The 55,328-nt window shown below is 70.2% G+C and carries 52 protein-coding genes and 1 pseudogene (2 of these 53 only partly in view); 27 read left to right on the forward strand and 26 right to left on the reverse strand.

Features of this window, described 5'->3' with window-relative positions; all coding sequences use genetic code 11:
* The 3 genes from ACFY0F_RS31875 to ACFY0F_RS31885 form a co-directional block, all read right to left on the reverse strand.
* Positions 1-1,326, reverse strand: the 5' portion of a protein-coding gene (locus ACFY0F_RS31875; RefSeq protein ID WP_388802010.1) for a glycosyl hydrolase family 18 protein. It extends 498 nt beyond the left edge of the window; 1,326 of the gene's 1,824 nt are visible here — the first part of the coding sequence; the start codon lies at positions 1,324-1,326; its stop codon lies beyond the left edge, outside the window.
* A 130-nt stretch (positions 1,327-1,456) separates the two neighbouring features.
* Positions 1,457-2,098: a response regulator gene (locus ACFY0F_RS31880; protein ID WP_388802013.1), complete on the reverse strand. Its 642-nt coding sequence runs from the start codon at positions 2,096-2,098 to the stop codon at positions 1,457-1,459.
* The gene (locus tag ACFY0F_RS31885) at positions 2,095-3,261 is read right to left on the reverse strand and encodes a sensor histidine kinase (RefSeq protein ID WP_388802016.1); all 1,167 of its coding nucleotides are present in this window, start codon (positions 3,259-3,261) and stop codon (positions 2,095-2,097) included. Before ACFY0F_RS31885 ends, ACFY0F_RS31880 begins: the two co-directional genes overlap by 4 nt.
* A gap of 151 nt (positions 3,262-3,412) precedes the next feature.
* On the opposite strand from ACFY0F_RS31885, the gene ACFY0F_RS31890 reads away from it, so the two are divergent.
* Positions 3,413-3,958: a hypothetical protein gene (locus ACFY0F_RS31890; protein ID WP_388802018.1), complete on the forward strand. Its 546-nt coding sequence runs from the start codon at positions 3,413-3,415 to the stop codon at positions 3,956-3,958.
* A 35-nt stretch (positions 3,959-3,993) separates the two neighbouring features.
* On the forward strand, positions 3,994-4,167 hold the full coding sequence (locus ACFY0F_RS31895) for a hypothetical protein (protein WP_388802020.1): 174 nt from the start codon (positions 3,994-3,996) through the stop codon (positions 4,165-4,167).
* 22 nt (positions 4,168-4,189) lie between these two features.
* Here ACFY0F_RS31895 and ACFY0F_RS31900 read toward each other — a convergent pair whose 3' ends face one another.
* Genes ACFY0F_RS31900 through ACFY0F_RS31910 form a run of 3 tightly spaced genes read right to left on the reverse strand, consistent with a single transcriptional unit; the run spans position 4,190 to position 6,321 of the window.
* Positions 4,190-4,762, reverse strand: a complete 573-nt coding sequence (locus ACFY0F_RS31900; RefSeq protein WP_388802023.1) for a cob(I)yrinic acid a,c-diamide adenosyltransferase — start codon at positions 4,760-4,762, stop codon at positions 4,190-4,192.
* Between the two features lie 13 nt (positions 4,763-4,775).
* Positions 4,776-5,525: an ABC transporter permease gene (locus ACFY0F_RS31905; RefSeq protein ID WP_388802026.1), complete on the reverse strand. Its 750-nt coding sequence runs from the start codon at positions 5,523-5,525 to the stop codon at positions 4,776-4,778.
* Positions 5,526-5,535: 10 nt separating this feature from the next.
* Positions 5,536-6,321 carry an ABC transporter ATP-binding protein gene (locus ACFY0F_RS31910; protein WP_388802029.1) on the reverse strand — a complete coding sequence of 262 codons (786 nt, stop codon included), beginning with the start codon at positions 6,319-6,321 and terminating at the stop codon, positions 5,536-5,538.
* Between the two features lie 79 nt (positions 6,322-6,400).
* Between ACFY0F_RS31910 and ACFY0F_RS31915 the strand changes: the two genes are divergently transcribed.
* The 4 genes from ACFY0F_RS31915 (at position 6,401) to ACFY0F_RS31930 (ending at position 11,382) form a co-directional block, all read left to right on the forward strand.
* A complete protein-coding gene (locus tag ACFY0F_RS31915; RefSeq protein ID WP_388802032.1) occupies positions 6,401-7,042 on the forward strand; it encodes a TetR/AcrR family transcriptional regulator in 642 nt (213 codons plus the stop codon).
* Positions 7,043-7,166: 124 nt separating this feature from the next.
* On the forward strand, positions 7,167-8,015 hold the full coding sequence (locus tag ACFY0F_RS31920) for a 3-hydroxyacyl-CoA dehydrogenase family protein (protein WP_388802034.1): 849 nt from the start codon (positions 7,167-7,169) through the stop codon (positions 8,013-8,015).
* Between the two features lie 175 nt (positions 8,016-8,190).
* Positions 8,191-8,514: an STAS domain-containing protein gene (locus tag ACFY0F_RS31925; protein WP_388802037.1), complete on the forward strand. Its 324-nt coding sequence runs from the start codon at positions 8,191-8,193 to the stop codon at positions 8,512-8,514.
* 285 nt (positions 8,515-8,799) lie between these two features.
* Entirely contained in the window at positions 8,800-11,382 is a 2,583-nt protein-coding gene (locus ACFY0F_RS31930; protein ID WP_388802040.1) for an ATP-binding protein, read from the forward strand.
* Between the two features lie 97 nt (positions 11,383-11,479).
* On the opposite strand, the gene nucS is transcribed toward ACFY0F_RS31930, so the two are convergent.
* Entirely contained in the window at positions 11,480-12,151 is a 672-nt protein-coding gene (gene nucS, locus ACFY0F_RS31935) for an endonuclease NucS (RefSeq protein WP_388802042.1), read from the reverse strand.
* Between the two features lie 298 nt (positions 12,152-12,449).
* Here nucS and ACFY0F_RS31940 point away from each other — a divergent pair, with 298 nt between their 5' ends.
* The gene (locus ACFY0F_RS31940; RefSeq protein WP_388802045.1) at positions 12,450-12,842 is read left to right on the forward strand and encodes an SCO5389 family protein; all 393 of its coding nucleotides are present in this window, start codon (positions 12,450-12,452) and stop codon (positions 12,840-12,842) included.
* 118 nt (positions 12,843-12,960) lie between these two features.
* Here ACFY0F_RS31940 and ACFY0F_RS31945 read toward each other — a convergent pair whose 3' ends face one another.
* On the reverse strand, positions 12,961-13,989 hold the full coding sequence (locus ACFY0F_RS31945) for an LLM class flavin-dependent oxidoreductase (RefSeq protein WP_388802048.1): 1,029 nt from the start codon (positions 13,987-13,989) through the stop codon (positions 12,961-12,963).
* A gap of 222 nt (positions 13,990-14,211) precedes the next feature.
* Between ACFY0F_RS31945 and ACFY0F_RS31950 the strand changes: the two genes are divergently transcribed.
* Positions 14,212-14,553, forward strand: a complete 342-nt coding sequence (locus tag ACFY0F_RS31950) for an ATP/GTP-binding protein (protein WP_388802051.1) — start codon at positions 14,212-14,214, stop codon at positions 14,551-14,553.
* A gap of 254 nt (positions 14,554-14,807) precedes the next feature.
* Here ACFY0F_RS31950 and ACFY0F_RS31955 read toward each other — a convergent pair whose 3' ends face one another.
* The 5 genes from ACFY0F_RS31955 to mce all read right to left on the reverse strand — a co-directional run bounded on the left by ACFY0F_RS31955 (position 14,808) and on the right by mce (position 23,041).
* Positions 14,808-15,689 carry an ABC transporter permease gene (locus tag ACFY0F_RS31955; RefSeq protein WP_388802054.1) on the reverse strand — a complete coding sequence of 294 codons (882 nt, stop codon included), beginning with the start codon at positions 15,687-15,689 and terminating at the stop codon, positions 14,808-14,810.
* Entirely contained in the window at positions 15,686-16,957 is a 1,272-nt protein-coding gene (locus tag ACFY0F_RS31960) for an ABC transporter ATP-binding protein (protein WP_388802057.1), read from the reverse strand. Before ACFY0F_RS31960 ends, ACFY0F_RS31955 begins: the two co-directional genes overlap by 4 nt.
* Before the next feature lie 399 nt (positions 16,958-17,356).
* Entirely contained in the window at positions 17,357-18,292 is a 936-nt protein-coding gene (locus tag ACFY0F_RS31965) for a cellulose-binding protein (RefSeq protein WP_388802060.1), read from the reverse strand.
* Positions 18,293-18,487: 195 nt separating this feature from the next.
* Positions 18,488-22,369 carry a polarized growth protein Scy gene (scy, locus tag ACFY0F_RS31970; protein ID WP_388802062.1) on the reverse strand — a complete coding sequence of 1,294 codons (3,882 nt, stop codon included), beginning with the start codon at positions 22,367-22,369 and terminating at the stop codon, positions 18,488-18,490.
* Positions 22,370-22,600: 231 nt separating this feature from the next.
* Entirely contained in the window at positions 22,601-23,041 is a 441-nt protein-coding gene (gene mce, locus ACFY0F_RS31975) for a methylmalonyl-CoA epimerase (protein WP_388802065.1), read from the reverse strand.
* A 148-nt stretch (positions 23,042-23,189) separates the two neighbouring features.
* Between mce and ACFY0F_RS31980 the strand changes: the two genes are divergently transcribed.
* The 3 genes from ACFY0F_RS31980 to ACFY0F_RS31990 all read left to right on the forward strand — a co-directional run bounded on the left by ACFY0F_RS31980 (position 23,190) and on the right by ACFY0F_RS31990 (position 26,860).
* On the forward strand, positions 23,190-24,392 hold the full coding sequence (locus ACFY0F_RS31980) for an acetyl-CoA C-acetyltransferase (protein WP_388802067.1): 1,203 nt from the start codon (positions 23,190-23,192) through the stop codon (positions 24,390-24,392).
* A 28-nt stretch (positions 24,393-24,420) separates the two neighbouring features.
* Positions 24,421-25,377 carry a methylmalonyl Co-A mutase-associated GTPase MeaB gene (gene meaB, locus ACFY0F_RS31985; protein ID WP_388802070.1) on the forward strand — a complete coding sequence of 319 codons (957 nt, stop codon included), beginning with the start codon at positions 24,421-24,423 and terminating at the stop codon, positions 25,375-25,377.
* 229 nt (positions 25,378-25,606) lie between these two features.
* The gene (locus ACFY0F_RS31990; RefSeq protein ID WP_388802072.1) at positions 25,607-26,860 is read left to right on the forward strand and encodes an MFS transporter; all 1,254 of its coding nucleotides are present in this window, start codon (positions 25,607-25,609) and stop codon (positions 26,858-26,860) included.
* 34 nt (positions 26,861-26,894) lie between these two features.
* Here ACFY0F_RS31990 and ACFY0F_RS31995 read toward each other — a convergent pair whose 3' ends face one another.
* From ACFY0F_RS31995 to ACFY0F_RS32010, 4 genes are all read right to left on the reverse strand, one after another.
* Positions 26,895-27,371, reverse strand: a complete 477-nt coding sequence (locus tag ACFY0F_RS31995) for a MarR family winged helix-turn-helix transcriptional regulator (RefSeq protein WP_388802075.1) — start codon at positions 27,369-27,371, stop codon at positions 26,895-26,897.
* A 92-nt stretch (positions 27,372-27,463) separates the two neighbouring features.
* The gene (locus tag ACFY0F_RS32000) at positions 27,464-28,225 is read right to left on the reverse strand and encodes an AIM24 family protein (protein ID WP_388802213.1); all 762 of its coding nucleotides are present in this window, start codon (positions 28,223-28,225) and stop codon (positions 27,464-27,466) included.
* A gap of 65 nt (positions 28,226-28,290) precedes the next feature.
* The gene (locus tag ACFY0F_RS32005; RefSeq protein ID WP_388802078.1) at positions 28,291-28,941 is read right to left on the reverse strand and encodes an AIM24 family protein; all 651 of its coding nucleotides are present in this window, start codon (positions 28,939-28,941) and stop codon (positions 28,291-28,293) included.
* A 1-nt stretch (position 28,942) separates the two neighbouring features.
* Complete coding sequence (locus ACFY0F_RS32010; RefSeq protein WP_388802216.1) at positions 28,943-29,575, reverse strand: AIM24 family protein; 633 nt, start codon at positions 29,573-29,575, stop codon at positions 28,943-28,945.
* 165 nt (positions 29,576-29,740) lie between these two features.
* Here ACFY0F_RS32010 and ACFY0F_RS32015 point away from each other — a divergent pair, with 165 nt between their 5' ends.
* The 5 genes from ACFY0F_RS32015 to ACFY0F_RS32035 all read left to right on the forward strand — a co-directional run bounded on the left by ACFY0F_RS32015 (position 29,741) and on the right by ACFY0F_RS32035 (position 33,292).
* Complete coding sequence (locus ACFY0F_RS32015) at positions 29,741-30,091, forward strand: DUF3817 domain-containing protein (protein WP_388802081.1); 351 nt, start codon at positions 29,741-29,743, stop codon at positions 30,089-30,091.
* Positions 30,088-30,381, forward strand: a complete 294-nt coding sequence (locus tag ACFY0F_RS32020) for an MTH1187 family thiamine-binding protein (protein ID WP_388802084.1) — start codon at positions 30,088-30,090, stop codon at positions 30,379-30,381. The genes ACFY0F_RS32015 and ACFY0F_RS32020 overlap by 4 nt, the downstream gene beginning before the upstream one ends.
* A 151-nt stretch (positions 30,382-30,532) precedes the next feature.
* A complete protein-coding gene (locus tag ACFY0F_RS32025) occupies positions 30,533-31,042 on the forward strand; it encodes a MarR family winged helix-turn-helix transcriptional regulator (protein ID WP_388802087.1) in 510 nt (169 codons plus the stop codon).
* Positions 31,043-31,132: 90 nt separating this feature from the next.
* Positions 31,133-31,471 carry a DUF3817 domain-containing protein gene (locus ACFY0F_RS32030; protein WP_388802090.1) on the forward strand — a complete coding sequence of 113 codons (339 nt, stop codon included), beginning with the start codon at positions 31,133-31,135 and terminating at the stop codon, positions 31,469-31,471.
* Positions 31,472-31,591: 120 nt separating this feature from the next.
* Positions 31,592-33,292, forward strand: a complete 1,701-nt coding sequence (locus ACFY0F_RS32035) for a methylmalonyl-CoA mutase (protein WP_388802093.1) — start codon at positions 31,592-31,594, stop codon at positions 33,290-33,292.
* Positions 33,293-33,332: 40 nt separating this feature from the next.
* Here ACFY0F_RS32035 and ACFY0F_RS32040 read toward each other — a convergent pair whose 3' ends face one another.
* Positions 33,333-33,965 (reverse strand): TetR/AcrR family transcriptional regulator, encoded by a 633-nt coding sequence (locus ACFY0F_RS32040; RefSeq protein ID WP_388802097.1) that lies wholly within the window; start codon positions 33,963-33,965, stop codon positions 33,333-33,335.
* Positions 33,966-34,162: 197 nt separating this feature from the next.
* Here ACFY0F_RS32040 and ACFY0F_RS32045 point away from each other — a divergent pair, with 197 nt between their 5' ends.
* The 5 genes from ACFY0F_RS32045 to ACFY0F_RS32065 all read left to right on the forward strand — a co-directional run bounded on the left by ACFY0F_RS32045 (position 34,163) and on the right by ACFY0F_RS32065 (position 39,048).
* Positions 34,163-35,143: a tetratricopeptide repeat protein gene (locus ACFY0F_RS32045; RefSeq protein WP_388802100.1), complete on the forward strand. Its 981-nt coding sequence runs from the start codon at positions 34,163-34,165 to the stop codon at positions 35,141-35,143.
* Positions 35,144-35,778: 635 nt separating this feature from the next.
* Positions 35,779-36,432: a DUF6230 family protein gene (locus ACFY0F_RS32050; RefSeq protein ID WP_388802103.1), complete on the forward strand. Its 654-nt coding sequence runs from the start codon at positions 35,779-35,781 to the stop codon at positions 36,430-36,432.
* Positions 36,433-36,549: 117 nt separating this feature from the next.
* Positions 36,550-37,107, forward strand: coding sequence for a DUF6114 domain-containing protein (locus ACFY0F_RS32055; protein WP_388802105.1), 558 nt, complete (start codon positions 36,550-36,552; stop codon positions 37,105-37,107).
* Complete coding sequence (locus tag ACFY0F_RS32060) at positions 37,097-38,458, forward strand: hypothetical protein (protein ID WP_388802107.1); 1,362 nt, start codon at positions 37,097-37,099, stop codon at positions 38,456-38,458. The genes ACFY0F_RS32055 and ACFY0F_RS32060 overlap by 11 nt, the downstream gene beginning before the upstream one ends.
* A 110-nt stretch (positions 38,459-38,568) precedes the next feature.
* Entirely contained in the window at positions 38,569-39,048 is a 480-nt protein-coding gene (locus ACFY0F_RS32065) for a hypothetical protein (protein ID WP_388802110.1), read from the forward strand.
* A gap of 63 nt (positions 39,049-39,111) precedes the next feature.
* Here ACFY0F_RS32065 and ACFY0F_RS32070 read toward each other — a convergent pair whose 3' ends face one another.
* Positions 39,112-39,495 carry a MerR family transcriptional regulator gene (locus ACFY0F_RS32070; protein ID WP_388802113.1) on the reverse strand — a complete coding sequence of 128 codons (384 nt, stop codon included), beginning with the start codon at positions 39,493-39,495 and terminating at the stop codon, positions 39,112-39,114.
* A gap of 63 nt (positions 39,496-39,558) precedes the next feature.
* Between ACFY0F_RS32070 and ACFY0F_RS32075 the strand changes: the two genes are divergently transcribed.
* The gene (locus tag ACFY0F_RS32075; protein WP_388802116.1) at positions 39,559-40,353 is read left to right on the forward strand and encodes an SDR family NAD(P)-dependent oxidoreductase; all 795 of its coding nucleotides are present in this window, start codon (positions 39,559-39,561) and stop codon (positions 40,351-40,353) included.
* A 105-nt stretch (positions 40,354-40,458) separates the two neighbouring features.
* Here ACFY0F_RS32075 and ACFY0F_RS32080 read toward each other — a convergent pair whose 3' ends face one another.
* Positions 40,459-40,737 carry a DUF397 domain-containing protein gene (locus tag ACFY0F_RS32080; protein WP_388802118.1) on the reverse strand — a complete coding sequence of 93 codons (279 nt, stop codon included), beginning with the start codon at positions 40,735-40,737 and terminating at the stop codon, positions 40,459-40,461.
* Positions 40,709-41,572 carry a helix-turn-helix transcriptional regulator gene (locus ACFY0F_RS32085; RefSeq protein WP_388802121.1) on the reverse strand — a complete coding sequence of 288 codons (864 nt, stop codon included), beginning with the start codon at positions 41,570-41,572 and terminating at the stop codon, positions 40,709-40,711. Before ACFY0F_RS32085 ends, ACFY0F_RS32080 begins: the two co-directional genes overlap by 29 nt.
* Before the next feature lie 133 nt (positions 41,573-41,705).
* On the opposite strand from ACFY0F_RS32085, the gene ACFY0F_RS32090 reads away from it, so the two are divergent.
* Both ACFY0F_RS32090 and ACFY0F_RS32095 read left to right on the forward strand, forming a co-directional pair.
* Positions 41,706-41,927 (forward strand): hypothetical protein, encoded by a 222-nt coding sequence (locus tag ACFY0F_RS32090; protein WP_388802123.1) that lies wholly within the window; start codon positions 41,706-41,708, stop codon positions 41,925-41,927.
* The gene (locus ACFY0F_RS32095) at positions 41,927-42,340 is read left to right on the forward strand and encodes an ATP-binding protein (protein ID WP_388802126.1); all 414 of its coding nucleotides are present in this window, start codon (positions 41,927-41,929) and stop codon (positions 42,338-42,340) included. Before ACFY0F_RS32090 ends, ACFY0F_RS32095 begins: the two co-directional genes overlap by 1 nt.
* On the opposite strand, the pseudogene ACFY0F_RS32100 reads toward ACFY0F_RS32095, so the two are convergent.
* Positions 42,291-42,730, reverse strand: a pseudogene (locus tag ACFY0F_RS32100) (hypothetical protein). The gene ACFY0F_RS32095 and the pseudogene ACFY0F_RS32100 sit on opposite strands and share 50 nt — an antisense overlap.
* A gap of 418 nt (positions 42,731-43,148) precedes the next feature.
* Here ACFY0F_RS32100 and ACFY0F_RS32105 point away from each other — a divergent pair.
* Both ACFY0F_RS32105 and ACFY0F_RS32110 read left to right on the forward strand, forming a co-directional pair.
* Complete coding sequence (locus ACFY0F_RS32105) at positions 43,149-48,107, forward strand: polymorphic toxin type 27 domain-containing protein (protein ID WP_388802219.1); 4,959 nt, start codon at positions 43,149-43,151, stop codon at positions 48,105-48,107.
* A gap of 16 nt (positions 48,108-48,123) precedes the next feature.
* Complete coding sequence (locus ACFY0F_RS32110) at positions 48,124-48,540, forward strand: hypothetical protein (protein ID WP_388802128.1); 417 nt, start codon at positions 48,124-48,126, stop codon at positions 48,538-48,540.
* A 90-nt stretch (positions 48,541-48,630) separates the two neighbouring features.
* Here the strand turns inward: ACFY0F_RS32110 and pyk are convergent, their stop codons facing one another.
* The 3 genes from pyk to pta form a co-directional block, all read right to left on the reverse strand.
* Positions 48,631-50,058, reverse strand: a complete 1,428-nt coding sequence (gene pyk, locus ACFY0F_RS32115) for a pyruvate kinase (protein ID WP_388802131.1) — start codon at positions 50,056-50,058, stop codon at positions 48,631-48,633.
* Positions 50,059-50,157: 99 nt separating this feature from the next.
* Positions 50,158-51,369: an acetate kinase gene (locus tag ACFY0F_RS32120; RefSeq protein ID WP_388802133.1), complete on the reverse strand. Its 1,212-nt coding sequence runs from the start codon at positions 51,367-51,369 to the stop codon at positions 50,158-50,160.
* A complete protein-coding gene (gene pta / locus ACFY0F_RS32125; RefSeq protein ID WP_388802136.1) occupies positions 51,366-53,456 on the reverse strand; it encodes a phosphate acetyltransferase in 2,091 nt (696 codons plus the stop codon). The genes ACFY0F_RS32120 and pta overlap by 4 nt, the downstream gene beginning before the upstream one ends.
* A gap of 269 nt (positions 53,457-53,725) precedes the next feature.
* On the opposite strand from pta, the gene ACFY0F_RS32130 reads away from it, so the two are divergent.
* Complete coding sequence (locus ACFY0F_RS32130) at positions 53,726-54,751, forward strand: ATP-dependent 6-phosphofructokinase (protein ID WP_388802139.1); 1,026 nt, start codon at positions 53,726-53,728, stop codon at positions 54,749-54,751.
* Positions 54,752-54,796: 45 nt separating this feature from the next.
* On the opposite strand, the gene ACFY0F_RS32135 is transcribed toward ACFY0F_RS32130, so the two are convergent.
* Positions 54,797-55,328 carry the 3' portion of an XRE family transcriptional regulator gene (locus ACFY0F_RS32135; protein WP_388802142.1) on the reverse strand. 143 nt of this gene lie beyond the right edge of the window, so only the last 532 of its 675 coding nucleotides appear in the window; its start codon lies off the right edge, out of view — the gene reads right to left on this strand; the stop codon is at positions 54,797-54,799.

Consider the following 55,328-nt stretch of genomic DNA (forward strand, 5'->3'; position numbering starts at 1 on the left):
GTCGACGGAGGCCGAGGCACCCGCGTAGTCGGCCGCGTCGATCTTTCCGCCGGAGGAGCCGTCGGCCGTGACCGCCGCAGTGACCAGGTTCTTCGAGCCGAACTTGGCGCGCAGCGCGGCCATCAGGTTCTTGTAGGCCGCCGCCCCGCTGGTGTCGCAGCTCAGGCCGCAGGCGTTCGGGTACTCCCAGTCGATGTCGATGCCGTCGAAGACGTCGGCCCAGCGCGGGTCCTCGACCAGGTCGTAACAGGACTGCGCGAAGGCGGCCGGGTTCTTCGCGGCGTCCGCGAAACCGCCGGACCAGGTCCAACCGCCGAAGGACCACAGCACCTTGAGGTTCGGGTACTTGACCTTCAGCTCGCGGAGCTGGTTGAAGTTGCCGCGCAGCGGCTGGTCCCAGGTGTCGGCGACGCCGCTGACGGACTGGTCGGCGGTGAAGGCCTTGTCGTAGTCGGCGTAGGAGTCGCCGATCGCGCACTTGCCGCCGGTGACGTTGCCGAAGGCGTAGTTGATGTGCGTGATCCTGGCGGCGGAGCCGGACGTCACCAGGTTCTTGACGTTGTAGTTGCGGCCGTAGATGCCCCACTCGGTGAAGTACCCGAGCTTGACCTTGCTGCCGCCGGTGGGCGGGGGAGTGGTGCCGCCGGTGGTGTGCACGGCGACCGCGCCGCTGACCGGGCCGGTCTGGTCGGCGGTGTCGCGGGCCTGGACGGTGTAGGAGTAGTCGGTGCCGGCGCTCAGGCCGGTGTCGGTGTACGAGGTGGTCGTCACCGTGGCGACCTTCGTCCCGTCGCGCAGGACGTCGTAGTTCTTGACGCCCTTGTCGTCGGTGGCCGCGCTCCAGCCGAGCTTCACCGAGGTGTCGGTGATGTTCGAGGCGGTCGGGGTGCCGGGCGCGGAGGGGGCCGCGTCGCCGGGAACCGTCGTGCCGTCACAACTGTCGCCGTTCAGCTTGCAGTCGGACGGGGAGCCGGAGCCCGCGCCGTTGAAGCCGAAGGAGACGGAGGCGCCGGGGGCGAGGGTGCCGTTGTAGGACTTGTTCTTCGCGGTCCAGTGGGTGCCGGAGGACGTGACGTCGGCGTCCCAGGCGGAGGTGACCGAGGTGCCGGAGGGGAAGTCCCACTCGACGGTCCAGGAACTGATGGCCGTGCTGCCGGTGTTCTTCACCGTCCACTTGCCCTCGAAGCCGGTGCCCCAGTCCTGCGTCTTGGCGTAGGTGGCGGTGGCGGTCGTCGCGGCCTGGGCGGGACCGGCGAGGCCGACCAGTCCTGCCACCGGCAGGAGCAAGGTCGCGAACCCTGCCACGGCTCTGTGTCCGAAGCGCATGCTGCGCCTCCTCTGTGGGGATGTCAGGGGCATGACTGAGCCTTCATGCCCACGGTGCCGCGAGAATAGAAAGGTCTGGACCATCGGTCAATAGGTCTGGACCACTTGCCGTTCCGTTCCCGGCGAGACGCTAGATCCCCAACTCCTGAGCCAGAACGGCCGCTTGCACCCGGCTGCGCAGCTCCAGCTTCCCCAGCAACCGGCTCACATGGGTCTTCACGGTGCCCTCGGCCATCTCCAGCCGCCCCGCGATCTGGGCGTTCGACAGCCCCTCACCGATGCACGCCAGCACCTCGCGCTCCCGGCGCGTCAACGCCTCCAGCACCGTCGGATCGGCGGACGGCTGCCGCACCGGCCGGGCGGCGAACTCGGCGATCAGCCGCCGGGTGACCGCCGGGGCGACGATCCCCTCCCCGCGCGCCACCGTCCGCACGGCCTCCAGCAGGTCCCCCGCCTCCGCGTTCTTCAGCAGGAAGCCGGCCGCCCCGGCCCGCAGCGCCCCGAAGACGTACTCGTCGAGGTCGAAGGTGGTCAGCACGAGGACGTCCGCGAGCCCCTCCGCGACCACCTCCCGGGTCGCCGACACCCCGTCGAGCCGGGGCATCTGCACGTCCATCAGCACCAGGTCCGGCCGGAGCTCCCGGGCCAGGGCCACCGCCCGCAGGCCGTCCGCCGCCTCCCCGACCACCTCGATGTCGGGCGCGGTGCCCAGGATGAGCACCAGCCCGGAGCGGACGGCCGACTGGTCCTCGGCGACCAGGACGCGGATCACTCGGGATCTCCTTCGGTCACGGGAAGGGTGGCGCGTACGGTCCACAGCGCGCCGTCGGGCCCGGCGTCGAAACTGCCCCCCAGGAGCGTGGCCCTCTCCCGCATCCCGACCAGGCCGGTGCCGGAGCCGGGGGCGCGGGGCCTGTCGCCGTCGGCGCACGGGCTGGTCACGCGTACCTCCAGGGCGTTGTCGGCCTGCTCGAGGACCACGTGCACGCTGCCCCGCGCGGCATGCTTGAGCGCGTTGGTCAGCGACTCCTGCACGATCCGGTAGGCGGCCAGCCCGACCGGGGCGGGCACCCGGCCGGGGTCGGCGTCCAGCCGGACGTCGAGGCCGTTCGCCCGCGCGCCGTCGACCAGGGCGGTGAGGCCGTCCAGGGTGGGGACCGCGGCCGGCGCGTCGTCCCGCTCGCGGAGGATGTCGATCAGCCGCCGCATCTCGGCGAGCCCCGCCACGCTGTTCTCGCGGATGACGGACAGGGCCTTGTTCGAGGTGTCCGGGTCGTCGAGGGACAGCGCGGCCGTGGAGTGGATGGCGATCGCCGACAGATGGCCCGCCACCAGGTCGTGCAGCTCCCGGGCCATCCGCGCCCGCTCGGCGGTGACCGCCTGGACGCGGTCCATCTCGGCGAGCAGTGCGGTCTGCTCGGCGCGCAGCCGGGCGGCCTCGGCGGCTTCGCGATGATTGCGCACGACCCAGCCGGTCTCGGCGGGGGCGAGCGCCACGACCCCGACGGCGACGCCGATCAGCAGCCCCTGCGGATCACGCCACAGCGCGGCCGGCACCACCCCGCCGATCACCGTGAGCAGACCGGTGATCCACGGGATGCGGCGGGCGGAGGCGGGGCTGCCGTACAGGACGGCCGCGTACACCAGGTCCGTGTAGAGCACGACCGTGACGATGCTGCCCAGGGTCACCGTGTCGACGGTCAGCGCCACCGTGCCGACCAGGAGGCCGATCCGGGGCCGGGTGCGGCGCAGCGGCTCGCAGGCGGCGGTCACCACCAGCGGCACCAGAGCCGCCCACCGCTGGGGCCACAGCACGAGGCTGTCGGCGGCCACCCGCGGAAAGACGCCCAGCGCCCACAGCAGCAGCCCCCCGAACAGCCCGCCCACGGCGATGAGCACGTCATCGCGGTGCGGACGGGGGAGTCGTACGGGCATGGCCCCATCAAACACGGGCGAGGCGCGCCCCGTGTGCTCCTCCGGAAGGGTTCGGCGCTGCATCTTTCGATTACCGCGGATTCGTCAACGGCGACGACGACGGATGCGGCGGTCCGGGCGAGCCTGATGGGGTGAGCGAAGGGAGCGAGCCGTGATCGTCGCACTGGTCGTCGCCTGCGAGGTGGCCTTCTGGGTGCTGCTGGCCGCAGGGCTGGCGTTCCGCTACGTCTTCCGGATGCCCCGCGTGGGTCTCGCGCTGCTGCTGTGCGAACCGTTCCTGGAGGTCGTGCTGTTCGTCGCCACGGCGATCGACCTGAAGAACGGCGCCGAGCCCGACTGGCGGCACGGTCTGGCCGCCGTGTACATCGGCTTCACCGTCGGCCTCGGTCACTCCACGATCAAGTGGGCGGACGCCCGGGTCGCCCACCGTTTCGCGGACGGCCCGCCTCCCGCCCGGCCCCCGAAGTACGGCACGGCCCGCGCCGTCCACGAATGGAGGGTCGCGGGCCGCTGGATCCTCGCGGCCCTGGTCGCCATCGTCCTGCTGCAGGCCGCGGCCTGGTACGTGGGCGGCGACGGCGGGACAGGCTCACTACGGGAGTGGCAGCAGCGCATGCTCTGGGTGATCGGCATCAATGTGATCATCGCCGCGAGCTACACACTGTTCCCGAAGCGCGAGCCGACGCCCCGGCGCTGAGACCTCCAGCCATCCGAGGTGCGTACATTGGCGGCATGGACGACCCCGTATCCGAGAGGGCGGAATACGACACGCTGGAGGAAGCCGCCGACGCACAGCTCGCACGCAAGGCCGCGCGGACACTCCACGAGGAGGGTGACGCGCCGCGTGCCTCGCTCGCGGAGGTGCTGGCGGACATTCTCGGGTCGCCCGCCCCGGGCGCCACGTAGGCAAGCCCCGGGCTGACGACCGCTAACGCTCCCCGCCCGGCACCCACAGCACGTCCCCCGTCTCCTTGTTCGCCGTCCGCGCCAGGATGAACAGCAGGTCGGACAGGCGGTTGAGGTAGGTGGCGGTGAGCGGGTTCATCGCCTCGCCGTGGGCCTCCAGGGCGGCCCAGGTGGAGCGCTCGGCCCGGCGGACGACCGTGCACGCCTGGTGCAGCAGGGCCGCGCCCGGGGTGCCGCCCGGGAGGATGAACGACCGGAGCTTCTCCAACTCCTCGTTGAAGCGGTCGCAGTCCGCCTCCAGCCGGTCGATGTAGAACTGCTCGACCCGCAGCGGCGGAAACTCGGGGTTCTCCACCACCGGCGTCGACAGGTCCGCGCCCACGTCGAACAGGTCGTTCTGGACGCGGGTGAGGACCTTGACAAGTGCGTCGCTCAGGCCGCCGAGCGCGATCGCCGTGCCGATCACCGCGTTCGCCTCGTTGGCGTCCGCGTACGCGGAGATCCGCAGGTCGGTCTTGGCGACCCGGCTCATGTCGCCGAGGGCGGTCGTGCCCTGGTCGCCGGTCCTGGTGTAGATGCGCGTCAGATTGACCATGAGGCCAGCGTAATTACGCTCCGGACGTCCGGAAGACCCGTGTGCCCACCGTCACGGCCAGCGCGGCGAAACCGACGGCCACCAGGGCGCCGTACAGCATGTGCGCGGTGGCGTACGAACCCACGTAGGCGTCGCGCACCGCGTCCACCAGATAGCGGAACGGCATGAAGTGGGAGAGCACGTCCAGCCAGGCCGGTGCGAGGCTCATCGGCAGCATCAGACCGGACAGCAGCATGGACGGCATGGTCAGGGCGTTGACCGTCGGCCCGAACGTCTGCGGGGTGCGGACCTTCATCGCCAGCGCGTACGACAGCGACGCCAGCGAGATCGTCAGCAGCGCGACGAACGCGAAGCCGATGAGGACGCCGGGCAGCGGCGCGCGCAGGCCCATGATCATGGCGGCCAGTACCAGCAACACCGCCTGGAAGACGAAGACAGTGGCGTCCCGCAGCACGCGTCCCAGGAGCAGCGCCAGCCGGCTGACCGGGGTCACCCGCATCCGCTCCACCACACCCTGCCCGTTCTCGATGATGACCGAGAACCCCGCGAAGGCGGCCCCGAACAGGCCGAGCTGGAGCAGCAGCCCCGGCACCAGCACCTGCCAGGAGCTGCCCCGCGCGCCGAGCGGCAGATCGGTCAGCAGCGGGCCGAAGAACAACAGGTACAGCAGGGGCATCAGCACGCCGAAGAGCAGGGCGAAGCGGGACCGCAGGGACTGGCGGAGGTAGCGGCCGTAGATCAGCGCGGTGTCGTGGAGAAGCATCCTGGTGGTCCTATACGGCTACGGGGGCGGTGTCGGCCGGGGCCGGGCCGCGACCGGTGACGGCGAGGAAGGTGTCCTGTAGCGAGGCGTCGACCGAGCCGCCGTACCGGAGCTTGAGCGCGCTCGGTGTGCCCTCGGCCGCGACCACGCCCTTGTCGACGATCACCAGCCGGTCGGCGAGGGCGTCCGCCTCGTCGAGGTAGTGGGTGGTGAGGAAGACCGTCGTGCCGTGGTCGTCGCGCAGCCGGCGGATCAGCTCCCACAGGTCGGCGCGGCTGCCGGGGTCGAGGCCCGTGGTCGGTTCGTCGAGGAAGAGGATCTCCGGGCGGTGGGTGAGACCCATCGCGATGTCCAGCCGGCGCCGCTGCCCTCCGGAGAGCGCACCCACCTTGCGGTCGAGCAGCCCGGTGAGGTCCAGGTCGTGCGCCAACTCCTCGGCGCGCCGCGCCGCCTGCTGCTTCGTCAGTCGGTAGAGGCGGCCCTGGGTGACCAGCTCCTCGTACACGGAGATCTGCGGGTCGACGCCGCCGGACTGGGCCACGTACCCGCATGCCCTGCGCACACCGGCCGGGTCGGTGGTGAGGTCGCGGCCCGCGACGGTGGCCGTGCCGCCGGTGGGGGTGAGCAGCGTGGTGAGCATCCGGAGCGTGGTGGTCTTGCCGGCGCCGTTGGGGCCGAGGAAGCCGAGGATCTCGCCCTCGCGGACGGCGAGGTCGATGCCGCGCACGGCCTCCACCGGGCCGCGCTTGGTCTGGAAGGTGCGGGCCAGTCCGGCCGCGCTGATGACTGCTGTCATGCCGACAGAAAAACAGAGTCTCTTAAATATTGCAATGGCACCAAGTTTTCAGGGGCTCCAGGGAAGTTAGAATCCGGTCATGGCCGAGGGACTCAGGGAGCGGAAGAAGCGGCAGACCCGGCAGTACATCTCGGATGTCGCCACGGGGCTGTTCGCCGAGCGCGGTTTCGACGCGGTGACCGTCGCGGAGATCGCCGAGGCCGCCAACGTCTCGGTCAACACCGTGTACAACTACTTCCAGGCCAAGGAGGACCTCTTCTTCGACCGCTCCAGCGGCATGGTCGACCGGCTGGCCCGCTGGGTGCGCGGTCGCGGCGAGGGCGAGTCGGCCGCCGTCGCCGTGCTGCGTGAACTGCGCGCAGAGGTCGAGGCGGTGTCGCCCCGGATCGGCCTGCTGCCGGAATACGCCCACTTCATGCGCATCATCGAGGAGGCGCCCGCACTGCGCTCGCGGCTGTGGGCCCTCGCCCAGGAGGTCCAGGCGAACCTCGAGCGGGTCCTGCGCGAGGAGACCGGCGCGGCGGACGACGACGACCTGCCCTATCTGATCGCCGGTCAGATCTGCTGGGCGCACGGCGCGGCCATGGCGGTCATCGGGCGCGAAATGGTCAAGGGGCGTAATCCGGGCGAAGTGTCACGAGAGGTGCTGGTGCTCCTCGACGACATGGAGGAGCTGTTGGGCGAGAAGGTGCTCAACTACGCCGTCCGAGGCGAGATCTGACCCCTGTCGGTGTGACGTCCGTCAAATGGGACGTGACGCGCATTACTTACCGGTCACACAGCCCCCCACGAGCGCTATGGTCCGCCGAAGAGGCAACCGTAAACAGCGCGTAAGGGGAGTCGGAGTGGCACGGAAGCTCGCCGTCATCGGGGCCGGTCTCATGGGGTCCGGCATCGCCCAGGTCTCCGCTCAGGCGGGCTGGGAGGTCGTCCTGCGGGACGTCACCGACGAGGCACTCAGGCGTGGCACCGACGGCATCAAGGCCTCGTACGACAAGTTCGTCGGCAAGGGCAAGCTGGAGGCGCACGACGCCGACGCGGCCCTCGCCCGCATCACCGCGACCACCGACCTGGACGCCGCCGCCGACGCGGACATCGTCGTCGAGGCCGTCTTCGAGAAGCTCGAAGTCAAGCACGACATCTTCCGCACCCTGGACAAGATCGTGCGCGACGACGCCGTCCTCGCCTCCAACACCTCCGCCATCCCGATCACCAAGATCGCGGCCGTGACGGAACGCCCGGAGCGCGTCGTCGGCACCCACTTCTTCTCCCCGGTCCCGATGATGCAGCTGTGCGAACTGGTGCGCGGCTACAAGACCAGCGACGAAACCCTCGCGACCGCGCGGGAGTTCGCCGAGTCCGTCGGCAAGACCTGCATCGTCGTCAACCGGGACGTGGCCGGCTTCGTCACCACCCGGCTCATCTCCGCCCTCGTCGTCGAGGCGGCGAAGCTGTACGAGTCGGGCGTCGCCAGCGCCGAGGACATCGACATCGCCTGCAAGCTGGGCTTCGGACACGCCATGGGTCCCCTCGCGACGGCCGACCTGACCGGCGTCGACATCCTGCTGCACGCCACCAGCAACATCTACACCGAGTCGCAGGACGAGAAGTTCGCACCGCCGGAGCTGATGCGCCGGATGGTGGACGCCGGTGACATCGGCCGCAAGAGCGGGCAGGGCTTCTACAAGCACTGAGCTCTGGGGTCACCCCTGCGGGTGAATTCGGTATCGGTTCGCTCACAGACGGCAACCTCTGACCGTCGAATGCCGTCAGAGGTTGCATCACCAGACATCGCCAGACACCACCGAGACACCACCCAGACATCACCCAGACTTCGTCGGGCACGAGACGCACTCACGGGGAGCGCATATGTACATCAGGGGCGACCACGCCGAGCTGGTCGTCGGGGGCCGCCTCGACGTACACAGCGCGGCGGACGCCCGTACGGTCCTGCACTCGGCCGTCGACGACGGAGCCGGCGACCTGGTGCTCGACCTGTCCGAGCTGGAGTTCTGGGACGCCACCGGACTCGGGGTGATCATGGGTGCCCACCGGCGGGCCGGCCGCTGCGGCCGCCGCCTGGTGCTGCGCGGCGTGCCGCCGCAGATGCAGCGCCTGCTCGTGGCGACCCGGCTGCACCGGATCCTGGCGATCGAGGGCGGCATCGGCGTGGAGTCGCTGCCCCGGGTGTGACCCCCCGCCCCCCGAGCGGGACGCCGTGACCAGGTGTGAAAACGGTGACGGGGGAGACCCGTCGGACGAGCCGAGCCGCACGTCACACGCAATCCTCACGAGATGGTGACGTCTCGGACCGCGCGGCACCCCGGGCTGTCGTAGATACTGTGCGAAGGTTTAGGGTTCGGTCGCCCGCTGCCTCGCAACCCTCGAGCGGGCCCGGACCAGAAGCGACAGCGCGGTGTGCTAGGCCGGGAGGGGCCGGACACGGGCACACGACGCTTTTGGGGGGCTAGGAAACCTATGGACCCGATCAATCAGGGGCCCGGGGAGCATGGCCAGGACACAACGGACGGCAACGCGCCGCGTCAGCGCCCGCCCAGGGATTCCCTCACCACCGACTTCCAGAACGCGCCCGCACTCGCCCGCACGGTGCGGCTCGTCACCGGCGACTTCCTGCTCACCGTCAACCCGGTCGACGGCAGCGAGATAGAGCCCTGCCCGCCGGGGGAGCAGCCGGGCAGGCCCGCGAAGCTCGGCGCCGCCGAGCGCGCCGCCTCCGACCGGGCGGCCCGGCCCGCCGTACCGCCCGGCCCGGCCCGGCCGGCGCTGTCGCTCCTGGAACGCCAGGACGAACGCGAGCGCCTGGTCCGCCTGCTCGCCCGCGGCCGCTCCGTACGTCTCACCGGACCCCCGGGATCCGGCCGCACCGCCCTGCTCGACCTGGTCGCCGAGGACTGCGCCGACCTCGCCCCCGACGGCGTGGTCCGGCTCACCGGCTTCCGCCGCACGACGACCGACCTGCTCCACGACCTCTGCCACGCCGTCCACGACGCACCCCTGCACCGCCCCGGCCCGGACGAGTTGCTCGACCTGGTCCGGGAGATCGGCGCGGTCGTCGTCCTGGACGACATCGAGTTCGGCGGCGCGGCCCTCGACGAACTCGTCGACGCCACCCCGGAGTGCGCCTTCCTGATCGCCGCCACCCCGGACGTGCCCGCCCCGTCCGCCGACTCGGCGATCGAGGAGGTCGTCCTCGGCGGACTGGACCGCGCCGGCGGAGTCGAGATCCTCGAACGCGCCGTCGGCCGCGTCCTCACCGAGGAGGAGGCCAACTGGGCCGGCGACCTCTGGTTCGAGTCCGAGGGCCTGCCCCTGAGGTTCGTCCAGGCCGGCGCCCTGCTCAGGCAGCGCGACCAACTGCGCGCCAGCGCGGGCGCCGTCGACGAGTTCGGGGTCTTCGAGGACCTGCGGCACCCGGTCGACGCCCCCTTGGACACCCCGCTCGACACGTCCGCCGACGACGGCGAGGACATCCCCCTCCCGTCGCTCGGCGAGGCCGCCGCACCCGCGCCGCTGCTCGCCTCCCGGCTCAGCGCCTCCGCCCGCGCCACCCTGCGCTTCGCCGTCGCGCTCGGCGGCGAGGTCCCGCACCAGGCGCACCTGCCCGCGCTGATCGGGGACACCCACGCGGACGCCGCCCTCGGGGAACTCGTCGGCTGCGGACTGGTCACCCCGGTCGGCTCCCGCTACCGCCTCGCGACCGGTGTGCAGACCCAGTTGGAGGCCGCCGGATACGCCGACGACGCCGCCGCGAACGCCCTCGCCGCCGCCCGGCACTACACCTGGTGGGCCGGCCACCCCTCCGTCACGCCCGAGAGGGTGTGCGCCGAGGCCGACGCCGTGCTCGCCGCACTGACCGCCCTGGAGCCGGCCCCGGGCGAGCCCGGGACCCCGCTCGGTCAGCAGGAGCCCTCGTCACCGCCCGCCGAGGGCGCCGAGAGCGCCTGCGTCCGGCTGGCCCGCACCGCCGCCCCCGCCTTCGCCGCGGGGCTGCACTGGAGCGCCTGGGAGCGTGCGCTGCGCGCCGGCGCCGAGGCCTCCCGGCTCGCCGGAGAGGTCGCCGAACAGGCCTACTTCCACCACGAACTCGGCGTCTTCGCCCTGTGCGGCGGACAACTCGAGCGGGCCCGCGCCGAGCTGGAGGCCTCCATCGGCCTGCGCGGCGCCCTCGCGGACAAGCGCGGCACCGTCGTCGGCCGCCGCGCCCTCGCCCTGGTCGCCGACCGCGCGGGCGACGTGCCCGGGATCGCCGCCACGGCGGGCGAGGAGGTGCATGACGCGCGCCCCGAGGAGTCCGCGTCGCCCCCGCGCGGGGTCCCGGCCCCCTTCCCCCAGCTCCAGCTCCCCACCGACGACACGCTGGTCACCCACCGGGCCGCGGCCACCGCGCTGCTGCCCAGGACGCAGGGCGGCGGCACCCGGCGGCCGGCCCGGCGCAACCTCCTCGCGGCCGGCTCCGGCGTCATCCTCGCCGCGGTGCTCGGCACGGTCGTGACCCTCGGCATGAGCTCGAACGACGACGTGGACAAACCAGCCAAGAACGTGAGCGTCAACCCGTCCGCGAGCGAGGGCACCGAGGGGGGCGACCTGGGAGCGGACACGCCGAGGAGGAACAGCGGCGGGGGCGGCGGTGACACCGGCGTGGCGGTGAGCCGCCCGAGGGACCCCGGCCCCGGCAGCACCGCGGACGATCCGGCACCCACCACCACCGCGGCCCAGCCGTCGGACGACCCGAGCGGGACGCAGGGGTCGGGCGGGGACGGTTCGCCGAGCACATCGGCGAAGCCGACGACGACAAGGCCGTCGACGCCGCACTCGACCCCGCCGAAGACTCCGCCGACCGGTTCCTCGACACCGCCGACGGGCGGGGGCTCGCCGAGCGGTTCGACGACGCCTCCCTCGACCGGCAGCCCCACGGGCACGGCCACCTCGACCGCCCCGTCCACGACCGACAGCGCCAGCGGACCCACCTCCAGCACCCCCACCGCGTCCAGCGGTTCGGCGAGCGCTTCCCGGAGCAGCGGCACGGGCCCGACGATCTGACGTACGTGAGGGGCGGCCCCCGCCCGGGGTCCGGCCCTCAACGGCGGACGTACGCCGGCTCACCGGCGCAGGCACGCCCGCGCTCCCGCGAAGCTCCTCAGAACAGCCGGAGTTTGTCGTCCTCGATGCCCCTGAGCGCGTCGTAGTCCAGCACCTGGCAGCCGATGCCGCGGTCGGTGGCGAGGACGCGGGCCTGGGGCTTGATCTCCTGCGCGGCGAAGATGCCGCGGACCGGGGCGAGATGCGGATCGCGGTTCAGCAGTTCGAGGTAACGGGTGAGCTGCTCCACGCCGTCGATCTCGCCGCGCCGCTTGATCTCCACGGCGACGGTCTGTCCCTCGGCGTCCCGGCACAGGATGTCGACCGGGCCGATCGCCGTCATGTACTCACGCCGGATCAGGGTGTAGCCCTCGCCCAGCGTCTCGATGCGGTCGGCGAGCAGTTCCTGCAGGTGCGCTTCCACCCCGTCCTTGATCAGCCCGGGGTCCACACCGAGTTCGTGCGAGGAGTCGTGGAGGACCTCCTCCATGGTGATGATCAGCTTCTCGCCCGCCTTGTTGACGACCGTCCAGACCCCCTCGTCCTCGCCGGAGCCCTCCTTGAGCGTGCATGGAGGCGACATCCAGTTGAGGGGCTTGTACGCCCGGTCGTCCGCGTGGATCGAGACGCTGCCGTCCGCCTTGACCAGGATCAGGCGGGGGGCCGAGGGGAGGTGGGCGGTGAGCCGGCCGGCGTAGTCGACCGAGCACCGGGCAATGACGAGACGCATGGTCGGCAACGCTACTCGACGCCCCGCGCCTCACGCGATTCGCCCGCCCGTTCCCGCCACCGCCGGCCACCCGGGCACTCCGGGCCGCCCTTTTTGCTTTGGAAACTCTTGTTCAACCCTGGCCGATTGTGTGCCCAAAGGGACCGGCCCATGTAGGCATTCTCCTGGTGCGGCCACCGGCCGTTGCCTACGGTAGTGAACGGGAGGTCGCGATACGTGTACTGAGCGTGTCCGGTGTCGCGAACACCCATTACCTGTCCGGCAACCCCTGCTGTTCGGGGGTGCGAGAGGAGTACCCATGTCGCTCGACGTCTCACCGGCCCTACTCGAACAGGCCGAGCGAGGCGAGGTCGACGAAGCTGCCTTCGTCGACTGCGTCCGGACCTCCCTGCCCTACGCATGGGAGATGATCAGCTCCCTGGTGGCCCAGCTGAAGGTGGACGGCGGAGACTTCGCCGACAACCGGACGCCCCCGCCGGACGAGCAGGCACGCGGTCAGCTGCTGCGCGCGCTCGCCAGCGACGCGATTCGCGGCGCGCTCCAGCGGCACTTCGGTGTGCGACTGGCGTTCCAGAACTGCCACCGGGTGGCGGTGTTCCCGTTGGACGCCTCGGCCGACGAACGGCTGGCCCGCTTCACCTCGATACGCGGTCAACTGCTGAACCAGTCCCCGGAGCTCAGGGACTGCTGACGCGGAGCCCCCGGACTGCTGACGCGGTGAACCGCTTGCTTGCCGCTCCGACCACAGGAGGTGCAACCAGCACCGGAGCGGCAAGCCCTCGTCGGCCGGGAAGGTATGACACGGAGTCTCAGCGCAGCTGGGGCAGCACCTCGGCGCCCAGCCGCCGGACGTTCTCCTCCGTCGCCGCGAGATCCCCCGAGCCCTCGACGAGCAGGGCGAAGCGGGAGATGCCGGTGCGCTCCGAGGTGGCCGCCAGACGGTCGGCGCACAGCCGGGGGGAGCCCACCGGGTGCAGCCCGCACAGCAGTTCCGTGTAGGCCAGCGGGTCGCGCATCGCCCGTGCCCGGCCGTCCACGGTCACATGGGCCTCCAGGCCCTGCCGGAGCCAGCCGGGCATCGCCTTCAGCAGGGTCTCCGCCGCGTCGGTGCGCCGGTCGGCGATCTGGCAGACGCCGGCCGACACATGGGCCGCGCGGGCGATCTCCTCGGCCGGGCGTCCGGCCGTCCTCGCGTGCTGCCGCCACAGGGCGACCATCTCGGCCTTCTCCTCGTCCCCGACGTGCATCCCGAGCAGCATCGGCAGCCCGCGCTCGGCCGCCAGCCGCACGGTCGCCGGGGAGGTGCAGGCGACGACGACCTCGGGGCCCGGGGTGTCGTCGAGCGCCTCCGACGGGCGGGGCACGACGGGGACCTCACGGAAGGAGAACCGTTCCCCCGAGGCCGCCACCGCCGGCTCGCGCAGCCAGCGCACCAGCAGATCGAGTGATTCCGGGAACCCCTGCTCGTAGGCCTTCAGGCCCACGCCGAACACCTCCAGATCCACCCACGGCCCCCCGCGCCCCACGCCGAGCGTGAAACGGCCGCCGCTGGTCACATGCAGCAGCGCGGCCTGCTCGCCCAGGGCGACCGGATGGGCGGTGGGCAGCACGCTCACCGCCGTGCCGACCCCGATGCGGCTGGTGCGGCCCAGCAGCAGGGCGGCCAGGGTGACCGCGGACGGGCAGGTGCCGTACGGCACGAAGTGGTGCTCGGCCAGCCAGACCGCGTCGAGACCCGCCTCCTCGGAAACCTGCGCCGAGCGGACCGCCCGGTGCAACGCCTCCCCCTGGCCCTGCCCCGGGAACTGGGCGGCCAGCACAAAACTTCCAACGCGCATTGCATTTCCTGCTTCCTCGGCTCCGACGCGGAGCTCCCCCACCGGGCATAACCGCGCGACACGTGCCGAGGACACGGCCTGGCGAAGAGATTTCCGGATTGTCTGCAGAATGAGTCGGCCGGCAGCGGGACTTGTGGTGGTTGGTTCCCTACGCGTACCCCTGTCGGTGGCGCGTAGGCTGGTTACAGCCCGTGCTTCCTGTATAGCCCCGTGAGGTGTCCCGTGTCCCCGCGTCGCAACCGTCTCAAGGGCCCCAAGGGCACGGCCGCGTCCGGCCGGAGCGCGGAGGACGACCGCCCCGGCCGGTACGGCGGCTGGCAGTCCACGGAGAACTGGCGGGGCGAGGACTGGAGTGTGCGGCACGTGGCCGGGGCGAGCGCGGAGGGCAAGACGTACCGCTGCCCCGGCTGCGACCAGGGGATCCCCTCGGGCGTCCCGCACGTCGTGGCCTGGCCGGAGCACTCGGGCGTCGACGACCGCCGCCACTGGCACAAGGCGTGCTGGAACGCCAAGGACCGCCGCACCACGCGGGTGCAGCGGTCCCGTAACGCGCCGAGGTTCTGAGGCGTCCTAGGTGTGCTGTCCGGCGGATCATGCCGCAGACGCGGGGCTTGGCACGCCCTCCCCCACTCTCGGCTTCGCTCGAGCGGGGGGCCCATCGCGTCGACGCCCTCCTCCGCCTTGCAGCCGGACGCTCCCCCACGCTCGAATGAGCTCGCGCGGGGGCACCCCCATTCGCCCCGCTCACCAGCGCCGATGAGGCACCGCCCGTGCCCTGCGACCTGATCCGCCGGACAGGTCCTGGACGATCCGGGGCGTCACACGTCCCGCTTCTGCAGCAGCGCGAACGCCGCGGCGAACACGGCGGCCGTCACGCCCAGGATGATCCACAGCGGGTCCCAGCCGGACGGGCCCGACTCGCTGAGGGAGTTGGAGTAGAAGACGCTCAACTGGTTCGGGATCGAGTACTCGACCAGCTTGTCGCGCACGTTCGACAGCGACTCGGAGAACATGAACAGCGCGATCACCAGCGGGGCGAGCAGGACGCCGATCATGATGGTGATGGCGCCCGCCGAGTGCCGGATGATCGAGCCGACCGCGAGCGAGAGCAGCCCGAGGAGGGCGAGGAAGAGGCTGACACCGATCGTGGCCTTCAACCACTCCCCGCCGGACGGGTCCTTGGCGGTGCCGTCCAGCATGGACACCTGGGCCATGGCGACGAGGGAGGCCGACGCCAGCGTGACCACGAAGGCCACCCCGAAGAACACGATGGCCTTGGCCGCGAGCACGCGCCCCCGGCTGGGGCAGGCGACCATCGTCGTACGGATCATGCCGGTGCCGTACTCCGAGGCCGTGGTCAGCACGCCCAGCGTGATCAGGCACATGCTGCCCAGCAGCAGCCCGAAGAAGCCCAGACCGAGCGGGTTCTGGCCCCGCATGCTCCCGTCGTCGGAGTTGTTCGACACCAGCGCGCCGGCGGCCAGCCCGATGCCGACCACCAGCAGCACGAACACGCCCAGCGTCCACATCGTGGAGCGCACCGACTTGATCTTCGTCCACTCGGAGGCCAGCGCGTTCCCGAGGTGCGTGCGCACCACCGGGATCGGCGAGGTGTAGCCGGGGTACGAGGCTCCGGGCGCCGCCTGCCACTCGGGCGCGGCGGCTGCTGCCTGCGGCATCGGGGGCTGGTGGGTGCTCATCGGGCGTCCTCGGGCTTGGTCGGGTTGGCGGGGGCGGATGCGGCGGGCTGGGACGACCCGGCTGCCGGGGGCGCGGCCGGCGCCGCCGGGGCGGCGGGCGCCTGCGCGGGCGGCTGGGCGGGCGGCTGGGCGTAAGGATTCGGCTGGGCGGCGCCGGGAGCACCGTAGGCGCCGGGAGCGCCCCCCGCGGGCGCCGCAGGCCCCCCGTACGGGCCCGCGGGCGCCCCGAACGGCTGGCCGCCCTGCTGGGGCGGCGGCGGCGCGTACCAGCCCGGCTGACCCTGGCCCGGAACCGGCATGGGCGGCTGGGCGCCCGGCGGCAGCGGCTGCTGCAGGCCCGCCTTCTGGTCGATGGTCGAACGGTAGTCCACGGCGCCCTGCGTCATCCGCATGTACGCCTCCTCCAGCGAGGCCTGGTGCGGCGAGAGCTCCCACAGCCGTACGTCCGTCTCGTGCGCCAGGTCGCTGATGCGGGGCAGCGGCAGCCCGGTGACGCGCAGCGCGCCGTCCTGCTCCGGCAGCACGTGCCCGCCCGCCTCGGTGAGCGCGGAGGTCAGCTTCTCCCGCAGCTGCGGCTCGGTGTCCGGCGTACGGACCCGGGCGAAGTCGGCGGAGTTGGCGGAGATGAAGTCCTTCACGCTCATGTCGGCCAGGAGCTGGCCCCGCCCGATGACGATGAGGTGGTCGGCGGTCAGCGCCATCTCGCTCATCAGGTGGCTGGAGACGAACACGGTCCGCCCCTCCGCCGCCAGCGCCTTCATCAGATTGCGCACCCAGAGGATGCCCTCGGGGTCGAGGCCGTTGACCGGCTCGTCGAACAGCAGCACCTGTGGGTCGCCGAGCAGCGCGGCCGCGATGCCGAGCCGCTGGCCCATGCCGAGCGAGAAGCCCTTGGAGCGCTTCTTGGCCACGTCCTGCAGGCCGACGACCCCGAGCACCTCGTCCACCCGCCGGGCCGGGATGCCCGAGAGCTGGGCCAGGCACAGCAGGTGGTTACGTGCGTGCCGACCCCCGTGCACGGCCTTGGCGTCGAGCAGCGCACCGACCTGGCGGGCCGCGTTGGGCAGCTTGCGGTACGGATAGCCGCCGATGGTCACCGTGCCCGCGGTCGGGTTGTCCAGGCCGAGGATCATCCGCATCGTGGTCGACTTGCCCGAGCCGTTGGGCCCGAGGAAGCCGGTGACGGCGCCCGGTCGCACCTGGAAGGAAAGGTTGTACACGGCGGTCTTGTCGCCGTAGCGCTTGGTCAGGCCTACAGCCTCGATCATGCTCCGCACCCATCAAAAGGTTCAGGACAGCGGGGCACACGCCCCCGTAAGGGTTAGGAGGATATCCGGGCGCTGACGGTTCCGCCCAAGGGGAAGTAAAGCTGGGGGGAGACCAGGCCGGCACGGCGAGACAGCGCGCCCCCCTGCCGGGACCGGCCCACCCCCGCCCCCCCCCGGGCCGCGCCCCGGCCGGCCGGCACCTTGCCCGCAGGGCGCCGGCCGGCGAACCGCAACCGGCCGGACCGGCGGTCCGCACCGACGACACCGCCACAAGCCGACCCGATGGGACACGGCATGGCCTGCGCCCGCGCCGCCACCCCACCCCGGGGCAGTCGTCGCGGGCAGCGCGAAGCCCCCTGCCGACGGGGGAGTGGCAGGGGGCTTCGTGGGTGTCCGGGGTTACCGGGACTGCTGGGCCGGGACCCCGCGGGAGATCGGCTCGTCCTCGGTCGGAGCACCGGTGGCGGCCACCGCCGCGCCCGTCAGCGTGGCGAGCATCTCGCGGACGTTCGTCAGCTGGGCGTTGATGCTGTCGCGGCGGTTGGTCAGCGCGGCGAGCTCGCGCTCGGATTCCGAACGGATCCGGTCGGCCTTGGCGTTGGCGTCGGCCACGATGTCCTCGGCCTGGCGCTGAGCGGTCTCGACCGTCTGGCGGGCGCGACGCTCGGCGTCGGTGCGCAGCTTCTCCGCCTCCAGGCGCAGCTGCTCCGCCCGGTGCTCGATCTCCGCGAGGCGCTTCTCGGCCTTCTGCTGACGCGACGCCAGGTCCCGCTCGGACTGCTCGCGGCGCTTGGCGAGGTTCGTCTCGAAGTCGGCGGCGGCCTGCGCGGCCTTGGCGCGGGTCTCCTCGAAGAGGGCGTCCGCCTCCTCACGCTTGGACTGCGCGTCCTTCTGCGCCTCGGCACGAAGCTGCGAGGCGTCACTCTTGGCCTTCTCGACGATCCGGACGCCCTCGTCCTCGGCCTTGGCCTTGCGCTCCGCGGCGAACGACTCCGCGTCGTTGCGCACCTGCTGGGCCGCCGACTCCGCCAGCTCGCGGTGCTGCTCGGCCGCGCGCCGGGCCTCCTCACGCAGATCCTTTGCCTCCTCCTCGGCGAGGCGGAGGATCTTCTCGACCCGCGCGCCGAGACCCGCGTACGACGGCTCGGCGTCGCTCATCTGGGCCTGGGCGTTCTGGGTTTCGAGATGGAGCTCCTCGATGCGCTTTTCCAGAGCGGTGATGCGGGCGAGAGCGCTGTCACGGTCGGAGACGAGCTTGGAGATCCGTTCGTCCACCTGAGCGCGGTCGTATCCACGCCGCACAAGCTCGAAGCCGTAGGGGGAAGTGTCGCTCATGGGGTTCCTGTCGAATGAGACCGGTGAGGTGATAGGTGGAATCCTAGGGGCCGAAGCGGTGTGTCATCGAGCGGATACGTGTTTGATCTGGAGAATGACACCTCTTTTGAACATTCGACCCCCGGACGACCAGCCCATCATGTCGCCGAAGACGTGGTCAAAGCACCCAGAAGACATCAGAACCCACTCTGTCCGCTAGCTGTCTGACGACTTGCCACCCGATCGAGGGGGTCCCACGGTGGCCCCCGCCTTGACTCCGCCGTCCTTGCCGGACGACGGGGCCTCGAAGGACTCCAACGCCTCCAACACGTCCTGGACGCGGGAGATCTCGGCGTTGATGTCCTCGCGCCGGCGCACCAGGACCTCCAGCTCGCGCTTGCCCTCCTCGACGGTGCGCCGGGCCTCGCGGATCGCCTCGGCCTTGAGCTCCTCGGCCTCCCTGACCAGCGTGGACTTCTTCTGCTCGGCCTCCTTGAGCAGCCCCTCCGCCTTCTTCACCGCGGCGATACGCACCTTGCCCGCCTCGGAGTTGGCCTCCGAGACGATCTCCTTGGCCTTCGCCTGCGCCTTGGCGAGCTGCTCCTCCGCGGCCTTGATGAGCGCGTCGCAGCGGTCGCCGGTCGACTTCATCGTCTCGGCGGCCTCGCGGCGGGCCCGCTCGTGCAGCTCCTCGATCTCGGCCGTGATCCGGTCGCGCAGCTCCTCCGCGCGCTCCCTGATGGCGGTCGCGTCCCGGCGGGCGCCGACCAGCAGCTCGTCCGCGTCCGTACGGGCCTTCTCCACCGTCGAGTTGCCCTCGACCCGGGCCTCGGACACCAGCCGCTCGGCCTCCTGCCGGGCGACGCCCACCATGGTGTCGGCCTGCGACTCGGCCTCCGCGGTGGTCTTCTGCGCCTGCTGCTGCGCCTCGGTCAGCAGCTTGTCGGCCTCGGCGGTGGTCTCCGAGATCAGCTTGTCGACCTGCTCCGCCGCCTCCGAACGCCGCTTGTTGGCGTCCTTGCGGGCCTCGTCCAGCGTCCGGTCGGCCTCCTCGCGCGCGACCGACATCAGCCGGTCGGCCTCCGCCTCCGCGTCCGCCCTGACCCGCTGCGACTCGGTGCGGATCCGCTCCGCCTGCTGCTGCGCCGAACCGACCGTCTCGGCGGCCTCCGCGCGCAGCCGCTCCGCGTCGCCGGAGGCGTCCGCGATCAGCTTCTCGGCCTTGGCGACCGCCTCGGCCCGCACCCGCTCCGCCTCGGCGGCCGTCTCCGACTGGAGCCGCTCGGCCTCGGCGATCGTCTCGGTCTGCAGCCGCTCGGCCTCGCTGCGCGCCTCGGTGATGAGCGTGTCCGCCTGTGTGGCGGCGTCCGAACGGATCCGGTTGGCGTCCTCCCGGGCCTCCGCACGGGCGCGCGCCGCCGACTGGTCGGCCTCCGCCAGCGCGTCCGACGCCTCGGTCCGCACCCGCTGGGCGTGCGCCGCGGCGTCCGCGCGCAGCCGCTCGGCCTCGGCGATCGCGTCCGCCATCGTGCGCTCGGCGAGCGCCTTCGCCGCCTCGGACTCCTCCTGCGCCTCGCGGCGCAGCCGGCCCGCGTCCTCGCTCGCCCGCTCCCGCTCGGCGTAGGCGTCGGCGCGGACCCGGTCCGCCTCCTGCTCGGCCTCCCGACGGGTACGGTCCGCCGCGTGCTCGGCGGCGGAGCGCAGCCCGGTGATCTCCTCCTGCGCCTGCTCGTGCAGCCCGGCGACGGAGTCCCGTACCTGCTGGGCGTGGAGCTCGGCCGCCGACACCATCTCGGTGGCGCGCCGGTCGGCCTCCTCCACCAGCCGGATCGCCTCGGCCTGCGCGTCCTCCACGCGCCGGCGCGCGGACGCCAGCAGTTCCTCGCTCTGCTCGCGGGCCCGCTCACGCTCCTGGTCGGCCTCCGCGCGCGCGGCACCGAGCAGTTCCTCGGCCTCGCGACGGCGGCGGGCGGCCTCCTCCTGGGCGGCGGCCAGCGTCTCGGACGCCTCCGCGGCGAGCCGCTCGGCGGCGGCCTGGGCCTCCGCCCGCACCCGGTCGGCGGTGTCCTGGGCCTCCGTCTTCAGCCGCTCGGCCTCGGCCGCGGCTTCCGAGCGCAGGCGTACGGCGATGGCCTCGCCCTCCGCCCGGGACGCGGACGCGTCCGACGCGGCCTCGTCACGCAGCCGCTCGGCCTCGGTCTCCGCCTGCTGCTGGAGCGTACGGATCCGGTCCGCGGCCTCGGCGCGCAGCCGCTCGGTCTCCTCGCCGGCCTCCCGGCGGATCCGCGCGGCCTCCTCCCGGGCGTCCGTCAGCGCCTGCTCGGCGGACGCGAGCCGCGCCTCGGCCTCCCCGTGCAGCCGGGTCAGCTCCTCGGCGGCCTCCGCCTGCCGGGCCTCGACCGCCCGCTCGGCCTCCTCGCGCAGCTCGCGTGCGGCCTGCTCGGCGTTCGAGGTGATGGTCTCGGCGAGCTCCACCGCCTCCTCGCGGGAGCGCTCGTTCTCCGCGCGGGTGCGCTCCAGGACCTCCTCGGCCTGCCGGCGCAGCGTCGTCGCGCGCTCGATGGCCTCGGTGCGGACCTTCTCGCTGTCCGTGGTCGCCTTCTGGCGCAGCTCGTCCGCGTCGGCCTTCGCCTTGGACAGCAGTTCCTCGGCCGACCGTGCGGCCTCCTCGATCTGCTGGACGGCCTCCTTGCGGGCCTCCGCGCGGATCTTCTCGCCCTCGGCGACCGCGTCGGAGCGCAGCTGCTCGGCCTCGCCTCGCAGCCGGCGGGCCTCCTCCTGCAGCTCGACCGTCTTGGCCCGGTACTCCTTGGTGTCGTCCTTGGCGGCGCCCTTGAGCTGCTCGGCGATGTCGTGCGCCTCGGCGCGCAGCCGGTCGGCCTCCGTCTCGGCCTCGCGCCGGATCCGCTCGGCCTCCTCGGCCGCGGCCTTGGTGGTGTTGCGGGCGTCCTCGGCCGCCTTGTTCAGCACGTCCTCGGCGGTCTTCGCCGCCTTGGACAGCTGGGTCGCGCTCTCCTCGGCGGTGAGCGTGCGGGCGTTCTCGGTCGCCTCCGCGACGATCCGTTCGGCCTCGGCACGGGCGTCCGCGACGAGCTGCTCGGCCTCGGAGCGGGTGCTCTCGGCCTCCTTGGTGGCCTCCTCGACCAGCCGGGCGACCTGCTCCTTCGCCGTGCGCGTGCGCTGCTCGTTGGTGGACTCGGCGCTGGTCAGGGCCTTGGCGGCAGCCTCCTTGGCCTCCGTGACCAGCTTCTCGGCCTCGGTCTGCGCCTTGCGCAGCGCCTCCTCGGCCTCGGCCATGCGCTGTTCGGCGGCCCGGCTCAGCTCACCGGCCTGGCGGCGGGCGGCGTCCGACTCCGTCGCGGTGGAGGCGCGTAGCTGTTCGGCGTGGTCGGTGGCCTCCTGGGCCTGGGTGGAGGCGGCGTTCAGCAGCCGCTCGGCGTCCGCGCGGGCACGGCGCAGCAACTGCTCGGCCTCCGCGCGGGCCGCCTCGGCGTCGCTCTGGAGGCGCTGGCGGGCCTCGGAGGTCAGCCGTTCGGCCTCCGCGCGGGCGGCGGCCATGGCCTGCTCGGCCTCGGCACGCGACTCCTCGAGGAGCCGGCGGGCCTGGGCCTCGGTGCGGGCACGCAACTGCTCGGCCCACGCCACGTTCTCGTTGACGTGCGACTCGACCGTCTGCCGGCGCTCGGCCAGCTCCTGGTCCAGTTGCTGCCGGCGGGCCACGGCCTCGGCGTGCAGCTCGGCCTGCAGCCGGGCCGCCTGCTCGGCGTGCTCCTGCAGGATCCGCTGGGTCTGCGCGCGGGCCTGGCTCAGCTCCCGCTCGGCGTCCTGGCGCAGCTGGTCGGCCTGGATCTGGGCGTTGCGCAGCAACTGTTCGGCCTGGTAGCCGATGTCACCGCCGTCGAACGCGGGCCGGGACATGATGGTGCGCCGCGCCTCGTGCAACTTGGCGCGCAGCACCTCGACCTGGTAGCCGAGGTCCTCGGCATGCTGGATCGCCTTTTCCCGCTCGGTCTTCAGCCGTTTCATCTCGGCCTCGAACCGAGAGAGGTGGTCGACGTCAGCCGCCGGCTCTCGCTCCTGGCTCTCGTAGCCCCGCACTGCGCGGTCCCATCCGTCCCCTGGTCGCAAGCCTGTCCAAACGAGCTCCGTCCATCCGCCGGACGGGGCCCCCGGGGAATGGTGTCAGATCAACGGCGGAGCACGGGCTGCTGCCCCGACGCTCGTCCCCCGAAACCTGGACCCCGGTGGTCCTGCCCCTGACGGCAGGACCGGGTCGTCCCGTGTTCGGGGACGACCGCCCCCAACCCTACCGGCCCCTATGTACGAGGGTCAGTGCTCAGGTGTCTCAACAGGTGCGGATGTGACCAGTTCTGTCAGTACGCCGTGGCAGTCCTTGGGGTGCAGGAAGGTGATCCGCGACCCCATGGAGCCGCGTCGTGGCTCCTCGTACAGAACGCGTACGCCCTTCTCCCCGATGGCGGCGGCGTCCTGGTCCACATCCGCCGTACCGAAGGCGATGTGGTGGACGCCCTCCCCGTTCTTCGCCAGCCACTTGCCGACCGCGGAGTCCTCGCGGGTCGGTTCGAGCAACTGGAGGTACGAGGCCCCGCCGTCGGACGTCTCGTTGATCTTGAGCATGGCCTCCCGCACGCCCTGCTCCTCGTTGACCTCGGTGTGGAACACCTCGAAGCCGTACGTGGCCCGGTAGAACTCGACGGTCGCGTCGAGGTCGTGGCAGGCGATCCCGATGTGGTCGATTCGCGTCAGCATGGTGTCAGTGCACCGCTCCTCGGGGGGTTACGCAACGTGCGAGCGATCACACCGACAGCCAGATGACGGGGTGCGGTACCGGTCAGTACATTCGAAGTAAACCCTCGTTCACTCCTCAGCTCGTGCAGCTGAAAGGGGATCCCACCTCATGTCAGGATCGAACAGCACGACCTCCGTCATCGTCGCGGGTGCCCGTACCCCGATGGGGCGGCTGCTCGGCTCGCTGAAGTCGTTCTCCGGAGCCGACCTCGGCGGCTTCGCGATCAAGGCCGCCCTCGACCGTGCGGGGATCGGTGGCGACCAGGTGCAGTACGTGATCATGGGCCAGGTGCTGCAGGCCGGCGTGGGCCAGATCCCGGCCCGCCAGGCCGCGGTCAAGGCGGGCATCCCGATGAACGTCCCGGCGCTCACCGTCAACAAGGTGTGTCTGTCCGGCCTCGACGCCATCGCCCTCGCGGACCAGTTGATCCGTGCGGGTGAGTTCGAGGTGGTCGTCGCCGGCGGCCAGGAGTCCATGACCAACGCGCCCCACCTGCTGCCGAAGTCCCGCGACGGCTTCAAGTACGGCGCCGTCGAGATGCTCGACGCCATGGCGTACGACGGTCTGACCGACGCCTTCGAGGGCATCGCCATGGGCGAGTCCACGGAGAAGCACAACACGCGGCTCGGCATCAAGCGCCCCGAGCAGGACGAGATCGCCGCCCTGTCGCACCAGCGGGCCGCCGCCGCCCAGAAGAACGGCGTCTTCGAGGCCGAGATCACCCCGGTGGAGATCCCGCAGCGCAAGGGCGAGCCGGTCGTCTTCAGCAAGGACGAGGGCATCCGCGGCGACACCACGGCCGAGTCCCTGGGCAAGCTGCGCCCGGCCTTCACCAAGGACGGCACGATCACGGCCGGCTCCTCGTCGCAGATCTCCGACGGCGCCGCCGCCGTGGTCGTCATGAGCAAGGCCAAGGCCGAGGAACTGGGCCTGGACTGGATCGCCGAGATCGGCGCCCACGGCAATGTGGCGGGACCGGACAACTCGCTGCAGTCCCAGCCGTCCAACGCGATCCTGCACGCCCTGAAGAAGGAGGGCCTGGAGGTCTCCGACCTCGACCTCATCGAGATCAACGAGGCCTTCGCCGCCGTCGCGGTCCAGTCAATGAAGGACCTCGGGGTGTCCACGGAAAGGGTGAACGTCAACGGCGGCGCCATCGCCCTCGGCCACCCCATCGGGATGTCCGGCGCCCGTCTGGTCCTGCACCTGGCCCTGGAGCTGAAGCGCCGGGGCGGCGGGGTCGGCGCGGCCGCGCTGTGCGGCGGCGGCGGCCAGGGCGACGCGCTGATCGTCCGCGTGCCCAAGGCGTGAGTACGTTTCCGAAGCGAACGGAGCTGTGATGCAGGACGTCTCCTCACTGGTGGCCGGGGCCAGGGAAGGCCGGCCGCGGGCCGTGGCCCGGCTGATCTCCCTGGTGGAGGGGGCGTCCCCGCAGCTCAGAGAGGTCATGGCGGCTCTCGCCCCGCTGACCGGGAACGCGTACGTGGTCGGTCTCACCGGCTCCCCGGGGGTCGGCAAGTCGACCTCGACCTCGGCGCTGGTGACCGCGTACCGCAAACAGGGCAAACGGGTGGGGGTCCTCGCGGTGGACCCCTCCTCGCCGTTCTCCGGCGGCGCCCTGCTCGGCGACCGGATCCGTATGTCCGACCACGTCTCCGACCCCGGCGTCTACATCCGCTCCATGGCCACGCGCGGCCACCTGGGCGGCCTGGCCTGGGCGGCCCCGCAGGCGATCCGCGTGCTGGACGCGGCGGGCTGCGACGTGATCCTGGTCGAGACGGTCGGCGTCGGCCAGTCGGAGGTGGAGATCGCCTCCCAGGCCGACACCTCGGTGGTCCTCCTGGCCCCGGGCATGGGCGACGGCATCCAGGCCGCCAAGGCGGGCATCCTGGAGATCGGCGACGTGTACGTCGTCAACAAGGCCGACCGCGACGGCGCGGACGCCACGGCCCGCGAGCTCAACCACATGCTGGGCCTCGGCGAGTCCCGCGGCCCCGGCGACTGGCGCCCGCCCATCGTCAAGACGGTCGCCGCCCGCGCGGAGGGCGTCGACGAGGTCGTCGAGGCCCTGGAGAAGCACCGCGCCTGGATGGAGGAGCGCGGCGTCCTCGCCGAACGCCGCCTCGCCCGCGCGGCCCGCGAGGTGGAGAGCATCGCCGTCACCGCCCTGCGCGAACGCATCGCCGACCTCCACGGCGACCGCCGCCTCGGCGCACTGGCGGAGCGGATCGTCGCCGGCGAACTGGACCCGTACCGGGCGGCGGACGAGCTGGTCGCGGGGCTGACGGAGGGCTGAGCGGCGACGGCGTCCCGGCTCGGCGGGGGCGTCACCCCGGGAGTCCGGGACCGGCTGGCGGTGGTCCGAAAAACGGGTGCCCGTCGGAACCCCGTGCTGCTAGCTTCACCGGCATGTTCCTCCTCTTGGCATAGAGCGCGCGCCGCACCCGCGCCCGGCAGGCCCGTCGGCCGTCGGTGGCGCGGGACTCCGGTGTCCCCTCTTCCGCCTCAAGCCGAGGAACCGACTCATGTCCGCGCTCACTTCGTCGCGCCCTTCTCCCGCGCCCAGGCCGTCCTACGCCGCCGTCCTGCGCGTCCCGCACGCCCGCCGCACCTTCGCCGCCGCACTGGCGGCCCGCCTGTCGTACGGCACGGTCGGGCTGGCCGTGATGCTGGCGGTGACCCGGGCGACCGGCTCGTACGCCGTCTCCGGGACGGTGATGGCCGTGTTCGGCGCCGCCACCGTCTTCCTCATGCCGTTACGCGCCGCGCTGGTCGACCGGCACGGCGCGCGCCGGGCCCTGATCCCCATGGCGTCGCTGTACGGCGCCCTGCTGTGCGCCCTGGCGGCACTGACCTGGCGCCCGGGCACCCCGTCGGTGCTCCTCGGCACGGTCGCCGCTCTCGCCGGTGCCTGCGCGCCCCCGCTGGGCCCCACCATGCGCACGGTGTGGGCCGGCCTCCTGGACGACCCCCGGCTCGTGCAGCGGGCCTACAGCCTGGACGGGGTCGCCGAGGAACTGCTGTACGTCTCCGGCCCGGCACTGGTCGGCGTCCTCGTCCGCTTCGCGCCACCGGCGGCCGGGGTGGCCCTGAGTGCGCTGCTGATCGTGGCCGGGACCTGTGCGTTCGTGGCCTCCCCGGCCATGCCCGGGCCCCGCGCCGCCGTGCCGAAGGGCACGCCCGGACGCCGGTTCGACCGCAGGCTGCGCTCCCCGGTGGCCGTCGCCGCCGGCGTGGGCCTCGCGCTCAGCGGCACGGAGCTGCTGGTGATGGCCCTCGCGACCGAGCGCTCGTACGACGCCGCCGTGGTCCCCTGGATCCTGGCCGCGCTCTCGGCGGGCAGCGCGGTGGGTGGGCTGCTCAACGGGGCGGTCGACTGGCACAGGCCGGCGCGGGTGCGTCTGGCGTCGTTCGCCGCCGGCCTCGGCCTGGTGCTGGCCGTCACGGGGCTCGCGCCCGGGGTGTGGGTCCTGACGGCGGCCGTCGCGAGCGCGGGCCTGTTCATCGCCCCGGCCCTGACGACGGCGTACCTCCTCGCGGAGGAGACGGCGTCCCCGGGGTCCCGGACGCAGGCGGGGGCCTGGGTGAACACCGCGGTGAACGCGGGCAGCTCGGGCGGTTCGCTGCTCGCCGGGATGCTGATCGGCCGGGTGCCGGTCGCGGTGTGCTTCGTACTGGCGGGCGGGGTGGCGCTGGCGGCCGGTGCGGCCTGCCTCGTGGCTCCGGGCGCCGCGGAAGCCCCGGGCGCCGTGAAAAAGGGAGCGGCAGGCGACACCTGAACAGCCGCCTGCCGCTCCCGTACCCCCGCCCAGGTCAGGGACGTCCCCGCTGCCCCCGCAGATGCTCGGCGATCGGCCTCAGCGCCTTGTCCAGCTCCAGCAGCGCCTCGGGCGAGAGCAGGTCGATGAAGTGCTTCCGCACGGACGCCACATGGTGCGGGGCGACCTTCTTCATGGTCTCCATGCCGTGCTCGGTCAGCACGGCGTAGAGCCCGCGGCGGTCGGACTCGCAGTTCTCCCGGCGCACCAGGTTCGCGTTCTCCATACGCGTGATCTGGTGCGAGAGCCGACTCTTGGACTGGAGGGTCGCGGAGGCGAGGTCGCTCATCCGCATCCGCACGTCCTCGGACTCGGAGAGGTTCACGAGGATCTCGTAGTCGTTCATCGTCAGGCCGAAGGGCTGCAGATCCCTCTCGAGCTGGTACGTCAACAGCCTGTTGACCTCCAGGTGGGTGCGCCAGGCGCACTGCTCCGCATCGGTCAGCCAGCGCGTGGCCGTTTCGGTCTCCATGAATGAAGTCTACCTAAAATGTTGAAAAGCGAACTAATGAGGGTGGTGTGACAGTGCGCACGCGTTCGACGTCACACTCCGCAGACTACCGCTCACAGCCCGAAGCGACGCTGGAGGTCCCCGAGCTGTCCGGGAAGACGCGGTGTTCCCGGCGGTTGCGCTCCGTGTCCACCCGGCCCTCCCGCGCCACCGCCGGGCACGCCCGGCTCGTGCGGCACCGCACCCGTGGCCTGCTCCGCCATCAGTGTCTCCGTCGACTGCAGCAGCACCGTCCCGGCCCCGACGAACTCGAACTGGTGCTCCTCCCCGGAGGCCCCGCCGAGCCCCGTCATCGCACGTAGACCGCCCATGACGCCCGTCAGGTACCCGTGGTCGTAGTGATGGCACGGGGACGGGCAGTCGGCCCAGCCGACGAGCGCCTGCGGGTCCACCCGGATGGGGGGTTCCATGAACACCACCGGGCCGTTAGATGCGGCCACGAACTTTCCGGTTCCGATGAGTGTCAGAAAACCTGGCACGATCGACTGCTTGAGAGCGAGACTTGGCTGAAAAGCGAGCAAGTTGCCCGAGCGAATGGTCAGGTTGCCGTCGTCCAGGTCGTAGGAGTTCACGTCGAACGCCCGGTCGGCGAGGAGCATCTTCCCCGAGCCCTCCGCCACCACCCAGTCGCTCGCGTGCAGAGGCGAATGAAAGGAAGTGCGGACAAGCCGGTCGAGCCGGCCGTGTCCGACGCCGTTGAACTCGATCGCCCCGTAGTAGGCGATCATCTTCCCCTTCTGCAGGAACCACTGCCCACTCTTGAGCTCGACGCAGAAGGTGTACTTGTTGACGTTGTCGTCGACGGGCAGCGTCATGGGGTCGTACACCACGGGCCCGCCGGGGGTTCCGTACCCGGGCCCACCGGGGATTCCGTACCCGCTCACAGCTTCTCCTCCGAGGCCTGGACGAACACCGTGCCGCTGCCGCTGAGTTCCAGCTGGAACGCCTCGCCGGACCCGCGCCCCACCATGTCGCGCCAGCCGAGCGCGGTGGACAGTTTGTTGCGCACGTCGCCGTGGTGGGCGACGTACGCCTGCGGGTCGACGTGGACGGCCCGCTGCGGTGTGATCGGGATCTCGAAGACCCCGCCGTGCGCCATCACCGCCACCGCCCCGTGCCCCTTCAGGGTCGTCGTGAACAGGCCCTGTCCGGTGACCTGCCCCCGCACCATCCCCATCACCCCGCCCTGCGAGCCCATGAACATCGTCCCCTGCTGGAGCGTGCCCTCGAAGGCCAGCAGCCGGTCCGCCTCCACGTAGAGGGTGTCGCCGGAGAGGTTGATGACGTGGACGTGGTGCCCGCCGTGCCCGAAGAAGACCGTCCCGCTGCCCTCGACGGTCATCAGGGGAGTGACCTCACCGGCGACCCGCCGCCCGAGCATCGACATCAGTCCCCCCTGGCCGCCCTGGATGTTCGGGGTGAAGGAGACGTCCCCCTTGTAGGCGAGCATCGCGCCGCGCTGACTGAACAGCCGCTGCCCGGGCAGGACGGTGGCCTCGACCATCTTCGAGTTGATCTCGTGCAGCGCCATGTCACACGTCCCCCGCGATCGTGTTCCGCTCACTGGGCTGGACGTACACCAGCCCGTCCCCTTCGAACCGGATCTGGAACGCCTCGCCGCCGCCCTCGCCGAGGAAGGTGCGGAAGGTCACACCGGACTGGAAGGACTGCCGGACGTTCCCCTGGTGGGCGACGTAGGCCCCCGGGTCCACGATCAGCGGGTACTGGGGGCTCACCCGCAGCACGACCGCCGGCCCGTCCGACATGATCGCGGCCTGCCCGTGCCCCTCGACGGTCGTCGTGAACAGCCCGTTGCCCTGGGATGCGCCGCGCAGCCCGGTGAAGGTCGTCCCGGTCCTCAGCCCGGCGTCGGTGGCGAGCAGGTTGCTCGACTCCACGTACAGCTTGTCCCCCTGGAGGGCGACGAGATTGATCTCCGCGGCCCGGTCGGCGAACCAGCACGTCCCGTGCCCCTTCACCTCCATCACGGTCATCTGCTCACCGGTGAGCCGCCGGGTCACCATCCCCCGCAGACCCTCACCGCCCCCGCTCAGCTTCTTGAAGGCCATCTGCCCGTCGTACGCGACCATGGAGCCGTTCTTCGCCTTGACGGCATCACCGGTCATGTCGACGGCGAGCACCTTGCTTCCTTGAAGTCGGAACATCGCCACGGGGTGAAGGTAGCGGGAGGCCGGTGTCGCCGACAGTGCCTGTTCCGCCCCGGCGCCCGGTCCGCGCCGCGCGTTTGCCACAATGGGCGGAAGTTTGTGCACGCGTTCACAAGTCAGCGCTGCGCTTGCCGTCGACCTCTCTCCCACCGAAGGTGACCCGTGGACATCAAGACCGCCACCGCCCTCCGCCGTCTCCGCCTGGTCTCCGCTCCAGAGGCCGTGTCCTTCCTCGTCCTGCTCGTCTGCTCGGTGCTGAAGCGGACCACGGACTTCAACGCGGTGCCCGTGATGGGCGCGGTCCACGGTGTGCTGTTCATCCTGTACGTGATCTTCTGGGCCGACGCCTGGAACCGCGCCAAGTGGGACAAGAAGACCGGCGCCCTCTACTTCGTGCTCTCGGTCCTGCCCACCGGTGGCTTCTTCGCCGAGCGCAAGCTCCGCCGGGAGGTCGAGTCCGCGCTCATCGCCGCCCGCGCCCGCAAGGAGAAGGAAGGAGTCGTGAACGCATGATCGTCGCATTCTCCGTGACGCCCCTGGGCGTCGGCGAGGACGTGGGGGAGTACGTCGCCGACGCCGTCCGCGTGGTCCGCGAGTCGGGCCTGCCGAACCGCACCGACGCCATGTTCACCTCCATCGAGGGCGAGTGGGACGAGGTCATGGCCGTCGTCAGGCGTGCCGTCGCCGTCGTGGAGGCACGGGCCCCTCGGGTGTCGCTGGTACTCAAGGCGGACATCCGTCCCGGGGTGACCGACGGCCTCACCTCGAAGGTCGAGACCGTCGAACGGCATCTGGCCGGCTAGCCGGCACGGGTCCGTGGCCGCCGCGGGGGCGACGGCACGGATCCCGTGGCCGCCGCGGAGGTGACGGCACGGATCGCGTGGCCGCCGCGGAGGTGACCGAAGGCCGAGACGGAGCTGACCGGCATGTGACCGGCGGGTAGGGTCTGATGACGTGCCGAAGCCTCTCAGTCTTCCCTTCGACCCCATCGCCCGTGCCGACGAGCTCTGGAAGCAGCGTTGGGGAAACGTGCCGTCGATGGCCGCGATCACCTCGATCATGCGGGCGCACCAGATCCTGCTGGCGGAGGTCGACGCGGTGGTCAAGCCGTACGGGCTGACCTTCGCGCGGTACGAAGCGCTGGTGCTGCTCACCTTCTCCAAGGCCGGGGAACTGCCGATGTCCAAGATCGGTGAGCGGCTCATGGTGCACCCCACCTCGGTGACGAACACCGTCGACCGGCTGGTGAAGTCCGGGCTGGTGGCCAGGCGGCCCAACCCGAACGACGGGCGCGGCACGCTCGCCACCATCACGGCCAAGGGGCGCGAGGTGGTCGACGCGGCCACCCGGGACCTGATGGCGATGGACTTCGGGCTCGGCTGCTATGACGCCGAGGAGTGCGCGGAGATCTTCGCCATGCTCCGCCCGCTCAGGATCGCGGCGCACGACTTCGACGAGGACTGAGCCGGGAGCCGCCCGGCAGGGGTCCCCGGGACCCGGTCGGGCGCCGACCCGGGACAAGATCTCCCGGAACGGGCGGTTACGCTCGACGGCATGAAAAAGAACGTGCTGACCCGCTACCGCGTCATGGCCTACACCACCGGTGTGCTGCTGGTGCTGCTGTGCCTGAGCATGATCGCGAAGTACGGGCTTCACATGGACGGCGCGGCCGACTTCACCCGCGTCGTCGCCATCGCCCACGGCTGGCTGTACGTCCTCTACCTGGTCTTCGCCTTCGACCTCGGCTCCAAGGCGAAGTGGCCGGTCGGCAAGCAGCTGTGGGTGCTGCTCGCGGGAACGGTGCCGACCGCCGCCTTCTTCGTCGAGCGGAAGATCAGCCACGAGCTGGAGTCCAAGATCGCGGACCAGGCCCCGGCCGTGGCCAAGGCGTAGCCCCGGCCCCGCACCGGACGGGTCACGTTCCGCCGGACGGGTCACGCTCCACCGCCGCCCGAGACTCGCGCGGCGGTCAGCCGTCGACATTTACTTGGACGTCCTAGTAAATTCGGGGGTATGGACGCTGACGCCATCGAGGACGGCCGCCGACGCTGGCAGGCCCGCTACGACGCCGCGCGCAAGCGCGACGCTGACTTCACGACGCTCTCCGGCGATGCCGTCGAGCCCGTGTACGGACCCCGGCCGGGGGACACGTACGAAGGCTTCGAGCGGATCGGCTGGCCGGGGGAGTACCCCTTCACGCGCGGCCTCTACCCGACCGGCTACCGCGGGCGCACATGGACCATCCGGCAGTTCGCCGGGTTCGGCAACGCCGAGCAGACCAACGAGCGCTACAAGATGATCCTGGCCGCCGGCGGCGGCGGTCTCTCGGTCGCCTTCGACATGCCGACGCTGATGGGCCGCGACTCCGACGACCCGCGCTCGCTGGGCGAGGTCGGCCACTGCGGGGTGGCCATCGACTCCGCGGCGGACATGGAGGTCCTGTTCAAGGACATCCCCCTGGGCGACGTGACGACGTCCATGACCATCAGCGGGCCGGCCGTGCCCGTCTTCTGCATGTACCTGGTCGCCGCCGAACGGCAGGGCGTGGACCCGTCGGTCCTCAACGGCACGCTGCAGACCGACATCTTCAAGGAGTACATCGCCCAGAAGGAGTGGCTCTTCCAGCCCGAGCCCCATCTGCGGCTGATCGGCGACCTGATGGAGCACTGCGCGGCCGGCATCCCCGCGTACAAGCCGCTGTCCGTCTCCGGCTACCACATCCGCGAGGCGGGATCGACGGCCGCGCAGGAACTGGCGTACACGCTCGCGGACGGCTTCGGCTATGTCGAGCTGGGCCTGTCGCGCGGCCTGGACGTCGACGTCTTCGCACCCGGCCTGTCCTTCTTCTTCGACGCCCACGTCGACTTCTTCGAGGAGATCGCCAAGTTCCGGGCCGCGCGGCGGATCTGGGCGCGGTGGATGCGGGACGTGTACGGGGCGAAGAGCGAGAAGGCGCAGTGGCTGCGCTTCCACACGCAGACCGCGGGGGTCTCGCTGACCGCCCAGCAGCCGTACAACAACGTGGTGCGCACGGCGGTCGAGGCGCTGGCGGCGGTCCTGGGCGGCACGAACTCGCTGCACACCAACGCACTGGACGAGACGCTGGCCCTGCCCTCCGAACAGGCCGCGGAGATCGCCCTGCGCACGCAGCAGGTGCTGATGGAGGAGACCGGCGTCGCCAACGTGGCCGACCCACTGGGCGGTTCCTGGTACGTCGAGCAGCTCACCGACCGGATCGAGGCCGACGCCGAGAAGATCTTCGACCAGATCAAGGAGCGGGGCCTGCGGGCCCACCCCGACGGCCGGCACCCGATCGGTCCGATCACCTCCGGCATCCTGCGCGGAATCGAGGACGGCTGGTTCACCGGCGAGATCGCCGAGTCCGCGTTCCGCTACCAGCAGGCGCTGGAGAAGGGCGACAAGAAGGTGGTCGGCGTCAACGTCGCCACCGGCTCCGTCACCGGCGACCTGGAGATCCTGCGGGTCAGCCACGAGGTGGAGCGCGAGCAGGTCCGGGTCCTCGGCACCCGCAAGGCGGCGCGTGACGACGCCCGGGTGCGGGCGGCCCTGGACGCCATGCTGGCCGCCGCCCGCTCCGGCGCCAACATGATCGAGCCCATGCTGGACGCGGTGCGCGCGGAGGCGACACTGGGGGAGATCTGCGGGGTGCTGCGGGACGAGTGGGGGGTGTACACGGAGCCGGCCGGATTCTGACGGAAGCTCATTCCGCGGGCGGCGGGAGCCGCGGGCACCCCTACTGGGGAGTGTCCCGCGCCGCTCCCGCCAGCCCCTGCAGCAGTACCCGCGTGAAGCCGCGCACCCACTCCTCGTCCGCCGGTTTGCCGCTCACCAGGGTGCGGTGCACCACCGCACCCGCGACCATGTCGAAGATGAGGTCGACCGTGCGGGCGGCCTCGGCGGGGTCGGCTTCCGGCGGGAGTTCGCCGCGGGTCTGCGCGCGGGCCCGGCCCTCCAGGACCAGCCGCTTCTGCCGGTCCACTATGGAGGCGCGGATACGCTCCCGCAGGGCGTCGTCCCGTGTCGACTCGGCCACCGCCGCCATCAGCCCGCTCTTGGCCTCCGGCCGGGCGAGGATGGCCGCGAACTGCAGGACCACGCCCTCGATGTCGGCGGCGAGGCTGCCGCGGTCGGGAAGCTCCAGTTCGTCGAAGAGTTCGGCCACCGCGTCGACGACGAGCTCGTTCTTGCCCGCCCAGCGGCGGTAGAGGGTCGTCTTCGCAACCCCGGCCCGCGTGGCCACGTCTCCCAAGGTGAGCTTGGACCAGCCGAGTTCCACCAGCGCCTCCCGGGTAGCGGCCAGGATCGCGGTGTCCGCGGCGGCGCTGCGCGGGCGTCCGGGGCGGCTGGCGGGGGTGCGGCTCTGCATGCCCCGACCATAACCGGCCGTTCCTGTGGAGCCGTGAGGGAGATCACCGGGGCAGGCTTTCATCCGCACCTCCGATGGCATTACGCTACGACTCGTAGCGAAAGCGATGACCGATCTGGCGCAGGGTGGGGACCCGGCGCCGCAAGCGCTTCACCATGCCTTTTCACACACGCGCGGGAACGGGGGAGGATAGACGCATGCAGCCACGGAACATGTCCATGAGCGGCGTCGTCGACCTCGCCGCGGTGAAGGCGGCCCAGGAGGCCAAGGCCAAGGCCGAGCAGACGCGCGCCGAAGCCGCCCGGCAGGGCGCCGGCGCCGGGGCCGTCTCCCCGGCCGATCTCGTCATCGACGTCGACGAGGCCACCTTCGAACGCGATGTCCTCCAGCGGTCCGCCGAGGTCCCGGTCGTCATCGACTTCTGGGCCGAGTGGTGCCAGCCCTGCAAGCAGCTGAGTCCGGTCCTGGAGCGGCTGGCCGTCGAGTACAACGGCCGCATCCTCCTCGCGAAGATCGACGTCGACGCCAACCAGATGCTGATGCAGCAGTTCGGGGTGCAGGGCATCCCGGCCGTCTTCGCCGTCGTCGCGGGACAGGCGCTGCCGCTCTTCCAGGGAGCCGCCGGCGAGGCGCAGATCCGCCAGACCCTCGACCAGTTGGTGCAGGTCGCCGAAGAGCGCTTCGGGCTCACCGGCCTGAGCGTCGACCCGGACGCCCAGCCCGGCGGCGATGCGGCGACGGAGCACCGGACGCCGGCGGGCCCGTACGACGCCCTGCTGGAGGCGGCCGTACAGGCCCTGGACGCCGGGGACCTCGGCGGCGCCGTCCAGGCGTACCGGAACGTACTCAACGACGACCCGGCCAACACCGAGGCGAAGCTCGGCCTGGCGCAGGCGGAGTTGCTGCAGCGGGTGCAGGGTGCGGACCCGCAGCAGGTGCGCAGGGACGCGGCCGACAAGCCGAACGACATCGAGGCACAGATCGCCGCCGCCGACCTGGATCTGGTGGGCGGCCACGTGGAGGACGCGTTCGGACGGCTGATCGAGACCGTGCAGCGCACGGCGGGTGACGACCGGGACGCCGTACGACGCCGCCTGCTGGAGCTGTTCGAGGTGGTCGGCCCGGAGGACCCGCGGGTCGTGGGCGCGCGCCGGGCGCTGGCGAGGGCCCTGTTCTGAGGCGGCCGTTGACCAGTCGCTAAACATCCGGCGTTGTGATGCCGGAGTGAAAAATTCGCCAGCGAGGCGTCGGGGCGGCCGCACTTTGCCAAAACTTGGTAATCGCGGCCGCTGTTACTCCCAGTAAAACGAGGCTGTTGATCTGTCTGGTTCCGTCCAGGGATCAACAGCTTTGTTCTGCCCTGGGTTGCCACCGAGAGTCGCTCTCCGAGACCGGTGGGTCGTCCTTCGGTTATCGGGCCGTTACTAGCCAGTAACGAAGCCCCTTGTGCGGGCGGCGAGAATGCACCACGATCGGCCACGCTCGGTCCATTTCCGTACCCCGACAGCCGGTCGGGTCACGTGACGATCTGGGTCCCCACCGAGCAGAGCCGGCGGCAGTGGCGCCGGCTCTAGGACAGGGGGGTCTTCGCCAACGGCGAAGCCTGTCCAGCAGGGTTGTGCGTGATGCGTGTCAGGCGCGACCAGTGGTTGTCGCTCGGGGGTGATCGCCGGTGTTTCGGTCGCGGTTCGCGTCACCGAGTGCGGGCGCTCCCCTTCCCGAGGACGTAGCACTTCTCCCATCCCTGCCCGGCTGAGCCGCTGACTCGGTGGCGAGCGAGGGCCAGGAGATGTACGTCCGAGAAGGAGGAAATATGGAGTCCCAGGTGCGTGGCGGGACCAGATGGAAGCGGTTCGCTGTGGTCATGGTGCCCAGCGTCGCCGCTACGGCCGCGATAGGTGTTGCCCTTGCGCAGGGTGCACTTGCTGCGTCGTTCAGTGTGTCGGGGCAGTCGTTCAAGGTCACGGCGGAGACGCTCCATGGTGAGGGCTTCTCGCAGTACGGAGCGATCGACCAGGGGTACACCCTCAGCGGTGGCAAGGCGGCTCACCCCGTTGCGGTTTCGGCCTTCACCAAGGCCCGGATCCAGAAGATGTGTCAGTCGGTCGTGACCCCTGTCCCCATCATCGGGGATGTCACGCTGCGACTGGAGGCGGGCGACAGCTCCGACGAAAACAAGCAGGTTCACGCGGAGAACCTCTACATCGACGTCGAGGACCTCAACGCCGATGCTGTCTTCCATGACATCAACATCGGTGTGGCCGCCAAGGACCTCAATCCGGGCATAAAGGACGGCGAGGTCCAGAACAAGCAGGCCAACCCGTTCGGCTTCGGTCAGCAGGCGAAGTCGGCCGACCTGAGCAACGTGAAGCAGACGGCGTGGGCGACCACTGCAGGGACCTTCGAGCTCAGCGGTCTGCACATGTCGCTGAAACAGGGCAGCGGCCCGAAGTACGAGTGCTACTAAGCATTCATTGATGGGCGGGGGAGCTGATGGCGCCCCCGCCTGTCCACTCTGTGGCCGCACCTTCACCCGCGGCACACTTCTCCACCACAGCAATGCCGCACCAGGGAGCTGTTTTCCATGAGCGCCGAGACCCCTGCCGCCGTACCCGGCCAGTTCACCCGCCGGAGGCTGCAGTTCCGCGCCTGGCGGGGCAGTAGGCCGTTCTGGGCCGGACTGTTCGTCTTGCTCGGCGGCTTTCCGATCATGTACTTCCCGTACGCCCACCTCCAGTTCGGTCATCTCACGCTCGCGATGTCCACCACGGCCGGAGCCGGGTCGCTGATCATCGGCGTGCTGCTCGTCGTCCTTGGGATCAGTCTCTGGTTCCAGAAGCACGTACGGGTCTTCGCGGGCGTGGCGGCGATTCTGCTGTCGTTGGTATCCATCCCTGTGGCCAACTTCGGTGGCTTCGTTGTGGGATTCCTGCTCGCCATGGTCGGTGGAGCGCTCGCTGTGGCCTGGGCGCCGGGCACGCCGCCGCAGCCGGAGACGCCGACCGCCACCGCACCGAGCGCGGCCGGGGCCCCCGAGACCGCACCACTTCTCGATAAGGGCCTGGGCGCAGTGGGCGAGTCGAACGACCTGTCAGGATCGAGCCCGGCCAACGGGGCGAACGGGAGGCACAGTGCCGGCTGACGAGGCGACGCATGGGACTGAGGTGGACGAGTCCCGTGTGAGAACCGGCCCGCGGCACGCGGCACCCAGGAAGCCACTGTTCAGTAGGTTCCATATGCCGGCGGGCAAAGCGATAGCCACCGTGGCGATGCCGACGGCGGTGCTCATGGGCTTCGGCGTGACGTCCTCGCTCGCCATCGCGGACAGCGCCGGCACGTCCAACAGCCAGAAGGCCGCAGAGTACAAGGACTGCGTCAAGGCACTCGACGGTTCCGACGACACATCGGCCTCGCCCTCGCCGTCGGCGAGTGAGTCCGCCAGCATGGCGACGCCGACTCCCTCGGTCTCCGCCGACGCCGGCAAGGACAGCACCAAGGACACCGGCAAGGACTCGGGCAAGACCTCTTCGTCGGATTCAGGTACCGGCGACAAGGACACGCCCAAGCCGACCGCGACCTCCGGCTCCTCCAACTCGGGCTCCGGCAGCGGCGACACGGCCACGCCCACCCCGTCGGCCTCTCAGAGCAGCGGTGGCGGCCTGCTGGACACCATCGGTGACACGGTCGGAGACATCCTCACCGGCGGCGCGAAGGACTCCGGCACGACCGCGAGCCCGACGCCCTCCGCCTCCGAGTCGTCCTCGACAGCACCCTCGCCGTCGTCGAGCACGTCCTCCTCGTCCGGCTCCACCGACAAGGGCAGCGCCACCGACACCGTCAAGGACACGGTCGACAAGGCCACCAAGACGGTTGGGGACACCGTGAAGGGCACCACCGGCAAGGTGTCCAAGACGGCCAAAGACACAACCAAGACGGTCGAGGACGCCACCAAGGCGGCCAAGGACGCGGCCGAGTCGGCCACACCCGACCCGTCCGCCAGCTCCAGCACCTCCCCGGACGACTGCCCGGCGGCCACTGACAAGGTCAGCGGCGTCGATAACCAGATTGTGGTCGCGGACGACCCCTGGTACCTGGACGCGAGCTCGCTGACGCTGAACGGCGCCGACTACCAGGGCATCGTCGAGGTGAGGACCGCCAGTGGTGCCACGAAGAAGGTCCTCAAGTACGTCATCAACGACGGAACCGAGATCGGCGACCTGCACCAGACGGTGAAGGACAAGCAGTCGGGCAAGACCTACCACGTGCAGGCAGCGAAGGGGTCGAAGTCGGAGATCACCGGCGGCAAGACCACGATGTACACCGAGAGCATCTCGGGCAACCTGCTGGGTCTGGTCCCCGTGAAGTTCACCCCCGACAGCCCGCCGCCGCTGAACATTGGGTGGATCTACATGACCAACGTCAAGGTGGTCCAGGCGGCTCAGTTCGGCGGCAACCTGAAGATCCCCGGTATGCATCAGTACACGACCGACTGAGCGGTCGCACAAGCCGGTCCGGGAGCCGCAAAGGACTGTGCCCCGTCGGGTCGACACCCGGCGGGGCACAGTGCTTCGCGACCGGCTTGAGAGGGGAGTATGAACAGAAGATGATCACTCTCTATTTCGAGCCCCGCGTCGAGGACGTCCTCTGGTCCGCGGACCGGCGACCGATTCACCCCTACCGGCTAGAACACCCCGAGCTGACCGGTTCCGACTTCTGTGTCAGTTTCTTCAGGGCGGACCTGCGGCTCGTCGTTCACGGCGTGGATCTCAGTCTGCGGACGCCGGGGCTGCCAGTGGTCGATTTCGCTCTGATGCTGGAGTACGCGAGGAGGGAGCTGGAGACCGGAAGCGGCATTGCGGTGGAGACAAGCGTGACCCAGGACGTCTTCTCCTTCAGCCGTGAGGCGACGACCGTCACTCTCACGACGAACTACGCGTCTGACGTAGCCGAGTTGACCTGGGCTGAGCTGTGCCAGCTCACCGAGCGGGCGAAGGCCGAGGCGTTCCGGCTGATCACCACCTCCCATTCCGAGCTGCGCGACAACGCGTGGCTGCGGGAGACGGTGGGGTCTCCGGCCGAGTGAGTTCGCGGTCGACGCGCCGACTCGGCGGCGTTTCCTTGACGAGACCGAACCCGGATCGGCCTCTCAGGGTGCCCGGTTCAGATGGGCGTCGAGGCCTGCCGGGGTGGCGGCGCCGGAGAGGTAGCGTTCGAGCATCTCCCGCCGCAGCGCGAGTTGCTGTTCCTGGTGCGCGAGTTGGTCGCGAACCTGCCTCACGCGGGCGAGCAGTTCGGTGCAGTTGCCCTGGGGTTGCACGGATCCGGCGCAAGGCAGGATCTGCCGGATGATCTCGGAGGACAACCCCGCGCGGTAGAGATCCTGGATGAAGGCGACCACGCGCACCGCCTGCTCGTCGTAGTCCCGATATCCGTTGGAGCCCCGGCTTGCGGGCAGAAGTCCCTGTTCGTCGTAGTAGCGCAGCGAACGCGTGCTGACGCCGGTGGCCTTGGCGAGTTCTCCGATGCGCACGCCGTCTCCTCGACTGGACCAGGCTTGACATTCACGTCAATGTCAAAGTTTAGCGTCGCCATCATGAAGATCACGAAGACGGATCCGATCAAGCAGGGCACAGTGCTGGTCACTGGCGCCACGATGGGCATCGGGGCGGCGATCGCCGACCGGATGGCCCAGGAGGGCATGGACCTGGTATTGGTCGCTCGCGACGCCGCGCGGCTGGAAGCCGCAGCGAAACGACTACGCGCCGACCACGGCGTGGAGGTGCTCGCCGTCCCACTGGACCTGTCGCACGAGCAGGCTTCCGTGCAGCTGGCCGAGCGGCTCAAAGACGAGCGCGTCGCGGTCGAGGTTCTGGTCAACAACGCCGGCGTCGCCCAGGTCGGGCCGGTCGCCGACACGAATCCGGCACGCATGAGGGCACTGGTGGACGTGAACGCCAGAGCGGTGGCGGAACTGACCTCGTTGCTGCTGCCCGACATGCTCGTACGTGGCCACGGCGCGATCGTGAACATCGCCAGCACCGCCGCATACGCACCGGCACCGTACAACGCCGCGTACGGCGCCTCGAAGGCATTCGTGCTCTCCTTCACCCGAGCCGTGTGGGCGGAGACGAAGAGGACCGGGGTGCGGGTGGTCGCGGTCAGTCCCGGAGCGACCGAGACCCCGATGAACACTCGCCCTGTCCCCGGCAAGCGTCAGCCTGAGCAGGTGGCCGAAACCGTGATGAAAGCCCTGCGAGGCCGCGGTCCCGCCATCGTCGACGGCCGGTTCAACACCGTCCAGGCCTTCGTCTTCAGCCGTATTCTGCCGACCCGGACGGCCACCCGGATCAGCGGGCAGTTCTTCCGCAAGGCAGCCCTGGAAAGCTGACCGCAAGTCACTCCGGTTGCCAGGCGCGGGCGCATGCGGGTCCGCCCAGCCGGACTCGGTTGGCTGCGCCTTCGGCCAGGAGCTCACTCTGGGCAGACGCCTAGTTCACTCCTTGAGGGACGCAACGAAGGGTGCCCAGGCGGCGGCGGTGAGGATGATGGCGGGGGCTTGGGGCACCTTGGAATCACGGACGGGGACCAGGCCGGGGATGTTGTCGGCGACTTCTAGGCAGTCGCCGCCGCTGGCGTTGCTGTAGCTGGATCTACGCCAAAGGGCTGCGCCGGGGAAGTCGCTGGCTACCTCGACGCAATCCCCGCCATCCCCGTTGCTGTAACTGCTCTTCAGCCAGAGCGCGTCACTCAAGTCGATCCGGATGCTTGCCATTTCGGTAATCCTCTGCGGCGGCCTTGATCATGGCGAGGGACGTGTCTGGTGACAGCGCCACGGCCCTGAGCCGATCGTATGCCTTGCGGTACTGCTTCACGAGGGCCGGATCATCGATGGTGTCTCCGCTGTACGACGCCTCGGTGTAGATCAACGGCGGAGCATCCGGAAACGTCATGACCTTGATGGACGCTGCCATCAAGGGATACGCACCGCACTTCCGCGGAACTACCTGCGGAGTGATCCGGCGCCGCTCGGTCAGCTCCACGATCCGGTCGAGCTGTGTAGCCATCTCATCCGGGGTCACGATGGCGTCGGTCATCAGGGACTGGTGCAGGATTGCCCAGTACTCGGGGACGGAATGGTCGTCCTCGAAGAGAGACGCACGGTCGATTCGGGCCCGCACTTTTTCTTCGATCCAGTCCTCAGATGCCGCCGGATGGGCGGACCGGGCGAGTGTCCGCGCGTAGGCAGCTGTCTGGAGTAGTCCCGGAAAGGTACTGGGGCACCACTCCTCAATGGTTTCCGCGTGTTTCTCCGCTTCCAGAATCCGCTCGAAGTACGCGGCGTGCGGCCCCCGTCTGGCCCGCCGCACATCCTCACAGTGCCGCTCGAAGTATCCGTCGGTGCTCAGCACCCGGTCCACGTGCTGGGCCAGATCCATGGGCATGCGCCGCTTGCCGTGCTCGATGTCGCTGAGATGTGACTTGCCGTAGAAGCTACCCTCGACCAACTTCTCCAGGGACAGTCCGGCCGTCTCCCGCTTCCACCGCAACTCCTTGCCGTAGAAGTCGGGGACGCTCATCGAACCGTCGATGTCCTTGCGTCGGACCATGCGCTCACCGCCGTAACTCACTGCCCCGTTTCCACGGTTCACGTAGCGGACGCGAACCGTCTTCCACGCTAGCGAGCCCGGCGACATTCTGTGAGGCATTCGTCACACACTGCACAGAAGGCTGAAGCGCTCCATGTCAGACCAATCCCCGACCGCCTACGACGTCACCCTCTGCGTCGAGAACCTCCGCACCGCCCTCGCCCTGCACGACATCACGCTGCCGTCCCTCCGCGCGGACCTGCCGAGCTTCGCGGGCGGGTACACATCACCGGCCGGCCTGGTCGCGCTCGGGAACTGCAACACGGCTACGGCCCACGCACTTGCCACCGCCCTCCAGAAGGCTGAGGCCGAGTAATGACGTTCGAGCTCAGCCTGCTCGCGACTCCCAAGGCCGTACCCGAACTGCGCCACCACCTTCGCGCACTCGACTTCGAAGCCCGCCTGTGTGCGACGGAGTTGCTGACAAACGTGATCGACCACCTCGGCGAAGGCACACCCGTGACCGTCCGCGTCACCGGCACGGACCTCGGCCACACCCGCATCGAGGTCACCGACCCGGACCCACGCGCGCTGCCCACCCTCCTGTCCGCAACCGAGACGGCCGAGTCCGGCCGCGGCCTGGCACTTGTCGATGCACTTGCCCAACGTTGGGGTGTGGAGCAGGCAGCGGACCGCAAGACGGTCTGGTGCGAGCTGGGAGAACCGGCGCGGCAGCCAGTCACGCAGAACGAGAGAGTTGCTCGCGTACCCATGCGGGATCGGGATTGACGTGCGGCGACCGTCCACGAAGACGGTCGGCACGGTCTCGGTACCCTAGTTCACCGCCCTCACCGCCGCAGCCCCGGTCGGGTCACACCTGTTGACCCAGTGCACCTGACGAGCGCGATGACCCAACCGCATGCGCAGGCGTAGGCGCAGATAGTGCGTACAGCCCGGCCGTCAGATCACAACGGGTCGGCCGTCGGCCGTGCTGCGGCATTGCGCTTCCGCGGCTCCGATCGACCTCTGCAAGACGAGAGGCGAGTTCAGGCCTGCGATCAACGCGAGCGCCAGAAGGGGCACTATGGCAGCGCCAGTTTCCCCCTCCAGGGCCATCGCGGTCGCTACGGCTGAGCCGCTAAGGGCGAACAGCATCGGCAGGATCCAGGCGCGTATCACGAAGACGAAGGCCACCGGGATCGAAAACCGGACATCTGTGATCACTCATCGCACCTCGCCAACCGTCCGCGCACACAGAAAAGACACAGGTACATCTACGGATGAGTAGCCCCTTCGACAGGCTGACCTGTCGAAGGGTTCGCGCCATCAGCCGGTAGCACAAAAGTGAACACCTGTACGGGTCCTTCTGTGTGTGGCTAAAGTGACGCCGCGCATCGGCGGAGCCTGACCATTCCGCGTTCGCGCACATCACTCAGCGACCGGGGGAACGCCGTCGCTCACGGGGAGGGGGCGCATCGCCATGCTGTCGCACCGGTCAGCCACGTGCGTGGGTCCAGCCAGGGACCTGCGCTTCTAAGTCTTCTCGAGAGTCTTTGCAGTTCACTGCTCTCCGGCGGATCGGCCAGCCAACCGGCGCATTACACACTCTGAAGAAAGTGATGCTCCATTGCCTTCCCGACCAGGAAGATCGCTCATACCAAGCCCAGGACGATCAGGACCACTTGCCCGAATCATCCTTCTGCTGACGGCCGTAGCGGTCGTCGTCGGGCTCTCTGTGCGGCCCAACCTCGCCGGCCTCCCGGACCACGACGATGCAAGCCTCGTCGGGGACTCCTACGACGGCTACGACACTAAATCCGCTGAACAACTGCGCGGGGATCAGTGCGTGGCCGTTGATGCCCTGCGCAAGGGCGGACCCAACCTGTTCGCCCTGGCACAGGGCGCCGTCGGGCTACCGCCCGACCAAATGCATCAGAAGCTCAACCGCGACATCTACAACACCAAGGACCCCCTGCACCAGGCCTACTCCGCCGACGACGACTTCAGCTTCCAGTGGCAGAAAAAGGTCCAGGACCGAGAGTACGCGTTCGGCGATCCCGTCAGGGGCCTGGATATGTACCCTGGCGAGCCGGAGGAAGCGACTGGGATCTACGACCAGATCGGCCTGCTCCCGTGGATCTACCAGTCGTACAACAGAACGGAAGACCTGTTCGGCCCGTTCTACGAGACGTCACCTACCGCCGACGACGACACGAAGGCTGCCGCGGTAGCGATCGGCGACCAGCTGTACACCACCGGGGGGACCCCGGAGGAGCAGCAGGCGTGGGCACTGTGGAAAAAGAATTCCGGAAAGATCGAGCCCAACAAGCTGTTCGTTCCGAGGGTGTTCGCCGATGACGCCCGTATCTTCCTGTCCTCAGGGGGTTTCCCGCACACGGCGCCGGCCCCGGACACTCCCGAGTTCCGTGTCGCCGTCGAGGATCTGAAGACCCGCTTCGCTTCCTGCGCGTGGCACGATCCGATCGACCCGAACCGCGTCCTCGGCAAGGAAGTGGCCCAGGCGGCCACCGAGTGGCAGCAGGAGATCGCCTCCCAGGCGACGCAGCGGCAGCAGATTCTGGCGGCGTCGGCCACCGCGACGAAGGCGTTGCAGGACGGCGCCTTCGCGCTGGGCAAGCTGTTGGGCCAGTCGTGGATCGCGGATTACTCCACCGGTTGGCTGGACTACTACTCCGAGGGCGGCCTCGGCTGGATCCGCGACGGTGAGTTGGAGATCCAGGTGCCGGGCGCTGCCGGCAAGTGCCTCGACGTCCAGGGTTCAGGCAAGGCCAACGGCACCCCGGTCCAGCTGAACACCTGCAACGGCAGCGCCGCCCAGAGGTGGGAGCTGTACTACGAAAGCGGCTACCAGCTGCGCAACATCAACGCCCATAAATGTCTGGGGATGCCGAGCGGAGCCACCGCCGACGGTACGAAGATCCAGATCCAGGATTGTGACGGCAGCAAGGCGCGGCAGTGGAAGTTCGACGTACGCAGCGCCGGTCCGCTGGTGAACGCGGCGACCAGCAAGTGCGTGCACCTGCCGACGTTCGACAACAGCAAGGACGCCGTGCTGTCGACGTGCAACAGCTCCTCCGCGCAGAAGTTCAGGATCGTCGCCAAGACTCACACCGGCAGCGCACCGGCGAAGGCCGATGTGGACAAGGCCAAGGCGAACATCACGAACGCGCAGGCGGAGGCGAAGAAACAACTCGCCGCGATCAACGCACAGCTGTCGACCGCTCAGAAGGTCGTGACCGCTTCCGACTCCGCGCTTCAGGCGGCGTACGGGATAGCGGACGCCAATGGCGCCCCACGTGGGCGTGGTCTGCTGGTGGGCCTGCAGAAGGACCAGGTCACCAAGGGCGCGGCCGCCGCGCTGACGGCGATGGTGAAGGCCGGTGAGACCGCGGAGGCGGCGACCCGTGCCTCGGCCGGGGACAGCGAGGCCGTCACACAGCGCGCCCTCGCGCAGGCGGCACAGTCCAAGGCGGAGTTCCGCAAAAAGGCCGCCGAGGCGGCCGAGTGGCAGGCCAAGGCCGCAGCCGACGCGGCGAAGATCCACCGGGACAACGCCAAGAAGGACAAGGAGACCGCGGAAGCCAAGCTTGCCGACGCCCTGAAGGCCGAGGGCGACGCCAAGGCGGCTGCCGCCGACGCGCACGCCAAGCGGCTGGCCGCCGAGGCTGAGGAGAAGACGGCCAAGGCGGAGAAGGAGAACGCTGCCGCCAAGCAGGCCGAGGCCGCCGAGCACAGGAGGAACGCCGAGACGGAGGCCGGGAAGGCCAAGGACGCGAAGGACAAGGCGGAGGCCGCCGAGAAGACCGCCGAGAGCAAGCGCGATGACGCGGTCGAGGCCAAGGACCACGCCAAGGCCATGCGGGACGACGCCTGGGACGCCAAGCAGAAGGCGGACGCGGCCCGCGCGAAGGCCGACGCCAAGGACGCCTACGCCGATTCCCTGGACTCCGGGGACGATGCCGACGCCGCCCGCGCCGCCGCGAACGACGCGGACAAGGCTGCCGATGACGCCGAAGCCGCTGCCGGCAAGGCTCGTTCGGAAGCGGACGCGGCGACCCAAGCGGCGGCCGACGCCGACGCGGCAGCGACTCGTGCGGAAGCGGCGGCCAAGCGGGCCCGTTCCGACGCGGACGCCGCTCAAGCAGCCAAGTTGAGGGCTGACGCGGCGGTCAAGACCGCGACCAGCGCCGCCGCGGACGCGATCAAGGCCTCCCAGGACGCCTCAGCCGAGGCGAAGACGGCCGTCGCACTCGCTGACGAGGCCGAGCAGCACGCTAAGGACGCCAAGACCCAGGCCAACGCCGCCAACGCGGAGGCGGGCAAGGCGCTTGCCGCTGCGGCCAAGGCCGCCGGGTTCGCCCACGTCACCGCTCAGGCCGCCGTGGACGCGGGCAAGGCGGCCCAGCAGGTCGCCGCCCCCGCCAACGACGCCATCCAGCTCGGCTCCGCCTACGTCGACACCGACTCGGTGGCCGGCCTCGTCGTGCTGACCGGCCAGGGCTCCAAGACGATCGCCGACCAGCAGCAGGCCGTCGCCGACGCGCACGCCAAGAACGCCGCCGCCGAGGCACAGGCCGCCAAGAACCTCGCCGACCAGGCCAAGGGCGACGCCAAGGAGGCCTACCAGCACGCGGCCAACGCCGCCCAGTACGCGGCCGACGCCCGCGGCTACTCCAAGGAGGCCCTCGGCTACGCGGCCGACGCCGCCAAGGCCGCCTCAGCAGCGGCCGCGTCTCTCGCGCGCACCGTCGACTACGACCAGCAGGCCACCGAGGACGCCGCAGCCGCCGACAAGGCCGCCGGCAACGCCGAGGGCTACGCCAAGGACGCCCGCGACTCCGCCGACGCCGCCGAACTCGACGCCGAAGCCGCCCGCTCCGCCGCCGCCCAGGCCGAACAGGACGCCAAGGACGCCCGCGCCGCCGCCGACCGCGCCGACGCCGCCGCGACCGAGGCCGAACAGGCCGCCAAGGACGCCGACAAGTACGCCAAGGACGCCCAGGACGCAGCCCGGCAAACAGAGACCAAGAGCCGCAACGACCAGATCGAGACCGGAGCTGGCGGCGTTGACGGCGTCTTCTTCAAGACGCGGGCCGAACCCGTCGGCGACCCGGAAATCCTGGACAAGAACAATTGCAACGTCATCGTCCACGTCGGTGACTGCATCATCACCGCGAACATCACGTCCAAGACGTTCGTCGAGATCTACCTGTGTACGGCTAAGGACATCCCGGATGTCCAGTCCGGATGCCCCGCTTCCGACACCCTGTTCATCCACACCGTCGAGCTGAAGCCCCAGACCGAAAAGGTCACCTACACGATCACGCCGCAGGAGTTCAACGACGCCGTCGCCAAGGGATTCATCAAGGCCCTCACCGAGGACTTCACCGGTTGCTGGGACAGGATCACAGGTAGCGGCGGAACGCTGGGCAACTGCGGATGGGCAGTCTTCGACATTGCCAGCCTCGTTTTCGGCAATGTCGCCATCAAGGCCATCAAGGATGGTGTGACGGCCCTCGATGCCGCCTTGAAAACCGGCATCGCCATCGAAGATGCGTGGAAGGCCCTGCGCACCGCTGGCCTCACCGAAGCCGCCATCTCAGGAATCGTCTCAAAGCTCCTGCTGACCAAGTGCTTCCCGGCGGGCACCAAGGTCGCGACAGCAGACGGTCCCAAGTCCATCGAGGACATCGAGGTCGGTGACCGGGTCTGGTCGCAGGACCCGGTCACGGGCAAGCAGTCCCTGCAGCCGGTGTTGCACCTGTTCCAGCACACCGTCGACTCTCTGGTCCGGATCAGAACCGCCGACGGCCAGGTCGAAGCGACCGACTCGCACCGCTTCTGGGTACGTGATCGGGGCTGGGTCGAGGCCGGCAAACTGCGCGCCGGAGACACTCTTGAGGCGCGGGACGGTCGCTCCGAACAGGTCCTCGGCACCACGGTCGTCAAGGGGTCCATCGGGGTCTACAACTTCGAGGTCGCGCGAAACCACACGTACTACGTGTACGCGGGGTCGACGCCGGTCCTGGTGCACAACGACTGCATCGAGGCCATTCTCAAGGACCTCGCGAAGGACGGGGACCGCATCTTCCTCGGGATCGCCCCCTGGGTCGATGACCTCGCGAAGAGTCTGGGTGGAACTACGTTCAACGGCGACGCTTTCGCCACCGAACTCCCCGAGGCGCTGGGCATGGGTAAACGCCCCATATGGACGGTCGGTGTGGAAAGGGCCGTGTCGAACCCCGCCGTCGATCTGTCGGTGTCACTGGACGGTGTCCAGGGTGCCGCGACCGCGGACGAGGCACTTACGAAACTCTTGCAGCGAGGAGAGACGATTACCCCGGGGGACTGGGAGACCGTACGCAGGAACGGTTACGGGACCGCCTGGGAGATGACCCAACTGCGCAAGTCCGTCCGATTGGGTGACCGGAGCTGGTCATCGATCAAGTGGTACAGAACCAACGCCAAGGGTGTGGTCGAGAGGGTGTTCCCGGAGCGCTTCAAATACGCCAACGGCGAGCCGGTGCCCGAGTAGGAGGGAGGATAGGCGCATGACAGATTTCATCCGCGAGGGGCGACTGTTCAGGGTCATCGGGTACAACCCCTCCCACCGGCAGCTGTTCCTGTCCAGCGACGCGCTGCCGGAGCAGCGGACGACGACGCGCATCGAGGTCTACGTGGGCCACGTGCGGCTGATGCTCCTCAAGCCGTACTACCGCAACGGACTTCACATCCGGCGGGCATCAGCTGAGGAGTTCGCCGTTCTGAAGGATCGGCACGAGTTGGAAGCGAGCGACGCCGAGTACACCTGGATGCTGGAGCCCGACGGCGGCGACAGCTTCATCGTCGGCGGGCAGCCGAGCTGGCGTGAGGCCGAGTACGAGCTGATGGGCGACCGGGAGGCCCTCTACGACTCATCGCTTCCCTGGCCCCCGGACTTCCCCGTGGAGTCGGGCACCGTCGGCTGACCTGAGGAGAGAACCGGAGAAAAGAACGGAGGGCGCCCCCTGTCACCAGGAGGCGCCCTCACCGCCGTACAAAGCCCCGCGGCCGAGCCGTCAGCGACCGTCCCCACCCATGTGGTGCACCCGAACCATGTTCGTCGTCCCCGGCACCCCGGGCGGCGACCCCGCCGTGATGATCATGATGTCGCCCGGGTTGAAGCGGCCCAGCTTGGCCAGCTCCGCGTCGACCATGTCCACCATCTCGTCGGTGCTGTTGACGAACGGCACGACGTGGGACTCCACGCCCCAGCTGAGGGAGAGCTGGTTGCGGGTGCCCTCGTCGGTGGTGAAGGCGAGGATCGGCTGGGCCGCGCGGTAGCGGGAGAGGCGGCGGGCCGTGTCGCCGGACTTGGTGAAGGCGATCAGGCCGCGGCCGCCGAGGAAGTCGGCGATCTCGCAGGCCGCGCGGGCCACCGAACCGCCCTGGGTGCGCGGCTTCTTGCCCGGGACCAGCGGCTGCAGGCCCTTGGAGAGGAGCTCCTGCTCGGCCGCGACGACGATCTTCGACATCGTCTTGACGGTCTCGATCGGGTACGCGCCCACGCTGGACTCGGCCGACAGCATGACCGCGTCGGCGCCGTCCAGGATCGCGTTGGCGACGTCGGAGGCCTCGGCGCGGGTCGGGCGGGAGTTGGTGATCATCGACTCCATCATCTGGGTCGCCACGATCACCGGCTTGGCGTTGCGCCGGCACAGCTCGATGAGGCGCTTCTGCACCATGGGGACCTTCTCGAGCGGGTACTCGACGGCGAGGTCACCACGGGCGACCATGACGGCGTCGAACGCCATCACGACGCCCTCCATGTTGTCCACCGCCTGCGGCTTCTCCACCTTGGCGATGACGGGGACCCGGCGGCCCTCCTCGTCCATCACCTTGTGGACGTCCTGGACGTCCTTGGCGTCGCGGACGAAGGACAGGGCTACCATGTCGCAGCCCATGCGCAGCGCGAACCGCAGGTCCTCGACGTCCTTCTCGCTCAGCGCGGGCACGTTCACGGCCGCGCCGGGCAGGTTGATGCCCTTGTGGTCGGAGACCACGCCGCCCTCGATGACGATCGTCCGCACCCGGGGGCCCTCGACGTCCACGACCTTGAGCTCGACGTTGCCGTCGTTGATCAGGATCTGGTCGCCGCGGTCGACGTCACCGGGCAGGCCCTTGTACGTCGTACCGCAGATGTGCTTGTCGCCCGGGACGTCCTCGGTGGTGATGACGAACTCGTCACCGCGCTCGAGCTCGACCGGACCCTCGGCGAAGGTCTCCAGACGGATCTTCGGGCCCTGCAGGTCGGCGAGGACACCGATGGCCCGGCCGGTCTCCTTGGAGGCGGCCCGGACGCGGTCGTACCGCGCCTGGTGCTCGGCGTGCGTGCCATGGCTGAAGTTGAACCGGGCAACGTTCATGCCGGCCTCGATCATCGAGACGAGCATGTCGTGGGAGTCGACCGCGGGGCCGAGAGTACAGACGATTTTCGAACGGCGCATGGGGCGATCCTATCGGTTTGTTTCGCTACGGAATATTCCGTCTGGTGGAAGAGACAAATGAGTTGGATGCTGCTCAGTTGTTCAGCTCGGTCGTTCAGCTCAGTTGTTCTTTCTGACCAGTGCGTAGGTCTGCGTCGCGATCTCCAGTTCCTCGTCCGTCGGTACCACGGCGACCGCCACCCGGGCCTGCGCGGGCGAGATCAGCCGGGGCTCGTCGCCGCGTACGGCGTTCAGCTCGCCGTCCACCGCCAGGCCAAGGCCCTCCAGGCCCGCGACCGCAGCCTCTCGCACCGCACTGGCGTTTTCACCGACTCCTGCTGTAAAGGCGATTGCGTCCACCCGGCCGAGAACCGCGTAATAGGCGCCGATGTACTTCTTCAAGCGGTGAATGTAGATGTCGAAGGCGAGTCGTGCCTCTTCGTCGCCCTCGTCGATCCGGCGGCGGATCTCCCGCATGTCATTGTCCCCGCACAGACCGAACAGCCCGCTCCTCTTGTTGAGAAGAGTGTCGATCTCGTCCATGGACATTCCGCCAACGCGCGCCAAATGGAAGATGACCGCCGGATCCACATCACCGGAGCGCGTACCCATCACGAGCCCCTCCAAGGGGGTCAGCCCCATGGAGGTGTCCACGCACCGGCCCTTCTCGACCGCCGAGGCCGACGCGCCGTTGCCGAGGTGCAGCACGATCACGTTCACCTCGGACGGGTCCTTGCCCAGCAGCCGCGCGGTCGCCCGCGACACGTACGCGTGCGACGTGCCGTGGAAGCCGTACCGCCGGATACGGTGCCGGTCCGCGAGCCTCGGGTCGATCGCGTAGCGTGCCGCGGACTCCGGCATCGTGGTGTGGAACGCGGTGTCGAAGACGGCGACCTGCGGCAGGTCGGGGCGCAGCGCCATGGCCGTACGGAGGCCGGTGAGGTTCGCCGGGTTGTGCAGCGGCGCGACCGGGATCAGTCGCTCGATCTCGGTGAGCACCTCGTCGTCGACGACGGTGGGCTCCGTGAAGAACATCCCGCCGTGCACCACCCGGTGCCCGATCGCGGCGAGTTCGGGGGAGTCCAGGCCCAGGCCGTCCCTGCTCAGCTCCTCGGCGACCGCCTTCAGGGCGGCGTCGTGGTCGGCGATCGGGCCGCCCCGCTCACGGGTGTCGCCGGTGGTGACGCAGGTGTGCTTGAGCCGCGAGGTCTGCTCGCCGATGCGCTCCACCAGGCCCACCGCCAGCCGGCTGCTGTCCCGCATGTCCAGCAGTTGGTACTTCACCGAGGAGGAGCCTGAGTTGAGGACGAGGACACGGGTGGGAGAGGTCACTGCTCGGACGCCTTCTCGCTGGGGTTCTGGGCCTGGATCGCCGTGATGGCGACGGTGTTGACGATGTCCTGGACGAGCGCGCCGCGGGACAGGTCGTTGACCGGCTTGCGCAGGCCCTGCAGGACCGGTCCGACGGCGATCGCGCCGGCCGAGCGCTGCACGGCCTTGTAGGTGTTGTTGCCGGTGTTGAGGTCCGGGAAGATCAGCACGCTGGCCTGCCCGGCGACCTCGGAGCCCGGCAGCTTGGTGGCCGCGACGCTCGGCTCCACGGCGGCGTCGTACTGGATCGGCCCCTCGATCTTCAGGTCGGGCCGGCGTGCGCGGGCCAGCTCGGTCGCCTCGCGCACCTTGTCGACGTCGGCGCCCGTACCGGAGGTGCCGGTCGAGTACGACAGCATCGCGATCCGCGGCTCCACCCCGAACTGCTGTGCGGTGGCGGCCGACTGGATGGCGATGTCGGCGAGCTGCTCGGCGTTCGGGTCGGGGTTGACCGCGCAGTCGCCGTAGACCAGCACCTTGTCGGCGAGGCACATGAAGAACACGGACGAGACGATCGACGACTCCGGCTTCGTCTTGATGATCTCGAACGCGGGCCGGATCGTGGCCGCCGTCGAGTGCACGGACCCCGACACCATGCCGTCGGCGAGCCCCTTCTGCACCATCAGCGTGCCGAAGTAGTTGACGTCGGAGACGACGTCGTACGCCAGCTCCACCGTCACCCCCTTGTGTGCCCGCAGCAGGGCGTACTCCTCGGCGAAGGAGTCGCGCAGCTCGGAGGCGGCCGGGTCGATCACCTGGGTGTCGCCGAGGTCGATGCCCAGGTCGGCGGCTTTCTTGCGGATCCGGTCCACCGGCCCGAGCAGCGTCAGGTCGCACACGCCCCGGCGCAGCAGCACCTCGGCCGCGTGCAGCACCCGCTCCTCGGTGCCCTCCGGCAGCACGACCCGCCGCCGGTCGGAGCGGGCCTGCTCGAGGAGCTTGTGCTCGAACATCATCGGGGTGAGCCGGTCGCTGCTCGGCGCGGAGACGCGCCGGGCCAGGTCGGCGGTGTCGGCGTACCGCTCGAACAGGCCGAGCGCGGTCTCCGCCTTGCGCGGGGTGGCCGCGTTCAGCTTGCCCTCCAGGGCGAACAGCTGCTCGGCGGTGGGGAAGCTGGTGCCGGACACGGACAGCACCGGGGTGCCGGGGGCGAGGCGGGCGGCCAGCGTGAGGATCTCCTCGCTCGGCACCTCGTTCAGCGTGAGCAGCACCCCGGCGATCGGCGGGGTGCCGGCACTGTGCGCGGCGAGCGAGCCGACGACCAGATCGGCCCGGTCGCCCGGGGTGACCACCATGCAGCCCGGCGTGAGGGCGGCGAGGAAGTTCGGCAGCATCGCGCCGCCGAAGACGAACCCCAGCGCGTCCCGGGCCAGCCCCGAGTCGTCCCCGAGCACCACCTTGGCGCCGAGGGACTGCCCGATCTGGGCGACGGTCGGGGCGGACAGCGCGGGCTCGTCCGGGATGACGTAACAGGGCACCGGCAGCCGGGAGACGATCCGCTCGGCGATCTCGTCGCGGTCCTCGCGCGCCACCCGGTTGGCGACCATGGCCAGCACGTCGCAGCCCAGCCCGTCGTACGCCCGGTAGGCGTTGCGCGTCTCCGCAAGCACTGACTCGGCGGTCTGCCTGCGCCCCCCCACCACGGGGATCACGGACGCGCCGAACTCGTTCGCCAGCCGGGCGTTCAGGGCCAGCTCGTCCGGGACCAGGGTGTCGGCGAAGTCGGTGCCGAGGACGAGGACGACGTCGAAGTCCCGGGCGACGCGGTGGAAGCGCTCCACGAGCGCGGACACCAACTCGTCGGTGCCCTGCTCGGCCTGGAGCGCGGAGGCCTCCTGGTAGTCCATGCCGTACACGGTCGCCGGGTCCTGGGCCAGCCGGTAGCGGGCACGCAGCAGCTCGAACAGGCGGTCGGGTCCGTCGTGGACGAGTGGACGGAAGACGCCGACCCGGTCGACCTGCCGGGTCAGGAGTTCCATGACCCCCAGCTCGACGACCTGACGGCCGTCGCCGCGGTCGATCCCGGTCACGTACACGCTGCGGGTCACGTGCGCTCTCCCTCTGTCATCTCGCTGTCGTCTCGCTGTCGTCTCGTGATGGTCCAGTGGTCCGTCGCATGGCCGGAAAAATCGCCCACCAGGGTGAGCAGAACCCTCTTGACGGTACCCCTGCGGCTGGGTAAGGCGCCCGTCAGTGCCGGGGGCCACCGGGGGGCCGCCGGGGGCCGCCGGGGCGGTAGGGGCGCCGGGCGCCTGTGGGGACATGAAACAATCGGACTGGCTCACCGGTACCCACAGCGAGCAGGAGACACAGCACGATGCGCATCGGAGTTCTCACCGCAGGCGGCGACTGCCCCGGCCTGAACGCCGTGATCCGGTCGGTCGTGCACCGGGCGGTCGCTCACTACGGCGACGAGGTCATCGGCTTCGAAGACGGCTACCGGGGGCTGCTCGACCGCCACTACCGCACCCTCGACCTGGACGACGTGGGCGGCATCCTGGCTCGCGGCGGCACCATCCTCGGTTCCTCCCGCCTCCAGCGCGACCGGCTGCGCGAGGCCTGCGAGCGGGCCACCGACATGGTCGAGGAGTTCGGGATCGACGCGCTGATCCCGATCGGCGGCGAGGGCACGCTGACCGCGGCGCGCATGCTGTCCGACGCGGGCCTGCCGGTCGTCGGCGTCCCGAAGACGATCGACAACGACATCTCCTCCACCGACCGCACCTTCGGCTTCGACACGGCCGTCGGTGTCGCCACCGAGGCGATGGACCGCCTCAAGACCACCGCCGAGTCCCATCAGCGCGTGATGGTGGTCGAGGTCATGGGCCGCCACGCCGGCTGGATCGCCCTGGAGTCCGGCATGGCCGCCGGCGCCCACGGCATCTGCCTGCCCGAGCGCCCCTTCGACCCGGCCGACCTGGTCAAGATGGTCGAGGAGCGGTTCGCCCGCGGCAAGAAGTTCGCGGTCGTCTGCGTCGCCGAGGGCGCCCACCCGGCCGAGGGCACCATGGACTACACCAAGGGCGAGATCGACCAGTTCGGCCACGAGCGCTTCCAGGGCATCGGCACCGCCCTGGCGTACGAGCTGGAGCGCCGGCTCGGCAAGGAGGCCAAGCCGGTCATCCTCGGCCACGTCCAGCGCGGCGGCGTACCGACCGCGTACGACCGCGTCCTCGCGACCCGCTTCGGCTGGCACGCCGTGGAGGCCGCGCACCGCGGTGAGTTCGGGCGGATGACGGCCCTGCGCGGGACGGACATCGTGATGGTCCCGTTGGCGGAGGCGGTCACGGAGCTGAAGACCGTGCCGAAGGACCGCATGGACGAGGCGGAGTCCGTCTTCTAGAGCCCCGGACTTCCAGGGCCCCGGACTTCCGGACCCCCCGGCCTTCTACAGGTCCTGGGGGCTGTCCTCCACCCTCGCCCAGAAGTGCTCCACGATCCGGTCGAGGAAGTCACGCCCGTCACCGCCCAGCCGCTGGTACTCCTGGTGCAGCCCGTGCAGCGCCGCCCCCAGCACGCGCCGGTCCAGCGGCACGATGCGGCTCACCGGCCGGACGCACGCCTGCCAGCGCATGGTCACCGCCCTGCGCAGCAGGTCGGCCAGCTTCCCCGCGCGGCCCGTGACGCTGATGAAGTCGGCCAGGGACAGCTCCAGCAGACCGGCGAGGGCGGCGGACTGCCGGTCGGTGCCGCGCCACGCGTCGTGCTCCTCCATGTGCAGATAGGCGAGGAGCTCCAGCCCGACGGTGCCCGCGACATCCTCCGGCGCGAGCCCCCGGGCGATCCGGTGCTCCCGCAGCGTCCGCGGCCGGCCGGCGAGTTCCGCCGGCGAACACCACAGCACCGCCGCCAGCGCGGTGACCTCGGGACCGCTCGGCGAGGCGAGCCCGCGCTCCCAGTCCATGACGAGATCCGGGGTG

It is taken from the genome of Streptomyces sp. NPDC001544, assembly GCF_042894285.1.
In the GTDB taxonomy this organism is placed as follows: Bacteria; Actinomycetota; Actinomycetes; order Streptomycetales; family Streptomycetaceae; genus Streptomyces.

What these genes read in the sequence shown, in the direction of transcription:
- ACFY0F_RS31885 (WP_388802016.1), bottom strand. Translation starts at nt 3,261, where the DNA reads ATGCCCGTACGACTCCCCCGTCCGCACCGCGATGACGTGCTCATCGCC.
- ACFY0F_RS31895 (WP_388802020.1), top strand. Translation starts at nt 3,994, where the DNA reads ATGGACGACCCCGTATCCGAGAGGGCGGAATACGACACGCTGGAGGAA.
- ACFY0F_RS31900 (WP_388802023.1), bottom strand. Translation starts at nt 4,762, where the DNA reads ATGGTCAATCTGACGCGCATCTACACCAGGACCGGCGACCAGGGCACG.
- ACFY0F_RS31905 (WP_388802026.1), bottom strand. Translation starts at nt 5,525, where the DNA reads ATGCTTCTCCACGACACCGCGCTGATCTACGGCCGCTACCTCCGCCAG.
- ACFY0F_RS31910 (WP_388802029.1), bottom strand. Translation starts at nt 6,321, where the DNA reads ATGACAGCAGTCATCAGCGCGGCCGGACTGGCCCGCACCTTCCAGACC.
- ACFY0F_RS31915 (WP_388802032.1), top strand. Translation starts at nt 6,401, where the DNA reads ATGGCCGAGGGACTCAGGGAGCGGAAGAAGCGGCAGACCCGGCAGTAC.
- ACFY0F_RS31925 (WP_388802037.1), top strand. Translation starts at nt 8,191, where the DNA reads ATGTACATCAGGGGCGACCACGCCGAGCTGGTCGTCGGGGGCCGCCTC.
- ACFY0F_RS31930 (WP_388802040.1), top strand. Translation starts at nt 8,800, where the DNA reads ATGGACCCGATCAATCAGGGGCCCGGGGAGCATGGCCAGGACACAACG.
- nucS (WP_388802042.1), bottom strand. Translation starts at nt 12,151, where the DNA reads ATGCGTCTCGTCATTGCCCGGTGCTCGGTCGACTACGCCGGCCGGCTC.
- ACFY0F_RS31940 (WP_388802045.1), top strand. Translation starts at nt 12,450, where the DNA reads ATGTCGCTCGACGTCTCACCGGCCCTACTCGAACAGGCCGAGCGAGGC.
- ACFY0F_RS31945 (WP_388802048.1), bottom strand. Translation starts at nt 13,989, where the DNA reads ATGCGCGTTGGAAGTTTTGTGCTGGCCGCCCAGTTCCCGGGGCAGGGC.
- ACFY0F_RS31955 (WP_388802054.1), bottom strand. Translation starts at nt 15,689, where the DNA reads ATGAGCACCCACCAGCCCCCGATGCCGCAGGCAGCAGCCGCCGCGCCC.
- ACFY0F_RS31960 (WP_388802057.1), bottom strand. Translation starts at nt 16,957, where the DNA reads ATGATCGAGGCTGTAGGCCTGACCAAGCGCTACGGCGACAAGACCGCC.
- ACFY0F_RS31965 (WP_388802060.1), bottom strand. Translation starts at nt 18,292, where the DNA reads ATGAGCGACACTTCCCCCTACGGCTTCGAGCTTGTGCGGCGTGGATAC.
- mce (WP_388802065.1), bottom strand. Translation starts at nt 23,041, where the DNA reads ATGCTGACGCGAATCGACCACATCGGGATCGCCTGCCACGACCTCGAC.
- ACFY0F_RS31980 (WP_388802067.1), top strand. Translation starts at nt 23,190, where the DNA reads ATGTCAGGATCGAACAGCACGACCTCCGTCATCGTCGCGGGTGCCCGT.
- meaB (WP_388802070.1), top strand. Translation starts at nt 24,421, where the DNA reads ATGCAGGACGTCTCCTCACTGGTGGCCGGGGCCAGGGAAGGCCGGCCG.
- ACFY0F_RS31990 (WP_388802072.1), top strand. Translation starts at nt 25,607, where the DNA reads ATGTCCGCGCTCACTTCGTCGCGCCCTTCTCCCGCGCCCAGGCCGTCC.
- ACFY0F_RS31995 (WP_388802075.1), bottom strand. Translation starts at nt 27,371, where the DNA reads ATGGAGACCGAAACGGCCACGCGCTGGCTGACCGATGCGGAGCAGTGC.
- ACFY0F_RS32000 (WP_388802213.1), bottom strand. Translation starts at nt 28,225, where the DNA reads ATGACGCTGCCCGTCGACGACAACGTCAACAAGTACACCTTCTGCGTC.
- ACFY0F_RS32005 (WP_388802078.1), bottom strand. Translation starts at nt 28,941, where the DNA reads ATGGCGCTGCACGAGATCAACTCGAAGATGGTCGAGGCCACCGTCCTG.
- ACFY0F_RS32010 (WP_388802216.1), bottom strand. Translation starts at nt 29,575, where the DNA reads ATGTTCCGACTTCAAGGAAGCAAGGTGCTCGCCGTCGACATGACCGGT.
- ACFY0F_RS32020 (WP_388802084.1), top strand. Translation starts at nt 30,088, where the DNA reads ATGATCGTCGCATTCTCCGTGACGCCCCTGGGCGTCGGCGAGGACGTG.
- ACFY0F_RS32030 (WP_388802090.1), top strand. Translation starts at nt 31,133, where the DNA reads ATGAAAAAGAACGTGCTGACCCGCTACCGCGTCATGGCCTACACCACC.
- ACFY0F_RS32035 (WP_388802093.1), top strand. Translation starts at nt 31,592, where the DNA reads ATGGACGCTGACGCCATCGAGGACGGCCGCCGACGCTGGCAGGCCCGC.
- ACFY0F_RS32040 (WP_388802097.1), bottom strand. Translation starts at nt 33,965, where the DNA reads ATGCAGAGCCGCACCCCCGCCAGCCGCCCCGGACGCCCGCGCAGCGCC.
- ACFY0F_RS32045 (WP_388802100.1), top strand. Translation starts at nt 34,163, where the DNA reads ATGCAGCCACGGAACATGTCCATGAGCGGCGTCGTCGACCTCGCCGCG.
- ACFY0F_RS32050 (WP_388802103.1), top strand. Translation starts at nt 35,779, where the DNA reads ATGGAGTCCCAGGTGCGTGGCGGGACCAGATGGAAGCGGTTCGCTGTG.
- ACFY0F_RS32055 (WP_388802105.1), top strand. Translation starts at nt 36,550, where the DNA reads ATGAGCGCCGAGACCCCTGCCGCCGTACCCGGCCAGTTCACCCGCCGG.
- ACFY0F_RS32065 (WP_388802110.1), top strand. Translation starts at nt 38,569, where the DNA reads ATGATCACTCTCTATTTCGAGCCCCGCGTCGAGGACGTCCTCTGGTCC.
- ACFY0F_RS32075 (WP_388802116.1), top strand. Translation starts at nt 39,559, where the DNA reads ATGAAGATCACGAAGACGGATCCGATCAAGCAGGGCACAGTGCTGGTC.
- ACFY0F_RS32080 (WP_388802118.1), bottom strand. Translation starts at nt 40,737, where the DNA reads ATGGCAAGCATCCGGATCGACTTGAGTGACGCGCTCTGGCTGAAGAGC.
- ACFY0F_RS32085 (WP_388802121.1), bottom strand. Translation starts at nt 41,572, where the DNA reads ATGGTCCGACGCAAGGACATCGACGGTTCGATGAGCGTCCCCGACTTC.
- ACFY0F_RS32090 (WP_388802123.1), top strand. Translation starts at nt 41,706, where the DNA reads ATGTCAGACCAATCCCCGACCGCCTACGACGTCACCCTCTGCGTCGAG.
- ACFY0F_RS32095 (WP_388802126.1), top strand. Translation starts at nt 41,927, where the DNA reads ATGACGTTCGAGCTCAGCCTGCTCGCGACTCCCAAGGCCGTACCCGAA.
- ACFY0F_RS32110 (WP_388802128.1), top strand. Translation starts at nt 48,124, where the DNA reads ATGACAGATTTCATCCGCGAGGGGCGACTGTTCAGGGTCATCGGGTAC.
- pyk (WP_388802131.1), bottom strand. Translation starts at nt 50,058, where the DNA reads ATGCGCCGTTCGAAAATCGTCTGTACTCTCGGCCCCGCGGTCGACTCC.
- ACFY0F_RS32130 (WP_388802139.1), top strand. Translation starts at nt 53,726, where the DNA reads ATGCGCATCGGAGTTCTCACCGCAGGCGGCGACTGCCCCGGCCTGAAC.